Annotated in this window: 56 protein-coding genes and 1 tRNA gene (1 of these 57 running past the window's edge); 37 read left to right on the top strand and 20 right to left on the bottom strand. The window is 61.5% G+C overall.

From position 1 onward, the window contains the following. The 4 genes from ICI42_RS00275 to ICI42_RS00260 form a co-directional block, all read left to right on the top strand. A protein-coding gene (locus ICI42_RS00275) for a polyamine ABC transporter substrate-binding protein (RefSeq protein WP_188162550.1) crosses the window boundary here: on the top strand, positions 1-584 show its 3' portion. Its footprint begins 514 nt before the window's first position; the window shows 584 of its 1,098 coding nt (coding positions 515-1,098); its start codon lies beyond the left edge, outside the window; the stop codon is at positions 582-584. A 73-nt stretch (positions 585-657) separates the two neighbouring features. Beyond that, a complete protein-coding gene (locus ICI42_RS00270) occupies positions 658-1,797 on the top strand; it encodes an ABC transporter ATP-binding protein (RefSeq protein ID WP_188162549.1) in 1,140 nt (379 codons plus the stop codon). 10 nt (positions 1,798-1,807) lie between these two features. Then, positions 1,808-2,719 carry an ABC transporter permease subunit gene (locus tag ICI42_RS00265; RefSeq protein ID WP_188162548.1) on the top strand — a complete coding sequence of 304 codons (912 nt, stop codon included), beginning with the start codon at positions 1,808-1,810 and terminating at the stop codon, positions 2,717-2,719. Further along, a complete protein-coding gene (locus ICI42_RS00260; RefSeq protein ID WP_188162547.1) occupies positions 2,716-3,534 on the top strand; it encodes an ABC transporter permease subunit in 819 nt (272 codons plus the stop codon). The genes ICI42_RS00265 and ICI42_RS00260 overlap by 4 nt, the downstream gene beginning before the upstream one ends. 77 nt (positions 3,535-3,611) lie before the next feature. Here ICI42_RS00260 and ICI42_RS00255 read toward each other — a convergent pair whose 3' ends face one another. The 6 genes from ICI42_RS00255 to ICI42_RS00230 form a co-directional block, all read right to left on the bottom strand. Continuing rightward, positions 3,612-4,517: a hypothetical protein gene (locus ICI42_RS00255; protein ID WP_188162546.1), complete on the bottom strand. Its 906-nt coding sequence runs from the start codon at positions 4,515-4,517 to the stop codon at positions 3,612-3,614. A gap of 140 nt (positions 4,518-4,657) precedes the next feature. Further along, positions 4,658-5,155, bottom strand: a complete 498-nt coding sequence (locus ICI42_RS00250) for a YciE/YciF ferroxidase family protein (protein ID WP_188162545.1) — start codon at positions 5,153-5,155, stop codon at positions 4,658-4,660. Between the two features lie 165 nt (positions 5,156-5,320). After that, on the bottom strand, positions 5,321-6,493 hold the full coding sequence (locus ICI42_RS00245; protein WP_188162544.1) for a GAF domain-containing sensor histidine kinase: 1,173 nt from the start codon (positions 6,491-6,493) through the stop codon (positions 5,321-5,323). Between the two features lie 161 nt (positions 6,494-6,654). Then, on the bottom strand, positions 6,655-6,819 hold the full coding sequence (locus ICI42_RS00240; protein ID WP_188162543.1) for a hypothetical protein: 165 nt from the start codon (positions 6,817-6,819) through the stop codon (positions 6,655-6,657). A 220-nt stretch (positions 6,820-7,039) separates the two neighbouring features. Further along, positions 7,040-7,116, bottom strand: a tRNA-His gene (locus ICI42_RS00235). A 267-nt stretch (positions 7,117-7,383) separates the two neighbouring features. Then, positions 7,384-7,842: a phasin gene (locus ICI42_RS00230; protein WP_188162542.1), complete on the bottom strand. Its 459-nt coding sequence runs from the start codon at positions 7,840-7,842 to the stop codon at positions 7,384-7,386. Between the two features lie 234 nt (positions 7,843-8,076). Here ICI42_RS00230 and ICI42_RS00225 point away from each other — a divergent pair, with 234 nt between their 5' ends. The 3 genes from ICI42_RS00225 to ICI42_RS00215 all read left to right on the top strand — a co-directional run bounded on the left by ICI42_RS00225 (position 8,077) and on the right by ICI42_RS00215 (position 14,383). Next, positions 8,077-11,316, top strand: coding sequence for a histidine kinase dimerization/phospho-acceptor domain-containing protein (locus ICI42_RS00225; RefSeq protein WP_188162541.1), 3,240 nt, complete (start codon positions 8,077-8,079; stop codon positions 11,314-11,316). A 253-nt stretch (positions 11,317-11,569) separates the two neighbouring features. Continuing rightward, positions 11,570-12,607: a Fe(3+) ABC transporter substrate-binding protein gene (locus tag ICI42_RS00220; RefSeq protein ID WP_188162540.1), complete on the top strand. Its 1,038-nt coding sequence runs from the start codon at positions 11,570-11,572 to the stop codon at positions 12,605-12,607. A gap of 90 nt (positions 12,608-12,697) precedes the next feature. Then, positions 12,698-14,383, top strand: a complete 1,686-nt coding sequence (locus ICI42_RS00215; protein ID WP_188162539.1) for an ABC transporter permease — start codon at positions 12,698-12,700, stop codon at positions 14,381-14,383. 327 nt (positions 14,384-14,710) lie between these two features. Here ICI42_RS00215 and ICI42_RS00210 read toward each other — a convergent pair whose 3' ends face one another. Beyond that, positions 14,711-16,666 (bottom strand): acetoacetate--CoA ligase, encoded by a 1,956-nt coding sequence (locus ICI42_RS00210; RefSeq protein ID WP_188162538.1) that lies wholly within the window; start codon positions 16,664-16,666, stop codon positions 14,711-14,713. A 159-nt stretch (positions 16,667-16,825) separates the two neighbouring features. Between ICI42_RS00210 and ICI42_RS00205 the strand changes: the two genes are divergently transcribed. After that, positions 16,826-18,730 (top strand): AsmA family protein, encoded by a 1,905-nt coding sequence (locus tag ICI42_RS00205; RefSeq protein WP_188162537.1) that lies wholly within the window; start codon positions 16,826-16,828, stop codon positions 18,728-18,730. Positions 18,731-18,953: 223 nt separating this feature from the next. On the opposite strand, the gene xseA is transcribed toward ICI42_RS00205, so the two are convergent. Together xseA and ICI42_RS00195 are read right to left on the bottom strand one after the other, a co-directional pair. Then, positions 18,954-20,522 (bottom strand): exodeoxyribonuclease VII large subunit, encoded by a 1,569-nt coding sequence (gene xseA, locus ICI42_RS00200; RefSeq protein WP_188163658.1) that lies wholly within the window; start codon positions 20,520-20,522, stop codon positions 18,954-18,956. Positions 20,523-20,586: 64 nt separating this feature from the next. Next, on the bottom strand, positions 20,587-21,546 hold the full coding sequence (locus ICI42_RS00195; protein ID WP_210316912.1) for a LysR substrate-binding domain-containing protein: 960 nt from the start codon (positions 21,544-21,546) through the stop codon (positions 20,587-20,589). A gap of 176 nt (positions 21,547-21,722) precedes the next feature. Here ICI42_RS00195 and ICI42_RS00190 point away from each other — a divergent pair, with 176 nt between their 5' ends. Then, on the top strand, positions 21,723-22,013 hold the full coding sequence (locus ICI42_RS00190; protein ID WP_188162535.1) for a DUF1127 domain-containing protein: 291 nt from the start codon (positions 21,723-21,725) through the stop codon (positions 22,011-22,013). 141 nt (positions 22,014-22,154) lie between these two features. On the opposite strand, the gene ICI42_RS00185 is transcribed toward ICI42_RS00190, so the two are convergent. After that, positions 22,155-23,030, bottom strand: coding sequence for a DUF937 domain-containing protein (locus ICI42_RS00185; RefSeq protein ID WP_188162534.1), 876 nt, complete (start codon positions 23,028-23,030; stop codon positions 22,155-22,157). Positions 23,031-23,108: 78 nt separating this feature from the next. Next, positions 23,109-24,482, bottom strand: a complete 1,374-nt coding sequence (locus tag ICI42_RS00180; protein WP_188162533.1) for a glutamate--cysteine ligase — start codon at positions 24,480-24,482, stop codon at positions 23,109-23,111. A 533-nt stretch (positions 24,483-25,015) separates the two neighbouring features. On the opposite strand from ICI42_RS00180, the gene ICI42_RS23515 reads away from it, so the two are divergent. From ICI42_RS23515 to ICI42_RS00150, 7 genes are read left to right on the top strand one after another with little or no spacing between them, the layout of a single operon-like run. Further along, on the top strand, positions 25,016-25,279 hold the full coding sequence (locus tag ICI42_RS23515; protein ID WP_230980113.1) for a hypothetical protein: 264 nt from the start codon (positions 25,016-25,018) through the stop codon (positions 25,277-25,279). Next, complete coding sequence (locus tag ICI42_RS00175; protein WP_188162532.1) at positions 25,276-25,569, top strand: hypothetical protein; 294 nt, start codon at positions 25,276-25,278, stop codon at positions 25,567-25,569. The genes ICI42_RS23515 and ICI42_RS00175 overlap by 4 nt, the downstream gene beginning before the upstream one ends. Continuing rightward, entirely contained in the window at positions 25,562-25,705 is a 144-nt protein-coding gene (locus ICI42_RS00170) for a hypothetical protein (protein ID WP_188162531.1), read from the top strand. Before ICI42_RS00175 ends, ICI42_RS00170 begins: the two co-directional genes overlap by 8 nt. 35 nt (positions 25,706-25,740) lie before the next feature. Next, the gene (locus ICI42_RS00165; RefSeq protein WP_188162530.1) at positions 25,741-25,983 is read left to right on the top strand and encodes a hypothetical protein; all 243 of its coding nucleotides are present in this window, start codon (positions 25,741-25,743) and stop codon (positions 25,981-25,983) included. Next, entirely contained in the window at positions 25,980-26,291 is a 312-nt protein-coding gene (locus tag ICI42_RS00160; protein WP_188162529.1) for a hypothetical protein, read from the top strand. The genes ICI42_RS00165 and ICI42_RS00160 overlap by 4 nt, the downstream gene beginning before the upstream one ends. Then, positions 26,288-26,572: a DUF1488 family protein gene (locus ICI42_RS00155; protein WP_188162528.1), complete on the top strand. Its 285-nt coding sequence runs from the start codon at positions 26,288-26,290 to the stop codon at positions 26,570-26,572. The genes ICI42_RS00160 and ICI42_RS00155 overlap by 4 nt, the downstream gene beginning before the upstream one ends. Beyond that, the gene (locus tag ICI42_RS00150) at positions 26,573-26,968 is read left to right on the top strand and encodes a hypothetical protein (protein ID WP_188162527.1); all 396 of its coding nucleotides are present in this window, start codon (positions 26,573-26,575) and stop codon (positions 26,966-26,968) included. It abuts the gene before it with no gap. A 128-nt stretch (positions 26,969-27,096) separates the two neighbouring features. Here the strand turns inward: ICI42_RS00150 and ICI42_RS00145 are convergent, their stop codons facing one another. Beyond that, on the bottom strand, positions 27,097-27,831 hold the full coding sequence (locus ICI42_RS00145) for a 16S rRNA (uracil(1498)-N(3))-methyltransferase (protein ID WP_188163657.1): 735 nt from the start codon (positions 27,829-27,831) through the stop codon (positions 27,097-27,099). Positions 27,832-27,862: 31 nt separating this feature from the next. Beyond that, on the bottom strand, positions 27,863-28,507 hold the full coding sequence (locus ICI42_RS00140; protein WP_188162526.1) for a hypothetical protein: 645 nt from the start codon (positions 28,505-28,507) through the stop codon (positions 27,863-27,865). Positions 28,508-28,599: 92 nt separating this feature from the next. Between ICI42_RS00140 and ICI42_RS00135 the strand changes: the two genes are divergently transcribed. After that, entirely contained in the window at positions 28,600-29,313 is a 714-nt protein-coding gene (locus tag ICI42_RS00135; protein WP_188162525.1) for a type 1 glutamine amidotransferase, read from the top strand. A gap of 236 nt (positions 29,314-29,549) precedes the next feature. After that, on the top strand, positions 29,550-29,690 hold the full coding sequence (locus ICI42_RS00130) for a hypothetical protein (RefSeq protein ID WP_188162524.1): 141 nt from the start codon (positions 29,550-29,552) through the stop codon (positions 29,688-29,690). A 3-nt stretch (positions 29,691-29,693) separates the two neighbouring features. On the opposite strand, the gene ICI42_RS00125 is transcribed toward ICI42_RS00130, so the two are convergent. Then, a complete protein-coding gene (locus ICI42_RS00125; protein WP_188163656.1) occupies positions 29,694-30,440 on the bottom strand; it encodes a metallophosphoesterase family protein in 747 nt (248 codons plus the stop codon). Then, positions 30,437-31,243 (bottom strand): FCD domain-containing protein, encoded by an 807-nt coding sequence (locus ICI42_RS00120; RefSeq protein ID WP_188162523.1) that lies wholly within the window; start codon positions 31,241-31,243, stop codon positions 30,437-30,439. The genes ICI42_RS00125 and ICI42_RS00120 overlap by 4 nt, the downstream gene beginning before the upstream one ends. A gap of 164 nt (positions 31,244-31,407) precedes the next feature. Between ICI42_RS00120 and ICI42_RS00115 the strand changes: the two genes are divergently transcribed. Genes ICI42_RS00115 through glcF form a run of 3 tightly spaced genes read left to right on the top strand, consistent with a single transcriptional unit; the run spans position 31,408 to position 35,419 of the window. After that, positions 31,408-32,904, top strand: a complete 1,497-nt coding sequence (locus ICI42_RS00115; RefSeq protein ID WP_188162522.1) for an FAD-linked oxidase C-terminal domain-containing protein — start codon at positions 31,408-31,410, stop codon at positions 32,902-32,904. Then, positions 32,904-34,121 (top strand): FAD-binding protein, encoded by a 1,218-nt coding sequence (locus ICI42_RS00110; RefSeq protein WP_188162521.1) that lies wholly within the window; start codon positions 32,904-32,906, stop codon positions 34,119-34,121. Before ICI42_RS00115 ends, ICI42_RS00110 begins: the two co-directional genes overlap by 1 nt. Continuing rightward, positions 34,121-35,419, top strand: a complete 1,299-nt coding sequence (glcF, locus tag ICI42_RS00105; protein ID WP_188162520.1) for a glycolate oxidase subunit GlcF — start codon at positions 34,121-34,123, stop codon at positions 35,417-35,419. Before ICI42_RS00110 ends, glcF begins: the two co-directional genes overlap by 1 nt. A 281-nt stretch (positions 35,420-35,700) precedes the next feature. Here glcF and ICI42_RS00100 read toward each other — a convergent pair whose 3' ends face one another. Beyond that, entirely contained in the window at positions 35,701-36,411 is a 711-nt protein-coding gene (locus ICI42_RS00100; RefSeq protein ID WP_188162519.1) for a L,D-transpeptidase, read from the bottom strand. A gap of 172 nt (positions 36,412-36,583) precedes the next feature. Between ICI42_RS00100 and ICI42_RS00095 the strand changes: the two genes are divergently transcribed. Then, complete coding sequence (locus ICI42_RS00095) at positions 36,584-37,225, top strand: DNA-3-methyladenine glycosylase I (RefSeq protein WP_188162518.1); 642 nt, start codon at positions 36,584-36,586, stop codon at positions 37,223-37,225. A gap of 211 nt (positions 37,226-37,436) precedes the next feature. Here ICI42_RS00095 and ICI42_RS00090 read toward each other — a convergent pair whose 3' ends face one another. Continuing rightward, positions 37,437-37,685, bottom strand: coding sequence for a hypothetical protein (locus tag ICI42_RS00090; RefSeq protein WP_188162517.1), 249 nt, complete (start codon positions 37,683-37,685; stop codon positions 37,437-37,439). A gap of 319 nt (positions 37,686-38,004) precedes the next feature. On the opposite strand from ICI42_RS00090, the gene ICI42_RS00085 reads away from it, so the two are divergent. The 3 genes from ICI42_RS00085 to hisG all read left to right on the top strand — a co-directional run bounded on the left by ICI42_RS00085 (position 38,005) and on the right by hisG (position 41,819). Further along, on the top strand, positions 38,005-39,795 hold the full coding sequence (locus ICI42_RS00085; protein ID WP_188162516.1) for a histidine--tRNA ligase: 1,791 nt from the start codon (positions 38,005-38,007) through the stop codon (positions 39,793-39,795). Between the two features lie 204 nt (positions 39,796-39,999). Then, positions 40,000-41,118, top strand: coding sequence for an ATP phosphoribosyltransferase regulatory subunit (locus ICI42_RS00080; RefSeq protein ID WP_188162515.1), 1,119 nt, complete (start codon positions 40,000-40,002; stop codon positions 41,116-41,118). Further along, entirely contained in the window at positions 41,118-41,819 is a 702-nt protein-coding gene (hisG, locus tag ICI42_RS00075) for an ATP phosphoribosyltransferase (RefSeq protein WP_188162514.1), read from the top strand. The genes ICI42_RS00080 and hisG overlap by 1 nt, the downstream gene beginning before the upstream one ends. Here hisG and ICI42_RS00070 read toward each other — a convergent pair. Next, the gene (locus ICI42_RS00070; RefSeq protein WP_188162513.1) at positions 41,788-42,693 is read right to left on the bottom strand and encodes a hydrogen peroxide-inducible genes activator; all 906 of its coding nucleotides are present in this window, start codon (positions 42,691-42,693) and stop codon (positions 41,788-41,790) included. The genes hisG and ICI42_RS00070 overlap by 32 nt on opposite strands. 411 nt (positions 42,694-43,104) lie before the next feature. Here ICI42_RS00070 and katG point away from each other — a divergent pair, with 411 nt between their 5' ends. From katG to ICI42_RS00020, 10 genes are all read left to right on the top strand, one after another. Then, the gene (gene katG, locus ICI42_RS00065) at positions 43,105-45,387 is read left to right on the top strand and encodes a catalase/peroxidase HPI (protein ID WP_188162512.1); all 2,283 of its coding nucleotides are present in this window, start codon (positions 43,105-43,107) and stop codon (positions 45,385-45,387) included. A gap of 117 nt (positions 45,388-45,504) precedes the next feature. Then, positions 45,505-45,789: a type II toxin-antitoxin system Phd/YefM family antitoxin gene (locus ICI42_RS00060; RefSeq protein ID WP_188162511.1), complete on the top strand. Its 285-nt coding sequence runs from the start codon at positions 45,505-45,507 to the stop codon at positions 45,787-45,789. 8 nt (positions 45,790-45,797) lie between these two features. Further along, positions 45,798-46,211 carry a type II toxin-antitoxin system VapC family toxin gene (locus tag ICI42_RS00055; RefSeq protein WP_188162510.1) on the top strand — a complete coding sequence of 138 codons (414 nt, stop codon included), beginning with the start codon at positions 45,798-45,800 and terminating at the stop codon, positions 46,209-46,211. 30 nt (positions 46,212-46,241) lie between these two features. Beyond that, complete coding sequence (locus ICI42_RS00050) at positions 46,242-46,889, top strand: YoaK family protein (protein WP_188162509.1); 648 nt, start codon at positions 46,242-46,244, stop codon at positions 46,887-46,889. 72 nt (positions 46,890-46,961) lie between these two features. Beyond that, positions 46,962-48,248 carry an RsmB/NOP family class I SAM-dependent RNA methyltransferase gene (locus tag ICI42_RS00045; RefSeq protein ID WP_188162508.1) on the top strand — a complete coding sequence of 429 codons (1,287 nt, stop codon included), beginning with the start codon at positions 46,962-46,964 and terminating at the stop codon, positions 48,246-48,248. Positions 48,249-48,321: 73 nt separating this feature from the next. Then, on the top strand, positions 48,322-48,777 hold the full coding sequence (locus ICI42_RS00040) for a TspO/MBR family protein (RefSeq protein ID WP_188162507.1): 456 nt from the start codon (positions 48,322-48,324) through the stop codon (positions 48,775-48,777). 100 nt (positions 48,778-48,877) lie between these two features. After that, the gene (locus tag ICI42_RS00035; RefSeq protein WP_188162506.1) at positions 48,878-49,336 is read left to right on the top strand and encodes a PaaI family thioesterase; all 459 of its coding nucleotides are present in this window, start codon (positions 48,878-48,880) and stop codon (positions 49,334-49,336) included. Positions 49,337-49,340: 4 nt separating this feature from the next. Then, positions 49,341-49,973 (top strand): 5'-methylthioadenosine/S-adenosylhomocysteine nucleosidase, encoded by a 633-nt coding sequence (locus tag ICI42_RS00030; RefSeq protein ID WP_188162505.1) that lies wholly within the window; start codon positions 49,341-49,343, stop codon positions 49,971-49,973. Between the two features lie 118 nt (positions 49,974-50,091). After that, positions 50,092-51,654, top strand: coding sequence for a glutamine-hydrolyzing GMP synthase (gene guaA / locus ICI42_RS00025; protein ID WP_188162504.1), 1,563 nt, complete (start codon positions 50,092-50,094; stop codon positions 51,652-51,654). Positions 51,655-51,948: 294 nt separating this feature from the next. After that, positions 51,949-53,205: a tyrosine-type recombinase/integrase gene (locus tag ICI42_RS00020; RefSeq protein WP_188162503.1), complete on the top strand. Its 1,257-nt coding sequence runs from the start codon at positions 51,949-51,951 to the stop codon at positions 53,203-53,205. Here ICI42_RS00020 and ICI42_RS00015 read toward each other — a convergent pair. Then, positions 53,171-53,455 carry a helix-turn-helix transcriptional regulator gene (locus ICI42_RS00015; RefSeq protein ID WP_188162502.1) on the bottom strand — a complete coding sequence of 95 codons (285 nt, stop codon included), beginning with the start codon at positions 53,453-53,455 and terminating at the stop codon, positions 53,171-53,173. The genes ICI42_RS00020 and ICI42_RS00015 overlap by 35 nt on opposite strands. 154 nt (positions 53,456-53,609) lie before the next feature. On the opposite strand from ICI42_RS00015, the gene ICI42_RS00010 reads away from it, so the two are divergent. Both ICI42_RS00010 and ICI42_RS00005 read left to right on the top strand, forming a co-directional pair. Beyond that, entirely contained in the window at positions 53,610-54,152 is a 543-nt protein-coding gene (locus ICI42_RS00010) for an RHS repeat-associated core domain-containing protein (RefSeq protein ID WP_188162501.1), read from the top strand. Between the two features lie 127 nt (positions 54,153-54,279). After that, positions 54,280-55,038, top strand: a complete 759-nt coding sequence (locus ICI42_RS00005) for a transglutaminase family protein (RefSeq protein WP_188163655.1) — start codon at positions 54,280-54,282, stop codon at positions 55,036-55,038. A 16-nt stretch (positions 55,039-55,054) separates the two neighbouring features. Here the strand turns inward: ICI42_RS00005 and ICI42_RS23430 are convergent. Further along, the coding region (locus ICI42_RS23430; protein WP_210316911.1) for a hypothetical protein at positions 55,055-55,364 on the bottom strand (310 nt) is incomplete at its 5' end.

Below are 55,364 nucleotides of genomic sequence, written 5' to 3'. Positions count from 1 at the left end.
GCATTTATGTCTTGGATTCGCCCACCGACATGCTGCCCACCGTACTGAACTATCTCGGTTTGGACGCGGGAAGCACCTCGCTCGACGATATCTCCAAAGCCGAAGAAGCGATGATGGCGATCCGTCCGTCGATCCGCAAATTTCATTCGTCAGAGTACATCAATGCGCTCGCCAATGGCGACATCTGCGTTGCGGTCGGTTGGTCCGGCGACGTCTTCCAGGCCCGGGACCGCGCGATCGAAGCCAAGCAAGGGGTGAACCTCGATTACGTCATTCCGAAGGAAGGCGCGGAAATGTGGTTCGACCAGATGGCTATTCCTGCCGATGCCAAACATGTCGACACCGCACATGAATTCATCAATTACATGATGCGGCCCGAAGTCATCGCCAAGGCCAGCGACGTCATTTTCTACGCCAATGGCAACAAGGCTTCGCAGCAATTCATCAGCAAGGAAATCCTGGACGATCCGGCGATCTATCCGGATGAGGCTGTTCTAGCCAAGCTCTTCACTGTCTCGCCTTACGATCCCAAGTCACAGCGGCTGATCACGCGCAGCTGGACCAAGATCGTTACGGGCCAGTGATCGAAACGACCCCGGCAGGCCACTGTCGGGGCTTTTCCTAGAGATATGACGTCGGGAATTGGGGAGCCTGCTCATGAACTCGCTTGGAAGCATTCGCAGGTCCTTTGCGCCCTGGACTGATCCGTCGGCGAAACCCTATATCGAGTTTCGCAACGTCACGAAGCGGTTCGGCGACTTTACGGCCGTCAACGACCTGTCTCTGAGCATATACGAGCGTGAGTTCTTCGCCCTGCTCGGGGCGTCTGGCTGTGGCAAGTCAACGCTTCTGCGCATGCTGGCGGGTTTCGAGGAGCCTACCTCCGGCAGCATCCTTCTCGATGGACAGGATTTGCGCGGCATTCCGCCCTACCGCCGGCCGGTCAACATGATGTTCCAGTCCTACGCGCTGTTTCCGCATATGACGGTGGAGCAGAACATCGCTTTTGGCCTGAAGCAGGATGGCATGGCGAAGGTCGAAATCGAGCAGCGCGTCGCTGAGATGCTCAAGCTCGTCAAGCTGAGCCAGTTCGCCAAGCGCAAGCCGCACCAGCTTTCCGGCGGGCAACGCCAGCGCGTCGCCCTTGCGCGTGCTGTTGCAAAACGCCCCAAAGTGTTGCTGCTCGATGAGCCGCTGGGCGCGCTCGACAAGAAGTTGCGTGAGGAAACCCAGTTCGAACTGATGGACCTGCAGCAGAAGCTCGGCCTCACCTTCGTCGTCGTCACCCATGACCAGGAAGAGGCCATGACCATGGCCGACCGCATCGCGATTCTCGACAAGGGCGAGGTGATGCAGGTGGCGACGCCGGCCGAGGTTTATGAGGCGCCGGGTTCGCGCTTCGTCGCCGGCTTCGTCGGTACCGTCAACATCTTCGAAGGCAAGGTATCGGCGCGCGAGGGTGTGGCTGCGACGATCATGACCGACGGTGGTGTCATCCGCAGCGAGAACGCATCCGACGCGACGGTGGGCAGCGATGTCGCCTTTGCGATCCGGCCCGAAAAGATCAAGGTCTCTTCAAAGGAGCCCGCGCCCGGTATCGACAATGCCATGCAGGGCGAGGTCTATGACATCGCCTATCTCGGCGACATGACGGTTTATCACGTCAAGCTGCCGAGCGGCCAGGTGGTGCGGGCAAGCGCGCTGAATGCGGCTCGCGTCACGGAAGATCCGCTGACCTGGGACGACACCGCATGGATATCGTTCCGGCCCGATGCCGGCGTTATCCTGACGCGCTAGGGGGACGGAGATGCAACGCGCAATCGCCGCCCTCACCAGCAGGCTGGTCATCGTCGTTCCCTATCTTTGGCTGCTGGCCTTCTTCTTGGTGCCGTTCATCATCGTGTTCAAGATTTCGCTGTCGACCACGGCGATAGCGATGCCGCCTTATGAACCGGTGATGACCCTTTCCAATGGCATCGGCGCCTTTTTCGCGCAATTCCGCGACCTTCATTTCGATAACTACGCCTGGCTGGGCGGCGATCCGCTCTATATGCGGGCCTATCTATCCAGCGTCGTCATCGCGGCGATCTCGACCTTCCTGGCGCTGCTGATCGGGTTTCCGGTAGCCTACGGCATGGCGCGGGCGCCGGCCACGCTGCGGCCGACGCTGTTGATGCTGGTCATCCTACCGTTCTGGACGAGTTTTCTGATCCGCGTCTATGCCTGGATCGGAATTCTCAAGCCGGAGGGACTGCTCAACCAGTTCCTGCTGTTCACCGGCATCATCGATACGCCGCTGGTGATCCTCAACACCCACACCGCCATCTTCATCGGCATCGTCTATTCCTATCTACCGTTCATGATCCTGCCGCTCTATGCGTCGCTGGAGAAGATGGACTACTCGCTGATCGAAGCTGCGAACGACCTCGGCTGCCCGCCGATCAGCGCATTTTGGAAGATAACGTTTCCCTTGGCGCTCCCCGGCGTCATCGCCGGTTGCCTGCTCGTGTTCATCCCAGCGGTGGGCGAATTCGTGATTCCCGATCTTCTCGGCGGTTCCCAGACGCTGATGATCGGCAAGACCTTGTGGAACGAGTTTTTTGCCAATCGCGACTGGCCGGTCGCATCGGCGGTAGCCATCATCCTGCTGCTTCTGCTGGTGGTGCCAATCATGTTCTTCCAGCAGGCACAGGCGCGCGCGCAGGAGCAGGGCAAATGAACGCGACCTGGAGCCGCTTCAACATCGTCTCGATCACGCTGGGCTTTGCTTTTCTCTATCTGCCGATCGTGCTTCTGGTCATCTTTTCGTTCAACGAGTCCAAGCTCGTCACTGTTTGGGGCGGCTTTTCGACCAAATGGTACAGCGCTTTGTTCCGCAACCAAGGCCTGATGGACGCGGCCTGGGTCACCTTCCGCGTCGGCCTGCTCTCGGCTACCATCGCAACCATTTTGGGTACGCTGGCCGCGCTTGCGCTGACGCGCTACACGCGATTTCGGGGCAGGGTGTTGTTTTCCGGCATGGTGTTCGCGCCGCTGGTGATGCCCGAGGTGATCACCGGCCTGTCGCTGCTGTTGTTGTTCGTGGCCATCGGCTTCGATCGTGGCTTCATGACGGTCACACTCGCTCATGTGACATTCGCCATGTGCTACGTCGCAGTCGTTGTGCAGTCGCGGCTCGTGTCGTTCGACCGTTCACTCGAAGAAGCGGCGATGGACCTTGGCGCCACGCCCGTGAAAACCTTCTTCGCTGTGACACTGCCGGTCATCCTGCCTGCCGTCATCTCCGGATGGATGCTCGCCTTTACGTTGTCGCTGGACGATCTTGTCATAGCGTCGTTTACCTCGGGGCCGGGGGCGACGACCCTGCCGATGAAGATATACAGTCAGGTTCGGCTGGGGGTGACGCCGGAGATCAACGCGGCCTGCACCATCCTCATTGGTATCGTCACGCTCGGGGTCATCACGGTCTCGGTCGTCAACAAACGCCGCGAAGTGCAGCGTCAACGTGACGAGCACGCCGCTCAACGCGGCTGAATTCGGCAGCTTCAAACCAAAAAAAGGCCCGCGGCACGCAAATGCCGCGGGTCTTTGGTGCTTATCTGCCTGTCGGCTTAACGTTGCGACAGATAGACAGTTTCTTCATCGTCGCGCTGCTTGCCGCCAAGGGCCGCTGCGGCACTCGCGATGAAGGCACCGATGATCATTGACAAGGCTGCGACCAGGGCGAAGGTGGCAGCTGCGGCCCGTGCGGTATCGGCAGCTTCCATAGCCTGGGTCTTGGCAGCCTCGGCCTGAGCAATGACTGCATCGATACGAGCGGTGGCGTCCGCTTCGGATAGGCCTGTGCGGGCAGCGACGAGCTGAGCCAGATAGGTCTTGTCTTCGGGCGTCATCTCCCCCGCTGCCGCACTTGAGGCTAGAATGCGCGAAGCCTGCGCGGCAGCTGCCGCGTCGCCTTCCGCACCGGGTGCTGCAAGACGGGCGGGGTCGTTTGGACGGAACAGCGAATCGACAAAGTAGGATGTCGCGCCGCTGGTGCTTTCCGTGTCCGTGCCGGCAGTGGCTCCCATCACCGCGCCGGACGCAACCGTCGAAGCCGTTTGGATGCCTGTGCCGATAACGGATGTTAAAGCCGAACCCAGAACCATCACGGTCACCAGCGTGGCAACTGCCCAGGACATGAAGCCATGCGCTGTGTCACGGAAGAAGGTTTCGTCCGTGTGGATGCCGACCCATTTGGTGCGAAGCCGACCGGTGAGATAGCCGCCTGCTCCAGACGCCAGCCACTGTACGATAATCAGCCAGATCGCCGTGGACACCGCGAAGGTGGTGACGCTTGCGCCCTCATTCGACCATGGCGAAACCATTGTCAGCCCAAGCCCGGAACCCAGCAGCATCAGGATAAAGGTGATTGTCGAAGCCGCGAAAGCGCCCGCGATGATCGGGCCCCAGCTGACAGCCGATTTCGACGATTCGACTTGTGTGCCAACTTCGGCAGTTGTGTACTCGTTTTGCATGGCCATCTCCTAGCGCATGAACAAGAAGAGAAGGATGATAATCGGAATTGGAATTCCAAGCATCCAGAGCAAAATACCGCGACCCATGATCGTCTCCTGAATTGAAATAAGAAAAAGCCCCGCCAGGGCGGGGCTATAGACTAGGCAGCCTTGGCGATTTCATTCGCGGATGCGTCGGCAAGCGCGGTCAAGGCTTCATCGGTCTTGGATTCTTCAGCAAGCGTTTGGCCCAGAAGCTTCGCCGCGTCGCTCATGCCGAGCACTTCAGCCCAACGCTTCAGCGTGCCGTAACGGGTCATTTCGTAGTGTTCGACCGCCTGGGCAGAGGAAATCAAGCCGGCATCGATTGCAGGCGATCCCTTGAAGGTGTCGATGATGTCTTCGCCTTCGGAAATAATGCCTTCGATGGCATCGCAGGTTTTGCCCTGGGCGCGCTTGCCCATCAGTTCGAAGATCTGCTGCAGGCGCTCGACGTGAACTTCAGTCTCGTCCTTGTGCTTTTCGAATGCCGACTTCAGCTCGGAAGAACTGGCGGCACGCGCCATTTTAGGCAGCGTCTTGAGGATCTTTCGCTCGGCGTAATAGATGTCTTTCAAAGTGTCGTGAAAAAGATCTTCGAGGTTTTTTTCTTTGGCCATAGTGGTCTTCCTTGGTGCGTGTCGGCAGAGACGTTGTTCACAGAGTTGTGAATGCACCAAGGTAGCGCGCCAGAAACATAAAGGTTCCCGCTCACGGCGCTGGAAAAAACTTAGATTGCCACGGAACTTTATTGTACTCGGCTATAGACGTCGGAACGAACGGCGTTACATCGGCATGCGGAAGGTGAATCGGGTCGCATTGCTGTCCGATGTCACATCGATTCTGCCGCCATGTCCGCGCGCAATTTCCGAAGCGATGTAGAGACCAAGCCCCAGCCCCGCGCTATGGGTTCCGGTGGCGCCGCGCACAAATGGATTGAACAGTCCGCTCAACGCTTCCTCGGCAATGGGAGGTCCTGCATTTTCCACCCAGAGCTCGAAAGTCTCGGCTCGAACCTCAGCACCTGTTCTGATCGGCGCTTCATGCGACCCATGGGTGATGGCATTTCCCAAGAGATTGCCGAAAAGCTGCGCCACGCGCGACTGATCGGAAACGACGCTCTCCGCGAGCCGGAAATCCGTCTCGATCGTCCTGCCGGGATGGATGGAGCGGATTTCCGCCACGACCTGCTCGAGGACCGGTATCAAAGGAGCAGCATCGTCGATCTGGAGGTTCAGGCCGTCGCCAAGCCGGGCGCGGGCGAAGTCGATGACATTGTCGATCAGGCTCCGCATCCGCAGCAGGCTGCCCTGCATAAGCGTGACGATCTTCTGGCCCTGATCGTCCAGATTCCCGCGAAACAACAGTTTCGTGCCAGCTTCTAACGAGGCTACGGGATTACGCAGATCGTGGCCGAGAACTGCGATGAACTGCTCGCGTATCTCAGCCGTTTCACGCTCGTCCTGCAGGGCGGTTCTGGTTTTCGACAGTTCTTCATCGGCTTCCAACTGGGATGCGATCAGTTGCGCAAACAACTGAAACATGCCGATCGTTTCGGGGTTCTTCAGCTTGGCCGGAAGGGGGTCCAATGCACAAAGCGTACCGAAAAACTGGCCGTCCTTCAGCACGATCGGCATGGAGATGTAGCTTTGGAAGCCATACATCGCTGGTGTCTGGTGCCCGCAATAGAGCCCATCCTCCGCCACATTGTCGATCACGACCGGCTCTTGGCTTTGACGGATCTCATGGCAGATGGTGGTTTCCACCTTGAGTTCATCGCCAGGGCTGAGCCCGAAATCGAGGCTGTCGAGCACATCGCAGGTGATCCAGCGATCCTCGGTCACGCGTGCAACCGCCGCGAAACGCATACCTGTCGTCCGGCAGACGACATCGAGGATCGTCGGCACAGCGGCAATTCTGCCGATGGCATCGATATCAGCCTGAAAATCGTTGTTCATCTAAGTCTTCCCCGCAAGCGGCGCCATCGTAGCGGGCAGCGAAACAGTGTCATTCAAACTGCTACCTGCATGACAAGGATGCAAGTCGCAACCCTTTGCCTCGCGCACAAGACGGACATGCACGGCCGAGACCCCGCCATTCTTCTATGCCGGTTTCCAGTTCAGCCACAGTTCCACCACCCAGCGGGTCGCGAAGGCGCCATGGCAATAAGCTGGGCGACACATACGACACGCTTTTCGTCGGTATCGCCTTCCGCATCCCGCTTGGACAACAGCGACAACCCGACTTCGGTGATCTCACCGATCACGCTGCGAGCCATATCCATCGTCGCCGTCCTCATCAGGACCGCGCTGAAAATCATGCCACCCAAAGCTGAAAATCGCGGTTGTGAGGTTGGCGCGGCGCTTGCTCGGGTAAGCCTTCCACCAATTGCTCGGGGAATGACGACATCAAGACCCGCGTGGAAAGGAAGGCGCGCCTTTGACCAAGCTCAAGAGATTGCCGGTTATGGTTGGAAAGGGCGGCGACGAATGCGCGCTTCCGAATGGTACGGTTGGGTGGGCTCGAACCACCGACCTCCGGATCCACAATCCGGCGCTCTAACCAACTGAGCTACAACCGCACATCTTGCTTTCGCGAAGCGTCCATACGGCCTCTTGAATGACATTTCAAGGCTTTTGCGACGCATCGTCCGGTATTTCACAGCCCCGCGAAACTGCGTGCCAGGAAACTCGAACTGTCGAGGAACGGTCCCCACAACAGAAAAAGACCGGCGGGAGGAGGTGCCGGTCTTTTCCTTGTGTCTGGCCAGCGGGAGGAGGTGCTGGCCTTTTAGCCCGGAGGGCAGAGGGAGGAGGAACCGCCCGCCGGGTATTCCGAAGGTGCCGGTTTAGGCAACCTTGAGTTCGGTGAAGGCCTTCTCAAAAGCGACCTTGGCCGGCTTGGTGACGTCCTCGGCCGCCTTGGTGGCGACAGCCTGGAAATCCTTTGCCTGCTCGACCGAAAGCTCGATGCGCTTGCGGAGGAACGAGGTCTGAAGCTCGAGGACTTCCGAAAGCGACTTGGCGCCGAGCAGCGACTCAAGATGGGCGAAACCCAGCTCGGTGTTGGTGCGCAGGGCGGCAATGGCCTTGTAGGACATGTCGTTCGAAGCCGTCTTTACGGTCTCGAAAGTCGTCTCGATCGTCTTCTGGGCTTCCTCGGCGCCAGTCTTGATCTTGGCATAAGCCTCTTTCGACTGCTCGACGCCCTTTTCGGTGAAAGTGCGGAGCTGGTCGGTAGCCTTGGAGACGTCGAAGGTGGGGAATTCAACGTTTTCTACGAATTCGGCGGTCTTGGTCTTGGACATTTTCCATCCTTTGCCTTGATAGACCTTCACGAAGGCCTTTTATGTCGATGAGAGACATATAGCACTGCTTATGGTGCGTTGCAATATTTATGTTGCACTGCACCAAAAAATTTCACCGTTAACCACATCGCGTAGAAACCCCCGGTCTAACCCTGTGCTTGATGGACGTGGCGGCCGACTGCTTTTATTAACGAAGCGTTAATCGTAGACTACCCGCGCCAAGCAGGGAAAAGAATGCCGTCAGCAGCCTACTCATTTCTGGACGTCGCGATCCTCGACCAGGTCAGGCAGCGTTTTGCCGTCGGCGACGCCCTGGCGATTCTCTCTGCCGATCTGGATCATGTAATCTGGGCCAATGGCCCGGGGGCGTCGATCTTCGGGTATGATGCGGTCGAGGATATGATTGGCGCATCTTCGCGTCTCGGCGTGACGGCACGGCGGCAGATTGCTGCGACCAGCGGCTTCCCCAATATTGGACACGACCGGTCGATCTTGGTTCGGTTGGCGACCGGCATGCAAAGTCGTGCCATAGCCTTTCTTGCCAGCGCGGTGACCTTGCCGGATGGGGAGCCCGGAATCCTGCTGGCCGTTCCGGCAGAGCAGACGGGAGCGGGCGGTGAGGCCGATATCGCCCAGCATGCTGTCGGTGGGTTCAGTGAGCCCGGCCATTTCCTGGCGTTTCTCGATGCCCAGGGACAAGTCGAAGCGGCCTCGGAGGGATTCTCCAGCCTTTCGCTCGAACCTTTTCGGCTCTCGCAACTGGTGGCTGAGTTCGGACAGCAAGGACAGCGCCTGCTCAAGCGCGTGTTGCCGGTGCCCGGCGGCCGCTTGCCTGTCGGTGTGGCGCGCCTGACGGACGATCCCGTTCGTTATCTTCTTGTAGTGGTCGACGAGCGGGACGATGCCACGCAGGAAAGCTTTGCCTCGGCCGAGGAACCCGAGACGGCTTCTGTCGAAACGTCGCCGGCCATCGAACAGCCGCAACCGCCTGTCGCAGCAGTGGTTTCACCAGTGCCGGACCTTGCGCCAATGCCCTCGACGGAAACGCCGGGAACTCTCGCCGATGGCCTTCATGGCGATGCTCCCGCAGTGCGGTTCGTCTGGCGGACGGATGCCGATGGCCTGTTTTCCGCCATATCGCCGGAATTTGCCGGGGTTGTAGGAGAACGCGCTGCCGATGTGATCGGTAGGCGGTTCCATGATGTTTCGGTGACCTTCGCGCTCGATCCGGACGAGGAGATTACAGCCCTTCTGGAGCGGCGCGATACGTGGTCGGGCAAGATGGTGCTGTGGCCGGTGGCCGGGACGGACCGCAAGGTGCCGGTCGATCTGGCGGCTTTGCCTGTTTATAGCCGCGACCGTGTTTTCGAAGGCTTTCGAGGCTTCGGCGTTCTGCGCCCGTCGGAATCGGTTGTCGATCCCGAGCGCATTGGGCTGGCGCTCGTGCCGAATGCACGTCCGGACGAAGCGGTAGTCGAGGTTCCCGTTGCGCCGACCGCTGAGCCTGAGGTGCCGGCGATCGCCGACGAACAAGAACCGGCCGCTGCCGAAAATGTCATCCATCTCGTCGCGCATCGGCCAGTCGACGCCTCTGTGGAAAATGGCAGGACACTGTCTCCCGTCGAGCGCACCGCGTTTCGCGAGATCGGCGACCGGTTGCGGAAAACGACAGGATCCGAGCCGCCGGTCCTCGCACCAGAGCCGGAAACCTCAGCGTTTGCCGAGCCCGCCGACATGACGCCGCAGCAGGTCGAGGCGACCACGAAGGAAGCCGCCGAAACGCTGAGGAAGACTCCTGTCGAAGCCACGCAGCCCCCTGTGGAAGAGACGCAGCAAATGGCGTCTTCTGATGAAACCCTCGATGTGCTGCCGGCCGAAACGCTGCCGACGGTGACTGCGCTGGAAGAAACCTCCGTGGCACAGGACGTTTCCGCATCGCCACAGAGCGAAGAAGCGGTGCCCGAACCGGTCGCGGAATCGTTCGAAACCGCCTCGGAAGACCACGCACTGACTGACACCGCTCTTCTGGAACGGATGCCGCTTCCTGTGTTGATCCACTCGGGCGACCGGCTGCATTATGCCAACCCGGAATTCCTGGCCCTTATCGGCCACGCGTCGCTCGATGATATCGAAATGGCCGGCGGGCTTGGCAGCCTGTTCGTCGACCATCTTTCCGATGTCGGCGATGCCGACCGAAATCTGAAAATGCGGGCGAAAGGCGGCGCGGAATTCGCTGTCGAAGCGCTGCTGCGTTCCGTGCCTTGGCGCGGCCGCAAGGCGCTGATGCTGGTGGTCAAGCCTGCCGACAGCGAAGTTGACAAGGACGTTACAGGTACGGCTTCGATGGTTTCGGCCTTGCAAACGCGCGTGGCCGAGATGCGTGCGATCATCGATACCGCCACCGATGGCGTGGTGCTGATCGACCTGGAGGGCAATATCCGCTCCATCAGTCGTCCGGCGGAAGCGCTGTTCGGTCAGGACAGCGATGAGGTTGCCGGCAAGCCGTTTACCGCGCTGTTCGCTATCGAAAGTCAGCGCGCCGTCCAGGATTATCTCAATGGGCTGGCGGATAATGGCGTGGCAAGCGTGCTCAATGACGGGCGCAATGTCATTGGCCGCGAGGCGGAGGGCGGTTTCATCCCGATGTTCATGAGCATCGGCAAGTTGCCGCATGACAGCGGCTACTGCGCGGTGGTGCGCGACATCACCCCCTGGAAACGCGCGGAGGAGGAATTGACTCAGGCCCGGTCGATTGCCGAACGCGCCTCTTCGCAGAAAACAGATTTCCTCGCGCGGATCAGTCACGAGATACGTACGCCGCTCAACGCCATCATAGGCTTTTCCGAATTGATGATGGACGAGAAATTCGGCCCCGTGGCCAATGACCGTTATCGCGACTATCTCCGCGACATCAATCGATCGGGCAATCATGTGCTCGATCTCGTCAACGACCTGCTGGATATCTCGAAGATCGAAGCCGGTCAGCAGGAGATGGATTACGAAGCCGTCTCCATCAACGACGTGCTGTCCGAGACTGTGGCGCTGATGCAGCCGCAGGCCAATCGCGAGCGCGTCATCATCCGGTCCAGCTTCGCGTCACGTCTGCCGGAGGTGGTTGCCGATATGCGCAGCCTGCGCCAGATCGCGCTCAACGTGTTGTCGAATGCTATTCGCTATACCCAGGCAGGCGGGCAGGTCATCGTGTCAACCTCATACGAACAGAGCGGCGATATTGCCTTGAGGGTACGTGATACCGGTGTTGGCATGACACAGGCGGAGATCGAGCAGGCGATGAAGCCGTTCAAGCAGATCAATTCGCTCAAGCGCCCGCGCGGCGACGGGACAGGCCTCGGTCTGCCGTTGACCAAAGCCATGGTGGAGGCCAATCGCGCCCGTTTCACCATCACTTCGACGCCGGGCGAGGGAACGCTGGTCGAGGTCATTTTCCCGTCCACCAGGGTTCTGGCGGAATAAACTGAGGATAGGCATAGTCTGGCAAAACGTCGTAACGGTCACATTTTCGTGATCGGAGCCCGCATTTGTATGAGATTGTTTGGCAAAGCGTTGAAAACAGTGCGCAACGCTCCACTTTAGAACTATTCTAAATAGTTGATTTTGTTGATCTTTATAGTTGATTAGTTCACTCCGCTTGAGCATATAGGCGCTGTTTTGAGGGCCTGGCGGTCTTAGGCTGCCGGCGAAGCCATTTGGGCAGGGAGACGTCACTATGATTTCCAAAAAGACTTCGGGCCTTGGCGCTTTTGCGCTTGCCGCATTGTTTGCCACCTCGGCTCTGGCCGATGGCACCGTCAACATCTACACCTATCGCCAGCCCGACCTGATCAAGCCTGTGCTCGACGCGTTCACCGCGGAGACGGGCATCCAGACCGAAGTCCTGTTTCTCGACAAGGGCCTCGAGGAGCGCATCTTGGCCGAGGGCGAAAACTCGCCCGCCGACGTCATCATGACGGTCGACATTTCGCGTTTGACCTCGGCTAAGGAAAAGGGCGTCACCCAGCCTCTGGTCGATGAAAAGCTGAACGCCGAGCTGCCGGCCGAGTATCGCGATCCGGAAGGCAATTGGTTCGGCGTCACCAAGCGCGCTCGCGTCGTCTATGCCTCGAAAGACCGCGTGCAAGATACCACGATCACTTATGCCGATCTGGCCGACCCCAAGTGGAAGGGCAAGATTTGCATGCGTTCGGGGCAGCACGACTACAATCTGGCACTCTTCTCCGCAGCAATTTCGCACTGGGGTGCGGAAAAGACCGAAGAGTGGATGAAAGGCCTCAAGGCCAATCTTGCCAAGAAGCCTGACGGCGGCGACCGTCCGCAGGCTGGCGCCATTGCGGCGGGCGAGTGCGACATCGCCATCGGCAACACCTACTATGTCGGTTTGATGCGCAACAATGAGAAGGATCCGAAGGAGAAGGAGTGGGGCAACGCGATCAACGTGCTCTTCCCGACCTTCGAGAACGGCCTCACCCACGTCAATATCTCGGGTGCAGCGATCGCCAAGCATGCGCCGAACCGCGACAATGCCGTCAAGCTGATCGAGTTCCTGGCCAGCCATAAGGCACAGCAGGTCTATGCCGAGGCAAACTACGAATATCCGGTCGAGCCCGGCCTGGAGCCTTCGGAGACGGTCAAAGCGTTCGGTGAACTCAAGGCAGACACGTTGCCCCTGGCTGACATTGCCAAATATCGCAAGCAGGCCTCCGAGATGGTCGACCGCGTCGGCCTGGATGACGGCCCGGCTTCCTGATCGGTCGCCGATAAAAGTCTTCGAACCCGGGCCGATCCAATCGGCCCGGTTTTGTCGTTTGGAGGGTCTGGTTTGGGGCAGGTCGCAAGCGTGAACAGTATCGGGAGCCGCAAGGCTGTCGATCCCGTGCGCCCGCCGCGCCACCCCTTGCTGCGCAGCGCAGCTCTGCTGGTCAGCGCAATCGTGCTGTTGCCGATCATCGCCCTCGCATTCGTCGCGCTCTCGGGCTCAGGCGAAGACTGGCCGCATCTCGTCCAAAACGTGCTTCCAGGTTCGATCCGCTCAACACTCCTGCTGATGTCGCTCGTGGCTGTGATGACTGCTGTCGTCGGTGTGGCGTCGGCCTGGGCCGTGGTCGCCTACGATTTCCCGTTTCGCAAGACACTGTCCTGGATGCTGGTGCTACCGTTTGCCGTGCCGCCCTATCTCGCCGCCTATGCCTATGGCGAGTTCCTGCATTTCCACGGGCCTTTGCAAGGCATGGTGCGCGCCCTGTTCGGGTTCCAGACAATACGCGACTACTGGTTTCCCGATATCCGCACCACGCAGGGCACGGCGTTCGTGCTGGCTGCCGTGCTCTACCCTTATGTTTATATGACCACCCGCGTGGTGTTTCTCATGCAGGGACGCAACATTGCCGATGTTGCCCGCACCTTGGGGGCATCGCCGCGCCGCGTTTTCTGGCGGGTGCTGCTGCCTGTCGCACGTCCCGCCATCGTTGCAGGCCTTGCCCTCGTGCTGATGGAGACCATCAACGACGTCGGCGCGGCCGAATATTTCGGCGTCCGCACCCTAACCGTGGCCGTCTACACGACCTGGCTGAATCGCAACAGCCTGGAGGGCGGAGCGCAGATTGCTCTGATCATGCTGCTGCTGGTATTTGTGCTGCTTGTCGCCGAGCAATGGGTGCGCCGCCGCCAGCGCTATCACGCCGGCCGTTCGACGCAGATGAAAGTGCATCCGCCGCGTGTTCGGATTGTGGGCTTCAAGCGTTGGGCGATGTCCTTGACATTGCTCTTGCCCGTCCTCTGCGGCTTCGGAGTGCCGCTGCTAATCTTCGGGCAGTATGCGTCGCGGCGTATGGACCAGTTCTTTGCGCCTGCGCTCGGCAAGGCGCTGTTCAACAGCCTTACGACCGCCACGCTGACCGCGCTGCTGACCGTGACGGTGGCGCTGTTGCTGCTCAATGTGGTGCGGCTATGCCGGGGGCGTGGGATGATCGCCGTGGTTCGGCTGGCGTCGATCGGTTATGCGCTGCCGGGTGGCATATTGGGGCTCGGCCTTCTCTTCTCGCTCGCCCGATTCGACAACACGATCGACGCGTTCTTCCGCGCCAATTTCGGCTTCTCGACGGGCCTGCTTCTGACCGGTTCCGCCGCTGCCGTCGTGCTGGCCTGCACGATTCGTTTCGTAGCCCTCGCGGAAGGCTCAATTCGTTCGGGGATGGAAAAACTGCCGGCCGGGCTCGACGATGCCGCCCGCAGCCTGGGCCGCACACCCGTGCGGAGCGCGCTGTCGGTGCTGCTGCCGCTGTTGCGGCCGGCCATTCTGACGGCTGCGGTGCTGGTCTTCGTCGATACGGTGAAGGAGCTGTCGGCGACGATCCTGTTGCGGCCTTTCGGCTTCAACACACTTGCCACCCACGTCTATGAGAATGCCTCGCGCGGTGTGCCCCAGGATGGAGCAGCCGCCGCGTTGACCATCATTTTGACGGCGATGGTTCCGGTTCTGCTGTTGTCAGGTGCGTTGATGCGTGATGCGGACGCACATCTTTAGGGACGCGAGGCGACCTGGTGCAAACGTAGCAAAACCGCCCGTTTAATGCGGAACAGAATTGATGATCGCGGCCACGAGAACTGCGTTGGCGCAAAGGATCATCAGAGATGTGACGATGGCGGCTCTTTGAATTTCGCTCATTGTTTGCTCTCCGTTTGTTACGGAAGGTAACGCGCCGTTATGGAAATGGCAATTCACAATTCTGTCCGTGTGCAAAAAAGGCGGAAACGCAGCTTGGTTCCCGCGAACCGTGAAAAGAAAAAGGCGCCCGGAGACGCCTTGAGAGGGATGTAAAACTGTGGATTGTTAAAAAATCGCCGCTCGCGTTTAGCTCTGCAGCGCAGGGATGCCGGCGTATAGGTCCAGCGCTTCTGGGTTGGCCAGCGCTTCCTTGTTCTTGACGGCCCTGCCATGCACCACGTCGCGTACGGCGAGCTCGGTGATCTTGCCGGATTTCGTCCGTGGAATGTCTTGCACTGCGACTATGCGCGCGGGAACGTGGCGCGGGCTCGCCCCGGTCCTGATCTTGTTGCGGATGCGCTTTTCGAGATCATCGTTCAACACGATCCCTTCGGCCAGCCGCACGAACAGCACGACGCGCACGTCGTCGTCCCAGGTCTGGCCGATGCAGAGGGCCTCGAGGATTTCGGGCATCTGTTCAACCTGGTTGTAGATTTCGGCCGTGCCTATGCGCACGCCGCCCGGATTGAGCGTCGTATCGGAACGGCCGTGGATGATCATGCCGCCATGCTCGGTCCATTCGGCGAAGTCGCCATGGCACCAGACATTGTCGAAGCGCTCGAAATAGGCGGCGTGGTATTTTGCCCCGTCCGGGTCGTTCCAGAAGCCGATGGGCATCGCCGGGAACGCTTTTGTGCAGACCAGTTCGCCCTTTTCCCGGCGTACCGGCTTGCCGTTGTCGTCCCAGACATCCACCGCAAGCCCCAGACCCGGACCCTGGATCTCGCCGCTCCAGACCGGTTTTGTCGGAACGCCTAAAACAAAGCACGAGACGATGTCAGTGCCGCCCGAAATCGAGGCGAGGTGGACGTCTTTCTTGATGCCGTCATAGACGAACTCGAAGCCTTCCGGCGACAGCGGCGAACCGGTGGAGGACACGGTGCGCACGTTCGACAAATCATGCGTCTCGATCGGCCTCAGTCCGGCCTTGCGCACGGAATCGATGAACTTCGCCGATGTGCCGAAATAGGTCATCTTCTCGCGCTCGGCGAGATCGAAGATCACATTGCCATCGGGATGGAAGGGCGAGCCGTCATACAGAAGAAGCGTCGCGCCAGAAGCGAGACCCGACACCAGCCAGTTCCACATCATCCAGCCGCAGGTGGTGAAGTAGAAGAGCCGGTCGCCATCCTTCAGCCCGGCATGCAGCCTGTGCTCTTTGACATGCTGCAGCAGCGTCCCACCCGCGGAATGCACGATGCATTTCGGAATGCCGGTCGTGCCCGATGAAAACAGGATGTAGAGCGGGTGGGAAAACGGCAGCTGCATGTAGGAAATGTCAGCGGCGGCGAAGGGCGCGAGCGCCTGGTCGAGCGTCTCAGTATTGGCCATGTCGGCCGCGGCCTGCACGGCATTGCCGAGATAATCGACCACCAGCACCTTGCGCAGGGTCGGCATCTTGGCCGCAACGGCTGCGATCTTGGCAGAAACATCGATGCGTTTGCCGGCATACCAATAGCCGTCCGGCGCCAGGAACACGACCGGTTCGATCTGGCCGAAACGGTCGAGCACGCCTTGCTCTCCGAAATCCGGCGAGCAGGACGACCAGATGGCGCCGAGCGACGCCGTTGCCAGCATAGCCGCCACGGTTTCGGGCATGTTGGGCATCATGGCAGCAACCCGGTCCCCCTGCTTGACGCCAAGCGACACGAACAACTGTTGAATGCGCGACACCTGCGCGCGCAAATCGTCCCAGGTCCAGCGACGCGTGATCTTATCCTCGCTCTGGAAGACGATCGCTTCTTCGTCGCCACTCTTGCGCAGGAGGTTTTCTGCGAAGTTGAGCTTGGCGTCAGGGAAGAAAACCGCGCCGGGCATCCGGTCGCCATGGGCCAGCACGCGGTCGCCCTTTTCGCCGTGGATTTCGCAGAAATCCCAGACGAGATTCCAGAACCCTTCGCGGTCTTCAATCGACCATGCATGCAGCGCGTCGAAATCGGCAAGAGAGAGGCCCGTACGCGCTGCTGCCTGCCGGGAAAACTCCGTTACGGCGGCCTCCCTGATCTGCGATACAGACGGACTCCAGAGCAAGTTTTCGACCATTATGCGTTCTCCTCCACACACCCCTGCGCTTATGCATATTGCACTGCGGCAAATCAAGAAGCAGCGTTGCGCTGTGTGCAATCGCCTTGACGAGGCCATAAAGACTTGAAATGCCGGGCCTGTCCGCTAAACCCGTCTGAAAGGGCTGCATACGGGGCTATGAAGGCATCACCACTGGTCAGGCGTTTGATCTGGGCCGTCGCTGCATTGCTTGCTATCGGCGCAGTGGGCGTCGCTGTTTTGCCCTATGTCGCTGCATCCCAGATCGTGCGGGATCGTATTGCCTTCAACATGAGCCTTTCCAGCGGCTATCGCGTCATCATCGATGCGCCGCCTGTGATCGAGATATGGCCGTTGCGCGCCATTATCACCGACGTTTCTCTCTCCCGCTGGGACGATTCTCCCGATACGCCGGTTCTCGAAGCCGAGCGTGTCGAGATCGATCTGTCCGCCTTTGCCGCCCTTCGCGGCAATATCGTGTTTTCGGGCGCTCGGCTGATCCGGCCGGTGGTGTATTTCGAAGGCGAGGGGAATGCGGTCAGGCCGCCGCCCTTGCCCGGCGGCGGGTCCATCGCGCGCGCCATCGACGTCACGCGACGCCTGGTCGAGGCCAATCCACAGCAGCCGGACCTGTCTTCCTTGCCGAACACGCCGTTCGGCACCGTCGAGTTCATTGATGGACGTGTCGTCGCGGGCGATGAAGAAGTCGTCAAGGGCCTCAACGCTCGCATCGATTGGCCGACGCTCGACAAACCAGCGAATTTCAATGCCTCGGGCACATGGCGCGGCGAAGCATCGAGCATCGGCATTGCGTCTGCTCAGCCGTTGTTGCTGCTTGCAGGCGGCGCCGGCCCGCTGTCGTGGTCGTTCAAGGCCCAGCCGGCAGAGGCGTCGTTCGAAGGTCGTGCAAGCGTGCTTGGCGATCCTTATTTCGACGGCCAGTTACGCTTTGCCACGCCCGCGCTGCGCCGGCTGCTCGAATGGTCGGGATCGCAGGTCATGCCACATCGCGCCATCGGCGCGTTGTCGGTCAATGCGAAAGCGTCGGGCAACCTTCAGCGCATGAAGATGGAAAATACCCAGATCGTCCTGGATGGCAATCCGGGGCTGGGTGCGCTGGAAATCGTGCTCGGGCCGAGCACGCCGGCTCTCTCTGGAACGTTGGCCTTCGAGACGCTGAACCTGCAGACGTTCCTCTACGCGCTGTCGCCGCTGACGCTGTCGCCCGCCGACACTGCTCAGCAGCTTCCGGTACGGGTGGATGTGGACCTCAGGCTGTCTTCTGCAACTGCGACCGCGGGGTCGCTCACCCTCGCCAATGTGGCAGCGACCGCGCAGGTGAGGAACGAACTCGCGGTCTTTGACATTTCCGACGCCAGCGCCTTTGGCGGCAGCGTTCAGGCCGGGCTGCGCTTCGACCGCGGAGATGGCGGAACCCAGGTCGAATTGCGGCTGATGGCAAATGACATCGATGGCGGCGCCTTCGGCCAGGCCGTGGGCATGAGCAAGGTCGCGCCTGTGTCGCGCGGCAACATTTCCCTGACGATGAAAGGCGAGGCGCATGACTGGCAGTCGCTGATGCAGAATGCCGACGGCTCGATCTCCGCCAATTTCGGCCAGGGCACGCTCTCGGGCTTCGATCTGGGCGGATTCCAAAACCGGCTCAAGGAAGGCGGATTCTTCGCGCTTGCCGACGTGTCGCAGAACAATCTGCCGATCGACGGCATGGAGGTGAGAGCAGCCCTCAATGACGGTGTTGCACGGCTCGAAAAGGCTGAAGCCCGCTCCGGGGGCAACCGCCTCTGGCTCAGCGGCATCGTGCCCTATATCGGTCGCGGCCTGGCGCTGACCGGCGGCATTGAGCCGATACAACCGCCCGCGCCGCCACCTGCCGCCCCACCGGCTGCACAGGCAGAAGGCCAGGCACCGACGGCGAATGTGCAGACGCAACCCACTACCCCAGCTGCGCCGCCGCCACGCGTCGCGAGCTTTTTCGTCGGCGGCTCCTGGGACAGCCCCTTCATCTCGCCTTTGACCAGCCGCAGCGAAAGCGGCGCGGAGTAGTCTAGAGCGTTTCCTGCTTAGATTGAATCGTTCTGCCAAAGGACCACCGGCGCTTTAGACACTTGTTGATTTGCTACGCAAATCAACGGGGAGGTTTCCCGCGGGCAGGCGCCCGCTGGGTCAGCCGGCTTGCCCGATGAACTACAACGGGACTGCGCCGCCTTCCTGGCGGATCGCTCGCCATCGGCGAAACGGAACTGCTTCAATCTAAACAGGAAGCGCTCTAGAACAAGCTGCCCTGGTTGCCCGGCTCGCGGGGTTTTGCCGACGGCTTGGAAACCGTGACTCTCGGCTTTGCACCGCCGGTCGTTGCAATGGCCTGAGCTTCGCCATCGGCAAACTCCAGCGACAACGCTGCACCCGCAGCCACATCGCCAGCGCTCTTGATCACTGCGCCATTCGCATCCTTGACGAGCGCGAAGCCGCGAGCCAGAACGGCCTTGTGAGAGAGGGTGGCAAGCAGCCGGTCCGATTGCGTCAGCCTTGCACGCAGCCGCTCGAGCCGTTGGGATATGGCCATCAGGCCGCGCCGCTCCAACGAACCGAGCTGCGTACGCTGGGCCGCGTGGCGCCGAGCTAGCGGCTCCGGCACAAGGCGGCTTTGCACACGGTCGAAATGCACGCGTCGTTCGCGCACCAATGCTCGCAAGGCAGACTGCGCCCGCGCCATGTCGCGGTCGAGATGGCGTCGCGTGTCACCGACGCGGCGCGACAGTGTGGCGGGCGAAAGCCGGACCGCGCCAAGCCGTGCGCGCTTGCGCTCCGTGCTGACGATCAGCGCGCGGGCGAGCCGGCTGGTGGCTTCGTCGAACTGGCGGCGTGGCAGCGCCAGCAGCTGGTCGGGCGAGGGCAGCGCGCGCGCGGCGGCGCGCACCGCCTGCCGGCGTCGGTCGAGCAGGCGCGAGGTGCAGTTGCGCAGGCGCGCGCCGAGATTGGCCAGCGTTGCCTCAAGGTCGGCTTTGACGGGGACGGCAAGCTCGGCGGCACCCGTTGGGGTCGGAGCACGGCGGTCGGCGGCGAGGTCGATCAGTGTCCAATCGGTCTCGTGGCCGACGGCGGAGATCACCGGAATGTCGGATGCGGCAACCGCGCGGATGAGCGCTTCGTCGTTGAAACCCCAAAGGTCTTCGAGGCTGCCGCCGCCGCGCGCGACGATCAAAAGATCGGGACGCGGCACCGGACCGTCGAACGGCAAGGCGTTGAAGCCTGCGACCGCGGCGGCGACCTCTGCGCCCGACGTCTCGCCCTGCACCCGAACCGGCCAGACGATGACATGCAGCGGAAAGCGGTCCTTGATGCGGTGGACGATGTCGCGGATGACGGCGCCCGTAGGCGAGGTCACCACGCCGATGACCTTCGGCATGAAGGGCGGAAGCTGCTTGCGGTCGTCGTCGAACAGGCCTTCGGCAGCGAGCTTGCGCTTTCGCTCTTCCAAAAGCGCCATCAGCGCGCCGGCACCGGCCGGCTCGAGATTGTCGATGACGATCTGGTATTTCGACGAGCCGGGATAGGTGGTCAGCTTGCCTGTGGCGATGACCTCCATGCCTTCTTCGGGGCGGAATTTCAGCCGGCCCATCGTGCCTTTCCAGACTACGGCTTCGAGTCGCGAGCGGTCGTCCTTCAGCGCGAAATAGGCGTGGCCCGAAGAGTGTGGACCGCGATAGCCGGAGATTTCGCCGCGCACGCGCACATGGCCGAACTGGTCCTCGACGGCCCGCTTCAGGGCGCCGGAAATCTCGCTGACCGTGTATTCGCCGACATTTGGGCGTGATTCGAGTTCTAGATCGCTCATCCGCGGATTGGGCGCGTCCGGTGTGGCGTCGTCAAGGCGTGAGGCTGCAACGGCTGGGGAAAGCTCACCAGCCCGCCAGGACATGGCCCGGCTTCAGCCGGCGGCCCTTGACCGAGGTCACGGCGGCGAAATCGAAGCTGCCGCCATCTTCGATGACCGGAACCGAGATGTTGTCGAGGCTTTCCGAAATATGCCGCGCCAGCGCCTCGACGATCTCCGGGCGGCTGGTATGACCGCGCAGGATACCGATGCCGCAGTCCGGAAGGCTGCCGAAACCGTCGGCCTCGCCCAGTACGCGCATGCCAGGGCGCAGCGCACATTCCGGCAGCACCGAAACCGCAAGTCCGGACAGGACGGCTGCCGTGATCACCGTGGCCGACCAACTGGTGAACAGCACACGGTGGCGGCGGGCCGAGCGTTCCAAGGCTTCGACAGCCGTCAGCCGCCAGCGACAATTGGGGCGCCCGAAGGCCATCGGCAAAATCTCTTCCTCATGCACCATATGGCTTGCCGACGAGACCCAAAGCAGCGGCTCCTGACGCACGATCTCCACAGGACGAACTTCGTCGCATTCCGTCACCACCGCGATGTCGAGATTGCCGCGCCGGGTGAGTTCGAGCAGGTTGATGGTGGGTTCGCAGATCACCGATAGCTCGACGCGAGGATTGGAGCGCGAAAACCGCGCCATGATTTCGGGCAGGAAGCGGTCTGCGTAATCGTCAGGCATGCCGATGCGCACTGTGCCTTCGAGTGCCTTGTCGTCGAACAGCGCCAGCGTCTCGCGATTGAGCTGCAACAGCTTGCGCGCATGGGTCAGAAGCCGCTCGCCTTCCTCGCTGAGCTTGTTGGTGCGGCCGTCCTTTTCGAACAAAGGCTTGCCGATCCGCTCCTCGAGCCGTCGCATCTGCATGGAAACGGCCGACTGCGTTCGGTGCACCTCGTCGGCGGCGCGGGTGAAGCTGCCCGTATCGGCGATGGTGATGAAGGTCTGCAACTGGTCAAGATCGAGAGGAGACGCTGCCATATCGATACCCATAACGAATGTTGATGATAAAGATTAAAAACATTCGTTGGATTAATCAATGCGCCGATGGCAATAAGCTGATGTCCACATGAACTGTATGTGAAACCGGACTGGAAAAGCTGCTGGAGCGGCGGCTTTCCAGATGGGCACCGCTTTGCCCGGACAAGGAGATGACCATGACCACGCTCGAACACGCTACCGCCACGATGCACTCCGCCACGCGTCCGGCCTTTTTGGTGCGTGGGGTCAATGCCATCGCCCAGACATATCGACTCTGGAAAAATCGCCGCGCCTTTTTGAAGCTCGGCGAGATGAGCGACATCGAGCTTGCCGATATCGGCTTGAGCCGTGGCGATCTGCATTTTGCCAGTGATCTGCCGTTCAGCGCCGATCCGACATCGCGGCTCGATGCCATCCGCTATTCCAACGCCAGCCATGTCGAGCAGATGGCGCGCCGCGTCGCCTGATCCGACTGCGGCACGGGCGGTTTGAATGCTGCCACGCCGCCGAAGAGTTTTGCAGGCTCCCCCCACACTCCCTCCGGCTCCCCGCCGGTCAGCCTGCAAATTGCCCGGTCCGCGAGGACCGGGCTTTTTCTTGGAAAACGCTCAGCGATTCCTGTCCATTCCCTTCAGGAACTGGTCGAAGATCGACTCGACGCCCTTCTGATACTCGTCGCGCTGCTTGCTTCCGGTGTCGAACATCTGGCCAAACAGGTCGTCATAAGGGTTTTTGGCGCGTCCGCTGGGATTGGCCTTTGGCTGCGGCGCCGGTTCAGGCTCGGGTGCGCTGCGGCGCTGGCCGCCGCCCATCATGTCTTCGAAAATCTTGCCGAAAGGATTGTCGCCATAGGGACTGGAGGCCGGCTCCGGAGTACGCTGTTGCTGTTGTCCGCCACCGAACATGTCCTGCAGCACCTTGCCGAAAGGGTTGTCGAACGGGCTTGCCGTTTGCGGTGCCTGACGCTGCTGGGGTTGGGCGCCGCCGATGCCCCCTTGGCGCATCATCTGTTCGAAAATTTGGCCAAAGGGGTTGTTTGCCATTCCGGAATCCGGCTGTAGCTGGTTGGTCGACTGTTTGAACATGCCGCCCATGATCATCGAGGCGATGACCGGCAGCATCTGCTGCAGGATGGTCTGGCCGATGCCCGTGGCCTGAGCCGCCTGGCCGGCGATTGCCCGCGACAAATCCTTTGAGCCGAACAAATGGCCCAGAATGCCGTTGCCTTCGTTGACCCCTTGCGGCGAGTAGGCGCGGCTGACATCCTCGAAATATTGGGCGTGCTGACCGGTGGCGAGCGCGTTCATGAAGGAACTGACGCCATAGGGGTCAGTGGCATTCCGCTTGAGCCCTTGGCTGAAGGCTGGCAGCAGCGCCTCGACTGCGGCCTGCGTCTGCTGCTGGCTGAGATTGAATTGGCGCGCCAGCGCCTCCATGCCGTTGCCGTTCTGTGCATTGGCAAGCATATCGTAAAGCGGAAGCATGGTGTGTTCCTCCCAGAACCGATTATGGCCGCAGCCTAACCGATCGCCGCCAAGAGGAACACCGGAATCGGCGAGGTCTTAGTAGGCGTATTCGAGAAAGACCGGCTCGATCGAGTTCCCCCAGCGGGTGTGGTAGGCGTTCAGCATTTCCTCGGCGCTGGTGCTGCCGCGCGCGACGACCTCGTCCAGTGTGCTGAGGAAGGTGGTTTCGTCATAGCCATCGCGGTTTTTGCGGCCGCGGTTCTTCAGACCCATGCGGGAGATGTCGAGCACCTCGCGGCCGACATCGCGCAGCGTCCTGTTGCGGAACACTGTGGCGATGCCCTGTTCCGGCACGGCGTTGCGCATGGCCAAAACCTCGTCGAAGCTCCAGTTCGCCGTCAAATGCTCGGCGGCGTCCAAAGCCGCCGAATCGTAGAGCAGTCCGACCCAGAAAGCGGGCAGGGCGCAGATGCGCCGCCAGGGACCGCCATCGGCGCCGCGCATTTCCAGGAAGCGCTTCAACCGCACATCGGGAAACAGCGTCGATAAATGGTTTGCCCAGTCCCCCATGGTCGGCATGCCGTCGGTGATTTCCTGGCGCGCTGCACCGCCCATGAACTGGCGGAAGGTCATATGCGTCATGTCGTGATAGCGGCCGTCGCGAATGATGAAATACATCGGCACGTCGAGCGCCCATTCGACATAGTCGGCAAAACCGAAATCAGGCGAGAAGCAGAAGTCGAGCAGGCCTGAGCGCTGGTTGTCGGTGTCGCGCCAGATGTCGCCGCGCCAGCTTTGCAAGCCGTTCGGCTTGCCGTCGGTGAAGGGTGAATTGGCGAAGAGCGCGGTCGAAAGCGGCTGCAGCTTGAGCGACACCTGCATCTTGCGGCGCATATCGGCTTCGCTCTCGAAGTCGAGGTTAACCTGGATCGTGCAGGTCCGGTACATCATGTTCAGGCCCTGGGTGCCGACCTTGGGCATGTAGTTGGTCATGATCTCATAGCGCGACTTGGGCATGCGCGGGGTTTCGGAAAGCTGCCATTTCGGGCTGCCGCCGAGACCGAGGAAGCGGATGCCGAGCGGCTCTGCGATCTCGCGCACCTGCGCCAAATGGGCATTGCCTTCACGGCAGGTCTGGTGAATGGTTTCCACCGGCGCGCCCGACAGTTCGAACTGGCCGCCTGGTTCCAGCGAAATGGCGCCTTGGCCTGTCGGCTCGACCAGGCCGATGATGCGGCCGGCGTCGATGATCGGATCCCAGCCGAGCGTCTTCTGCATGCCTTCGAGCAGCGCGCGGATGCCGTGGTCGCCGCCATAGGGAACGGGCGCGTTGCCGTCGACGTAGAAGGGAAACTTCTCGTGCTCGGTGCCGATGCGCCATTGCTCCGGCGGCTTGTTGCCTTCGGCCAAATAGGCCACCAGCTCAGCGACATCCTCGACAGGATGGAAATCGGTCGTATCGCGCGCCATGACAGTCCCTTCTCGCGGCAACGAGCCGCCGGCGCTTGATGGACGATCAGGGGCACGGCGATCAAGCGAAAAATCCTGACGCTTCATCGAAAGGAATTGATGAAGGTGCAGGCGAGGTTCGCGCGAGACGACCAAGGTCGGCGAGGATGGTCACTCCATCGTCGAGAGTGTAGTTGAGTGCGATAAAAATCGAAATACTTGTCGATAAACGGCAAGAAAAATCGATGCCTATTTTTGAGTTTATAAAATAAATATTATTTCCAGTACGTTTCGCCTTAATTGAAGCGAGTTTAAGTTGTATAATCCCGCCATATCGATCTGGTGATGCGACGTCGGTGAAACCCGAAACGGTATTATTGCCTGAATTTTTAAGACTACAAAACTATCGCGCCATGTGGCGTATTTGGCGCTCAGTCCGAATTTCAAAGTGAATTGCGGCCTCGATCACATGGTGGTGGCGGCACCTGAAGCATTTGTTTGGATTGTGCGATGCATGAGACGCGTTCCGTGTCCTCATGCCGAGGGCCGATATCATGACCAGTCGTACCACTCAGACAGTCGTTCGATTTTCCAAAGCGTTTGCGCTGCCGGGTTTCGATAGCCCACTCCCGGCCGGCGACTACCGCGTCGACAGGGACGAGGACCAGATTGAGGCAGGGTCTCGCCTTGCCTGGTTGCATACCAAAACATTCATTCATCTGCCGGCTGTGTCGGCGCCAGGTTCGACGCAGCAGATGGTGCCGATAGAGCCAGCCTATCTCGAAGCGGCTTTGCAAAAGGACAAGACCCAACCATGAACAGTTCGATTTCCACCCGCCGTCGCGCCCGCCAAGAGGACCGCCGACATCACTTTGCGCTCGGCCAGGCCGTTCATATGAAGGGCAGCTTTCAGATGCTGTCCAGTGACAGCGATGTTTATCACGTCACGGCGGTGCTTCCGGCCAAGGATGGCATCCCGCAGTATCGTATCCGCAATGACGATGAACGTCACGAGCGGGTCACCACCGAAGACCATCTTCGTCCGGTGCAGGAAACGGACCAGTCGCAACAATCCAGCCTCCTCGAAAGGACCTTCCGTCATGGCTAAGGGACAGAAACGCACCACCAAGGAAATCCGAAAACCCAAGCAGGAAAAGAAGCCCGAGGTGAAATCGGGGAGCACCTTCGAAAACCAGATGCGGGCGGCGGATACGAACTCCACGAAGGAGAAGGGCAAACGCTGATGGGGCGGCTTTGGGCAACAAAGGACGTCGGCTCGATGAAGGTCACGATTGAGTTCTACCGGACACGCGCGGAGGACGACGCACATGCGATCGTCGGACGCGAGGTGACGGAGGCTCACGATCTCGACGACGCGATCAGGATCACTCGGTTGCTGACGCTGACGCTCGACATGCCTCAAAAGCCCGACGCCGTGGCCATCAGCGATGCCTTCGGCAAACGCATCTACCTGGCAGTTCTCGAAGCCGGGGCTGGCCCTGAAGGAGCACCGCCACCATGAACCATATCAGCTCAGTTCAAGTCGGGCGCGAATCGGTCGCCATCGACACATGGGAAAACGAAGGCGGAGCCACTGTTCGCGAGGGCGCTCATCATCAGTTCGGCCGACGCGTCGAAATGGACGGATCGTGGACGATCTATCATGTCTTCAGCGGCGTTCCCGCCTATTTCGGCGGACGTGCCTCGATGGGGTTGAGCCTGTCGGATGCAACGCTTGGAATGATCTCACTCAACCGCCGGAACGAGCGCGTGCGCAGCCAGCGCACGAAGCTGTTTTCTGCTGTCATGGAAGGCGCGAAACGGTCATGACCCTTGGTTTTCCCAATCGAAGCCGCAGCTTTGACGCGGCGCGCGACGCCGTTCGCTTCATTGCGCATGACGGCATGTTCGAAGTGCCGTTCTACGTCGAGGCAGGCGCGCTTCGCGCACCGGCGCAAAACGACAAGGGCACCGGCGGCGACGAGGCCGCCTGCCTGGCGGTTTTCGATTCCGCGCGCACCAAGATCCAGGAAGCCGCCAGCAAGGCCTATTCGGGGACGCAACGAGGCAAGTCATATGTGCTGACCCGCCTCGACCTGCGGATCCGGTAGATGACGCATCAGGACCTACCGAGCCCAAAACCACATCAACCTCTCCGTTTGCCGACCTCGCAATCCGCCTTATCCTCCAGCCCCCGGCATATCAACTCAGACGATATGTCGGTGATTTCGCGGATCCTCGGCAAGGTATGCCGGCGTCAGCATGTCCTGGCTGGAAGCGCGGATGAAAAGCGGATTGCCGCACTGCGGATCTGGGAGTTTCAATATGGCGAAAACAGCGAGGCCGATCTCACCAAGGCATTTACCTCCGGCGGTTCCTTCAAGCTGACCATCCCTTTCGAGAAACTGAACCAGATTTTCGGCGACGCTTCGCGACGCGGCGAAGACGACCTGATCGTGTCTTCCGCTCTTCTTGCTATTACGACAAACAGCGGGGTCGCTTCATGAGAGCCGTCGGCAGAATTTCCATGGAATCCTTCGGGCGCATCATGCTCGTGCTGGCATTCGGCCTAGCGGCCGGCCTTCTCTATCTCGTCTTCACCAGCATTACGTTTTGAGGCGGACGGCTCCGTTCTTTACCAGTCGCCGATGGTCGCTTGGATTATGGCCAGCGCGGCTACGGCGGCGGTGTCGGCGCGCAGGATACGGGGTCCCAGCGGAATCGCAGTGACGAAGGGCAGGGCATGCAGCATCCTGCGTTCGTCCTCCGAAAATCCGCCTTCGGGGCCGACCAGAAGCGCGAGCTTTCGCTCATCGATCGCTTGCAATGTGGCAACGGGATTGTTGGTCTCGGCACCCTCGTCGCAGAAAATCAGCCGGCGCGTCCGATCCCAGCCCGATAGCAAGGCGTCGAGTTTTATGGGCTCGGCAACATCGGGCAAGGCAAGGATGCCGCATTGCTCGGCTGCCTCCACCACATTGGCGCGCAGCCGCTCGGTCCCAGCCTTCGCCACCTGTGTGTGCTGGGTGATCACCGGCTGCAACGAGCCCGCGCCCATTTCCACGGCCTTCTGCACGAGATAATCGAGCCGTCCCTGCTTGATGGGGGCAAAGCAGTAGACCAGATCGGACGCCTCGGGCTGCGGGCGTTCGAGCCCGACGGCCTCGATCCGCACGGCTTTCTTGGTCCGCGAAGCGATTCTCGCCCGCCATTCGCCGTCGCGCCCGTTGAAAACCAGCAGTTCGGCGCCGTCCGGCAGCCTCAAGACGTGCAGCAGATAATGGCTCTGCTGCGGAGAGGCTTCGAAGCCGCTGCCCTCCGAAAGCGGATCGGGTACGAAGAGCCGTTGGAGTCGGTAATTTGCGCGCATTTCCGACTGATGCGGCAGGGTTTTCGGCGGGTCAAGAGGCGGAGGCATGCCAGACCGGCTCGTAGCCGCGCCGCAGAACGGCCAGCGTCGTTGGCGGCGTGAGCAGCGTCAGTGCCTTTGTCTTGAGGACGGAGGGCGGCTGCGGCACTTCATAGCCTTCGAACGACCACCCCAGGAGCATCCCCGCGCGCAGCGCATAACTGTTTGCGCCATCCGCGATCATCGTGCCGTCCGGCAGGCCCTGCAAATCCTGGATGGCGATTGGTGCTGGACTGCCGCCGGAGGCACGGCGTTCCGCATGCAGACGGGTGTCGATCTCCGTAGCCGTGGCCTTCTTGCGATCCGCCGCTTCGGCATAGAGCCGGCGAAAACCCTGTGCCTGTTCGTAGCGACAAAAGAAGCAAGGTCGGTGCCCGGCGGTCAGGGCGGTCACTTCGTCGAGGAAGAACAGATTGGTCCAGCCCGCACCGGTGCCGGGTCCGTTGCGGCCCATCACGTCGCGTTTGCGCCCCTTGTAGTTGCAGGCACAAATGATCCAGGCCTTCGTGCTCCAGCGCCGCTTGAGCAGCGTCTGGCTGTCGGGATCGTGGATGATGCCGCGATTGCCGGTAAACAGTCCGCGCGCCGGGTGGGCGAGGATTGTCCCGAACGGATCGACGCGGTTCTGGAACGGCATGGCTGCTATCCGTGTTCGATGCTGGTTCGTCCTCAGTCATCATGATACGGCATTGCCCGGTTGCAAAGACAAGGCAGATGCAAGGCGGGACTATGAAGGTTCTTGTTGTCGAAAATTACGCCGAAACCGGTCTCGGCCAGATCCGCGAGGTGCTGGATGAGGCCGGCGCCGAGATCGACCGCCGCAGCCCCTATCTCGGCGAAGCCCTGCCAATGGACGCCTCGGGCCACGATGCGCTGATTGTTCTGGGCGGCGGGCAGAACGCGCTGGACGATGGAGCCTATCCTTATTTTCCCGCATTGCTCGACCTGATCCGCGATTTCGAGGCCAGGGACCGTTCGGTGCTGGGCATCTGCCTGGGAAGCCAGCTCATGGCGCGAGCCTTTGGCGGCATCAACCAGGTCGGTGGGGCGACCGAGTTTGGCTGGCAGACCGTGACCTTGACCGCGGACGGACAGGCCGATCCTGTGGCCGGCTCGGCACCGTCTGCGTTTTCCATCTTCCAATGGCACGACGATACGTTCGGCCTGCCGGAGCGCGCGGTGCGGCTTGCCGAAAGCGCCAAAGCCGTCAACCAGGCCTTTCGGGTTGGGCGCGCCGCTTATGCCACGCAGTTTCATTTCGAAGCCGACACGAAGTTGGTCGAACAGTGGACGACACTCCTGGCCAGCCAGATAGAGGCGAACAATCCCGATTGGCCGGAGCGCCGACCGCAGGAGCAGGCTGTACACGGAGCAGAGGCGGACGCTGCGGGAAAAAGCTTGGCAAGGGCCTGGGTCGGAACCATTCGCCCGGATCGCTCGTGACATTTTTGGCACTGTGGATGACTTCCGCCCGTGCCGCTTTTTTAGCGCTGGATTGTTACAGAGCGGGCTTCTAGAAGCGGCCCCGTCGGTTGGGTGCCAAGGCGCTCCCGACAAAAAGACAAGCCGGATTTCGGAACTTTCTTCGTCGTCGCGGCGTTTTTGCCGCGACTGCCCGTCGATGGCCGAAACATATTCGTAACAGTTATCGTGCAACAGTCGGAACGCTAGAAAAAGAGATGAAACCCGTGAAAGCTGCGCTCCTGACCATCGCCATGATCTCCGCCATCATCGTCGGCGGCTTCGGCATCTATGCAGCCGATGCAGCTGCCGATCACATCGCAATCGACGGCTACGGCGTTACAGCCGCTGCCCGATAAGGCTTAGGCCTCCCACACCGAAAACGTCTGCTTCACATCGCCCTCGGCGACGAACGCCGTCAGGCGTCCGGTGAAGCATGCGCCGGTGTCGACGTTGACGCGATTGCGCAGGATCTCAGGATCCGTTTGCGGCGTATGGCCGTGAACGACGACCTTCTCGAACAGGTCGTCATTGTTTAGAAATGTTCCCCGTATCCAGATCAGATCGTCACGAGACTGCTTGTCGAGCGCGACTCCTGGCCGGATTCCGGCATGGCAGAAGAAAAAATCACCGAACGAGCAGGAATAATCCAAATTGCGCAGGAAGCGCAGATGCGCCTGAGGCAGCACATCCATGAGCTGGTTCCGGGTGCGAACCGCAGCCTCTGGCGACTCGAAAAACGCATCCACCCCGTAGGATCGGACTGTCTGTACCCCGCCATTGCGGACGAAGATACCATCCACCTGTGCGGTAGCCAGAAAGTGCAGCATGGCCTGGTCGTGGTTGCCGGTGAGGAACACAAAGCGTTCGTCGCGCTGTTTTAGGGTGATGAGAAAATCAAGCACGCCGCGTGAATCCGGACCCCGATCGACATAGTCGCCGAGATGGATCACCCGCCAGTCGTCGGGCTTGTCTCGCGCAATTTCGTCGGCGATGCGTTTATGCATGCCCTCCAGCAGGTCAAGCCTGCCATGCGGGTCGCCGATGGCATAGAGCCGCATGCCTTCGGGTGTACGTGCGGAAGCGAAATCCACGCCTTTGGCTTTCATCGGTCTGCACTTTCCGCTGGTGGCATGAGCTTGGGTTCTCCGTGCTGCCGAAGTTTGAGACGCGCGATACGCTGCCATTCCCCGCTGCGCTCCGCTTCTGTCATGGACTTCTCGATATAAGCGATGTGGTCCATCGCCGCCTTGCGCGCGGCGGCAGGATCGCGCCGTATCACGGCCCGATGAATAGCTTGATGCTGATCGAGCAACGCGTCACGTCCTCCCGAATGATCGAAGATCAGCAAGCGGTTCTCCGCCACGCCTTCCGAGAGCAGCCGATAGCAGGCGCGCAGCGTGTGCATGAGAACGATGTTGTGGGCGCATTCGCCCACCGCATGGTGGAACTCGACATCGATCTTGGCTTCGTCCTCGAAGTCGGGATTCCGGTGCGCCGCCTCCATCCGCTCCATGATGCGGTCGAGCAGGACTATATCGTCCGAGGTGACGCGGCGGGCGGCGTATTCGGCCGCCAGACCCTCGATCTCGCGGCGATATTCCAGATAGTCGGCCACCGCCTTGCTGTGGCTGATGATGAGATCCATCACGGGGCGGGAAAAGATCTGGCCGGTGACGTCGGCGACATGGGTGCCGTCGCCATGCCGGCTGATCAGCAGGCCTCGCGCTTCGAGCTCTTTCAGCGCATTGCGCAGGATCGGCCTCGAAACGTCGAATTTCAACGCCAGTTCCCGTTCGCCCGGCAACCTGTCGCCCGAGCGCAGCACGCCTTCGAGGATCAGGCTCTCTATTTGGGCGATTACCTCGTCGGCCGTCCGCGAATGGTCTATCTTGAAGAAAATATCGCTCACGGCTTTTCCAGTTGCTTTGACCCAGGATAGGTCGTCTGCGACAAATTGGTCAAATTATTTATCCAGCATGAAAGACGATCGGCACAGCTCGCACAGCATGCTGCACAGGATTTGCAGCCCCGCCAAAAGACTGGTAAAGGATTTTTACCACTGTGGAGGACGCCATGTCAGGTCTCGTCATGCCCAAGCCGGATGCGGCCACGCTCGCACGCCGCGCCGAGATCGTTGCCGATATGCGTATCATCGTGCCGGGCGAGGGTGTCGTCGATGCCGTCAATGGCATGCGCGCCTTCGAGAGCGACGGGCTGACTGCCTATCGCCAACTGCCTTTGGTCGTGGTGCTGCCCGAGACCGTGGCGCAGGTTTCGCGCATCCTGAAATATTGCAACGACCGCAACATCCGTGTCGTGCCGCGCGGCTCCGGCACCTCGCTGTCCGGTGGCGCGCTGCCCCTCGAAGACGCCGTGCTCGTCGTGATGAGCCGCTTCAACCGCGTGCTCGAGATCGACTATCCCAACCGCGTCGTGGTCGCCCAGCCCGGCGTGACCAATCTCGGCATTACCCATGCGGTCGAGCAGGAAGGATTTTACTACGCGCCCGACCCGTCCTCGCAGATCGCCTGTTCCATCGGTGGCAATGTCGCCGAAAACTCCGGCGGTGTGCACTGCCTGAAATATGGCCTGACCGCCAACAACGTTCTCGGCATCGAGATGGTGCTGATGAATGGCGAGGTGGTCCGGCTCGGCGGCAAGCATCTCGATGCCGAAGGCTATGATCTTCTCGGCATCATGACCGGCTCGGAGGGGCTGCTGGGCGTCGTCACCGAAGTGACCGTGCGCATCCTGAAGAAACCGGAGACGGCACGCGCTCTCCTGATCGGCTTTCCGACCAGCGAAGAGGGCGGCCAATGCGTCGCGGATATCATCGCGGCCGGCATCATTCCCGGCGGCATGGAGATGATGGACCGTCCCGCCATTCATGCGGCGGAAGCCTTCGTGCATGCCGGTTATCCCCTGGATGTCGAGGCGCTGCTGATCGTCGAACTGGACGGTCCCGGCGTCGAGGTCGATCATCTGATCTCGGCAGTCGAGGCGATTGCGCTGCGCAACGGCTCCACCACCTGCCGCATCTCGCAGAATGAACAGGAGCGCATGACCTTCTGGGCCGGGCGTAAGGCGGCGTTTCCCGCCGTCGGCCGTATCTCGCCGGATTATTACTGCATGGACGGCACTATCCCGCGCAAGGAACTGCCGCGCGTTCTGGCTGGAATGCGCAGCCTGTCGGAACAGTACGGCCTCGGCGTCGCCAATGTCTTCCACGCCGGAGACGGCAATCTGCATCCGCTCATCCTCTATGACGCCAATGTGCCGGGCGAACTCGACAAGGCCGAGGCCTTCGGCTCCGACATCCTGCGGCTCTGCGTCGAGGTCGGCGGCGTGCTGACGGGCGAGCATGGTGTTGGTGTTGAAAAGCGTGACCTGATGCCCGAGATGTTTTCGCAAACCGATCTCGACCAGCAGATGCGCGTCAAATGCGCCTTCGATCCCAACCACCTGCTCAACCCCGGAAAGGTGTTCCCGCAACTGCGCCGCTGCGCCGAACTCGGCCGCATGCACGTGCATGCCGGGCAACTGGCCTTCCCCGATATTCCGAGGTTTTGATGACCACCTTCACCCCAGCCATACCGGAAGACGTGCTGTCGGTCGTTCAATGGGCCGCCGGCGAGGAGATGCCGCTCGAAATCTGCGGCCATGGCTCCAAGCGTGGCATCGGCCGTCCGGTACAGGCCGAGCATACGCTTGATTTGTCTCAGCTATCCGGCGTCACGCTGTACGAGCCAGCCGAACTGGTGCTGTCGGCGCGCGCCGGAACCCCGCTTGCCGAGATCGAGACGCTTCTTAAACTCAGCAACCAGGAACTCGCCTTCGAGCCGCTCGACTACGGCCCGCTTTTGGGCGGCGAGCGCGGCCGGGGAACCATCGGTGGGGTGCTGGCTGCCAATCTGGCCGGCCCGCGCCGGCTGAAGGCGGGTGCGGCGCGCGACCATATTCTCGGCATCTCGGCGGTGTCGGGTCGCGGCGAAGCCTTCAAGGCCGGCGGCCGCGTGGTCAAGAACGTCACCGGCTACGATCTTTCCAAGGGTGTTGCCGGTTCCTGGGGTACGCTTGCGGCCTTCACCGACGTGACCTTCAAGGTGCTGCCCGCTGCCGAGACCGAGACCACGCTGGTGGTGCGCGGCCTGCTCGACGACCTCGCGGCAGCCGCCATGGCGGTTGCGATGGGGTCGAGCGCCGAGGTGTCGAGTGCCGCCCATTTGCCGGAAGGCATCGCGAAAACGGTTGCCGACGGCATCCTCGGCAGTGAGCCGGCAACGCTGCTTCGGGTCGAAGGGTTTGGTCCTTCGGTTGCCTATCGCCTCGGCCATCTCAAGCAGTTGCTCGCCGCCGCAGGCGAGATGCAGGAACTCGAACACGAGACCTCCAAGGCGCTGTGGCGCGACGTGCGCGACTGCATCCCCTTTGCCGACGGCAGCGACTTGCCGGTCTGGCGCCTGTCGCTTGCGCCCGCATCCGCCCATGCCTTCGTGCTGGCGCTGCGCATGCGCGCTGCCGTCTCCGCCTTCTACGACTGGCAGGGCGGCCTCGTCTGGCTGCGCATGGAGGCGGGCGAGCCCGAGGCTGAAACCGTCCGCACGCTGATAAAACAGTTCGGCGGCGGCCATGCCACGCTGGTGCGGGCGAGCATGCCCGTGCGCGCCTCCACCGACATATTCGAACCGCAGCCGCCGGCGCTTGCAGCACTCTCGGCGCGGCTGAAGGCCGAGTTCGATCCGAAGAACATCCTCAACCCCGGCAGGATTGTGGCGGGAGCGCACTGATGCAAACCAATTTCTCGCCCGCCCAGCTTGCCGATCCGCATGTCGCCGAATCGGAGAAGATTCTGCGCAAATGCGTGCATTGCGGCTTCTGCACTGCAACTTGCCCGACCTATGTGACGCTGGGCAATGAGCTCGACAGCCCGCGCGGCCGCATCTACCTGATCAAGGACATGCTGGAAAACGGCCGGCCGGCCGACGAGGAGATCGTCACCCATATCGACCGTTGCCTGTCCTGTCTGTCCTGCATGAGCACCTGCCCATCCGGCGTCAACTACATGCATCTGGTCGATCACGCCCGCGCCCATATCGAAAAGACCTACAAGCGCCCGGCGATGAACCGCCTGACGCGCACCGTGCTGGCGGCGGTTCTGCCCTATCCGGCGCGGTTCCGCGCAGCGCTCGGCGCGGCAAAGCTCGGCAAGCCGTTTATCGGCCTGTTCGAGCGCGTGCCGGCGTTCAAGCCTTTCGCGGCCATGCTGCGGCTTGCACCCGATACGGTCGCGGCACCCTCCCAGGCGTCGAAGCCCGGCACCCATGCGGCGATCGCGACCAGGCGGGGCAGGGTGGCGATCCTCACCGGCTGCGCCCAACCGGTGCTCGACCCCGGCATCAACGAGGCGACGATTTCCTTGCTCACGCGGCTCGGCATCGAGGTGGTGGTGCCGCAAGGCGAGGCCTGCTGCGGCGCGCTGGTGCACCATATGGGCCGTGAGGACGCGGCGCTCGCCTCCGCGCGCACCAATGTCGATGCCTGGACCCGCCAGATCGAGGCTGGCGGACTTGATGCCATCGTCATCACCGCCTCGGGCTGCGGCACGACGATCAAGGATTATGGCTTCATGCTGCGGCTCGACCCGGCCTATGCCGAGAAGGCCAGGCGCGTGTCGGAACTCGCCAAGGACGTCACAGAATATCTCGCCACGCTCGATCTTCCCGAGCCCAATCAGAAGCCGGGCCTGACGGTCGCCTATCACTCAGCCTGTTCGATGCAGCACGGCCAGAAGATTACGCGCCAGCCCAAGGAACTGCTGGCTCGCGCCGGCTTCGTGGTGAAGGAGCCGCGCGAGGGGCATCTGTGCTGCGGCTCAGCCGGCACCTACAACATCATGCAGCCTGAGATTTCGGCCACTTTGCGCGACCGCAAGGTCAGGAATATCGAGGCCACCGGTGCCGCCCTCGTCGCCACCGGCAACATCGGCTGCATTACCCAGATCGCCAGCGCGGCGAAGCTGCCCGTCGTGCACACGGTCAAGCTGCTGGACTGGGCCTATGGCGGGGAGCGGCCGGCGGGGGTGTGAAGAAGGGCAGTCTGATCGGTTCCAGCTTTATTCACGCCCCTCATCCGACCCTTCGGGCCACCCTTTCCCCGGCGGGGAGAGGGTGGCCGAGCGAAGCGGAGGCCGGGTGAGGGGGCATCTCATGCTGATTTCGTTCCAGGTAGCGCTCTGATGGCAGACACATAATCCCAGAATCGAAAGGGCGGCCGGCATATCGCCAGACCGCCCTTCCGCCATGCGGACCGTTTGCGTGTTGTGTGCGTCGGCCCGTCCCCGTTATCTCTTGATCTTCAAATGTGCCCTCAGCGCACGACCACCCTCGCGCCCACCGGCACGCGTTCGTAGAGTTCGACCACGTCCTCGTTGCGCATGCGGATACAGCCTGACGACACCGCGCCGCCGATCGTCCAGGGCTGGTTGGTGCCGTGGATGCGATACAGCGTCGAGCCGAGATACAGCGCGCGGGCGCCGAGCGGATTGTCCGGTCCCCCCGGCACATGGGCGGGCAGCACGCGGCCTCTGGCGCGTTCGCGCGAAATCATCTCGGATGGCGGGCGCCAGTCCGGCCATTCCGCCTTGCGTGTTACAGTGTGGGTGCCAGCCCATTCGAAGCCCGGCTTGCCGGTTCCAACGCCGTAGCGGCGGGCCAAGCCGTCGCCCTCCACCAGATACAGGAAATTCTCTCTCGTATCGATGATGATGGTGCCGGCCGGCTCGCCGCCATCATAGGCGACCGGCTGCGGCAGATAGATCGGGTTCATCTCGCTCCGCGCCTGGCCCGGTTCCGGCGCACGAACGACGGCTGTTTTCGCGGGGCGGGCGACTAGCGTTACTCCCGCGCTGTGGCGGCTGACATGCTGGCCAGGCTTGCGGCTGAGTTGCAGCAGGCGGGAGGCGGAAAGGTGTGGGCTAACTTGCACCGGAGGCGGCTCGGCATAGCGGTCACGCGCAAAAGCAGGGAAGGCGAGTCCCGCGAGAGCGGCGGTGGCCACTAGAACAAGCGTTTTCGTCATGGTTTTACCCGTCCTGACCTGGGCACCGATTAGCCCCAGCTTCGCCCACCAAAGCGTGAATCGGAATGCGCGCGAGGCGCGATTGTCAGTAAAGCGTTCGGCGTGGTTACCGCGCGGTTGATGAATCTGGTAAAGCGCGGGTTAAAGAGGGTTCGAACGGCTGGGTGGAATGATGGCAGAGCTGGAAAAGACGGGATTGATGGAAGGCGAAGACGGCGTCGTGCGCTGTTCCTGGCCGGGCGCGCTGCCCGACTACCTGCATTACCACGACAACGAATGGGGCAGGCCGGTAACCGACGACCGCCGCCTGTTCGAAAAAATCTGCCTGGAAGGGTTCCAGTCGGGCCTGTCCTGGCTGACCATTCTGCGCAAGCGGGAGAATTTCCGAGAGGCTTTTTGCGGTTTCGACTTCGACGAGGTGGCTCGGTTCGGCGACGCCGATGTCGAGCGTCTGGTCGGCAATGCCGGCATCATCCGCCACCGCGGCAAGATCGTCTCGACCATCAACAACGCCCGCCGCGCGCAGGACCTGGTCAAGGAAGCCGGCTCGCTTGCGGCGTTCTTCTGGAGCTTCGAGCCGACAGCCGAGGAGCGCCCTGCGACCATGGACTATGCGACATTGCGGGCCAATCCGACGACGCCGGTGTCGATACGGATTTCGAAGGAGTTGAAGAAGCGCGGCTGGAGCTTCGTCGGGCCGACGACGGTCTATGCCTTCATGCAGGCCATGGGACTGGTCAATGACCACATCGAAGGCTGCGCCTGCCGCGCGGGTATCGAAAAGCTGCGGGCGAATCTCAAGCGGCCGGGATAGGCGTAGTCTGCCCTGTAAAAACTCAGCACCCCCTCACCGGTTTGCTTTGCAAACCACCTCTCCCCCTGTCAGGGGGAGAGGAACCGCTGCTTTGCAGGTCGCAAACTTTGCAGAACCTGGGTTCCTCGCCCCATGAATGGGGGAGAGGTGCCGAGCGCAGCGAGGCGGTGAGGGGGGGTTAAAGCCGCAGTGGAATTCGAAGGACAGCCCCTTAAATCCCGCCCGGGCTCAGATAGGCCATGCCCAGCATCAGGATCACCAGTGCGACGAAGGCGGGGTAGACGACGAGCATGCCGAACAGCAGCAGGTTGCGCGCCGGGCTGTTCTCTTCGGTCGCCTTCTGCGCCTCGATGACGCTGCCGGCCGAGAACCCGCGTATCGGAGCGGTGGCTTTCGTAGGCATCATGATGATCTTGGCCGGCGGCATCGAAGCCGCCAGCTTGGTCTGGCTGGCGTGCATGGTCTATCCCTCATGTTTCTACGCAACCTTATGACGCCGGCCTGTATCGGTTCGATGTCATATGGGGTGCGTTTTTGTTTCGAATCGGGTGTAAACGAAGATGTTGAGTTCCTGAGGACGTTCTCGCGGCAAATTCTTGTCTTCGGTTCCCTCAATTGCGGCGGTTTTGCCCCAAGTGTTGACAGCCGTTAACGCTTCGCCTGCCGATGCCCCATCGGTTTCGCCCTGGCCGCAAACCCTTGTCGCCAAAACCCATATCGGTTAGGACACGGCGCGCCCTTTTTCGGGGCGGTTCAGGGCAATTGCGGAAGTTTCGACCATGGCCGACAAGACGGAAAAGATGAAAGCGAGGCTGCCGCGCGGTTTTGTCGATCGCATGCCCGGCGATATCCGGGCCGCCGAGACGATGATGTCGAAAATCCGCGAGGTCTACGAGCTCTATGGCTTCGAGCCGGCCGACCAGCCGCTGATCGAATACACCGATGCGCTGGGCAAGTTCCTGCCCGACCAGGACCGGCCCAACGAAGGCGTCTTTTCCTTCCAGGACGATGACGAGCAGTGGCTGTCGCTGCGCTACGACCTGACCGCGCCGATGGCGCGTTTCGTCGCCGAGAATTTCGAGCGCCTGCCCAAACCCTTCCGCAGCTATCGTTCAGGCTGGGTGTTCCGCAACGAAAAGCCCGGTCCCGGCCGCTTCCGCCAGTTCATGCAGTTCGACGCCGACACGGTGGGCACGCCGGGCGTCGCCGCCGACGCCGAAATGTGCATGATGATGGCCGACGTGATGGAAGCGCTCGGCATCAAGCGCGGGGAGTATGTCATCCGTGTCAACAATCGAAAGCTCATTGATGGCATCATGGACAGCGTCGGCGTGCCGGCCGCAAAGCGCCTTGATGTTCTCCGTGCGATTGACAAGCGTGACCGCCTTGGGGCGGAGGGTGTGAGGCAACTGCTTTCTAAAGGCAGAGTCGACGACAGCGGCGATTTCACGAAGGGCGCTGAACTACCAACTGAGCAAGTTGAGGCAATTATAAGTTTCGTAGAAGCGGGCGATTTGGAGCAGCGGAGGGAGAGAATCCGCGATCTGATAACGGCTAGCACGTTGGCTGCAAGTGATCTCTCAAGCCTGTTTGCGCGCAAGTGGAATCTCGATATCGAGGAAACACGCAAGCGTATTGGATTGGACGACGCTCAAATCGACTCGTTGTTCGGCTTCATATTTGGCTTTCCTTTTGGGTATCACCAGCCAGGCACGTCGCACAGAGAGACTTGGGAAGATGATCTGGTCATACGCACACGTTTCGGTTCAGACGACTACCGGCTTCGGATCGACAACGCGTTAACCGTGCAGAGATATCGGAGTCAGTTCGGCGATAATCCGCTTGTTTCACAGGCACTTGACGAGCTTGAGCAGATTGCAAGTCTCTCAGAAGCTTCGAAGTATGGTTCGGGCCGCATCCTTATCGACCCCTCCGTCGTCCGTGGCCTCGAATATTACACCGGTCCGGTCTATGAGGCCGAGTTGCTGGCCGAAATCCCCAATGACGAAGGCCAGATCGTGCGCTTCGGTTCGGTGGGTGGCGGCGGGCGTTACGACGGGTTGGTTTCGCGTTTTCGCGGCGAACCTGTACCGGCAACCGGCTTTTCCATAGGTGTCTCGCGGCTGATGACAGCCCTCAAAAACCTCGGCAAGCTCGACACCTCCGATGTCGTCGGCCCGGTCGTCGTGCTGGTCATGGACCGCGACACCGAAAGCCTCGGCGGCTACCAGAAGATGGTGTCGCAACTGCGCCAGGCCGGCATCCGCGCCGAAATGTATCTCGGCGGTTCGGGCATGAAGCCGCAGATGAAATATGCCGACCGTCGCGGCGCGCCGGTCGTCGTCATCCAGGGCGGCGATGAGCGCAACGCGGTGGATGAGAGCGGCAATCCTCGCCCGATGGTCCAGATCAAGGACATGGTGGCCGGCGCCGAAATCGCCGCCGGCATCGCCGACAATGCCGAATACAAGGAAGCGCGGCCCGGACAGGTGACGGTGCCGCAGGCGGACCTCGTCGCCACCGTGCGCGGAATACTGGACGCTCAGGCGGCGGAGAAGTCGGGTGGGTGAAGGTGCGTCGATCTCACCTTCTCCCCTTGTGGGAGAAGGTGGCCGAGCGAAGCGAGGTCGGATGAGGGGTGTTGCGTGGATCGCTGCATCGCAAAGCTATATTGAAATTGCGGGGGTTTTACTCCGTCCAGCACCCCTCATCCGTCTCGGCGCTGCGCGCCGATCCACCTTCTCCCGCAGGGGGAGAAGGGAAGGCAGAGCCCAATGACCCCGCGCTATCCCGTCATTGCAGCGGATGTCATAAAGCTCTTCGCAGCGCGCGGAGCCGATCAGGTCGACGTGCCTGTGCTGCAGCCGGCCGATCCGTTTCTCGACATGGCGGGCGAGGATCTGCGCCGCCGCATCTTCCTGACCGAAAGCGAGACCGGCGAGGCGCTGTGCCTGCGGCCCGAATTCACCATCCCCGTCTGTCTCGATCACATCGCCTCGCAATCGGGCACGCCGCGCCGCTATTCCTATCTCGGCGAGGTGTTCCGGCAGCATCGCGAAGGCGGCAACGAGTTCTTCCAGGCCGGCATCGAAGACTTGGGCGACACGAACATCGCACTCGCCGATGCGCGCTCGGTTGCCGATGCGCATGCGCTGCTTTCGCTCTGCTTGCCCGCAACCGAGCTGACGGTCACCCTCGGCGACCAGACGATTTTCGAGGCAGTGCTTGCAGCGCTAGGGCTGCCGCGCGGCTGGCGCATGAGGCTCGCCCGCGCCTTCGGTTCGGCACCGATGCTGGAAGCGGCCCTGGCCGACCTGTCCAATCCCTCGCGCAACAGCTCGCTTGAGGAGCCCGCCGCATCGCTGCTCATGGCCGGCGACACCGAGGCGCTGGCAGCCCATATCGCCGAGGGCATGGAAGCTACCGGCCTGTCTCCATCGGCCGGGCGCACCCCCGCCGATATCGCACGCCGGCTGGTCGAAAAGGCGGAACTGCGCTCCGTCAGGCTGTCGTCGGAGGCGTTCGCGGCTCTGAAAACGTTCCTCGACATCGACGTGCCGCTGACCGATGCGCCGCGCGCGTTGCAGGCTTTCGCCGCCGATGCCAAGCTCTCGCTGGGTGCGGCCCTTGCCAGTTTCGCGGCGCGGGTCGAGGCTATTGCCGCCAACGGCTTGCCGGTGGACGCTATTCGCTACGACGCGGCGTTCGGCCGGCCGCTCGATTATTACACCGGTCTCGTCTTCGAAATCTCGGCCGTGGGCCTCGATCGGCCTCTGGCGGGCGGCGGGCGATACGACCGGCTTCTGACGCTGCTGGGCGCGAAAAAAACCATTCCCGGCGTCGGCTTCTCGGTCTGGATCGACCGCATCGAAGCGCTGCGGGAGGCTCGCTGATGGCTGTCACGCTCGCCATGCCGTCCAAGGGACGGCTGAAGGAATTGTCGCTTGAGGTCATGGCCAGGGCCGGGCTGGAGGTGACCCTGCCCGAGGATGACAGGCGCTATCGTGCGCGGATCATGGGACGCGACGATATCGAAATCGCCTTCCTGTCGGCGTCGGAGATTGCCGGAGAAATCGGCCGCGGCGCGGTCGACCTCGGCATCACAGGCGAGGATCTGCTGCGCGAGAATGTCGCCGATTGGGAACGCAAGGCAACGATTTCGGCCCGTCTCGGCTTCGGCTTTGCCGATGTTGTGGTGGCTGTGCCGGATATCTGGCTCGACGTCGACACCATGGCCGACCTCGACGATGTCGCCGCGGATTTCCGCCAGCGCCATGGCCGGCGGCTGCGCATCGCCACCAAATATTGGCGGCTGACGCAGCAGTTCTTTTCGCAGATGCACGGCATCCAGGTCTATCGCATCGTCGAGAGCCTGGGCGCGACCGAGGGCGCGCCGGCGGCCGGATCGGCGGATGTCATCGTCGACATCACCACGACGGGCTCGACCTTGCGCGCCAACCATCTGAAAATCCTGAGCGATGGTGTGATCCTGAAATCGCAGGCCTGCCTGGTCGCTTCGCTGCGCCAGCGCAGCCTCCCGGATCAAGCCACAGTGGAGGCTATCACCGCTGCAATTGGCCGTGCAGTCCCCTGACGATGCCGGCAAGCTCCACGCATTCGTTGTGGCGCGGGCTGCTGCGCCGCCACGCCAGGCATAGCTGACGCGCCGGCATCGGCTCGGCGAAGGGCACCACGCGGATGTCCCTGGATTCTTCCGCCGGCCGTGCCGCCATTTCAGGAATCAGCGTAACGCCCAGGCCATGCGCCACCATCTGCAGCAGTGTGGTCAGGCTGGTCGCGCCGTAATTGGCCATCGCCACCGGCTTGACGGCGCCGCAGACCGCGAGCGCCTGTTCGCGCAGGCAGTGGCCTTCCTCCAGAAGCATCAGCCGTTCCATCGCCGGGCTGTCCGGCGGCACCGGCGGATCGACCAGTTCCGGATCGTTGGCCGGTACGGCGAGGAAAAATCGATCAGTGAACAGAGCCTCCGTCACAAGGCCGGGAAAGTCGAGCGGGGTTGCCGCGACGAAGGCGTCGATGCGGCCGCCGGCGGCCTCTTCGGCCAGCGTCGCCGTGATCGCCTCGCGCAATTCGACCCGAAGTGTCGGAAAGCGGTCGCGAAGGGCAGGCAGCACCTGCGGCAAGAGATAGGGTGCAACCGTGGGAATGATGCCGAGCCGGAACCGGCCTTCCATGGCAAGGCGGCCACGCCGCGCCATGCTTTCGATGTCGCGCAGCTGCGCCAGCACGCTCTCGATTCGCGGCTGCAAAACGGTTGCGTCCTCGGTCATGCGCACGGTCTTGCGGCCACGCTCGAACAGGGCGCAGCCGAGCTTTTCCTCCATCTCCGCGATCTGCGCCGACAGGGCGGGCTGGCTTACGCCGGCAAGCTCCGCCGCGCGCCCGAAATGCAGGGTTTGTGCGAGCGCTTCGAAATATTGCATCTGGCGGACAGTCAAGCGGATCATAAGAAAAACCTATCAGAACAAATAGGAAAGACAATTTGGCTTTATCGAAATCCCCGTTTAGTCTGGAATCGTTCCAAGGAATGAGCGCTAGCGCTTGAACGAAATTCGGCAAAACCCAAGCAGGGAGGCTTCGGCCATGACGAAACCGACGAAACAAGCCGCAGCCATGTGCGTTTCGACGGTTGCTCTCTCCTTGGTCGCGCCTGCTGAAATGGCGCAGCATCTCGAAGACGAATTTGGCGGTCGCCTGTAGCAGGCGATGCCGGATATCCAACTGCATGTGCCCAGCCGAAAATCGGTCAGGTGCGTCAGGGCGATACATCGAAAGACCCCACTCGGCAGACGAGCGGATTCTAGACAACCGGCCGCGCAGGCCTTGAGGGGACGCGCGGACATGATTTGGAGTGAGACATGTCAGTACAGGACGACAATCAGGGCAACGCGCCGGAGGCCAAGTGCCCGTTTCCGCATGGCGAGAAGGGAGCGGTGCGGACCAATCGCGACTGGTGGCCCAATCGGCTGAACGTCGAGATTCTGCACCAGCACTCTTCTCTGTCCAATCCGCTCGGCACCGCCTTTGACTACGCCGAAGAGTTCAAGAAGCTCGATTATGAGGCGCTGAAGAGCGACCTGCGCCAGCTCATGACCGATTCGCAGGATTGGTGGCCGGCGGATTTCGGCCATTACGGCCCGCTGTTCATCCGCATGGCCTGGCACAGCGCCGGCACCTACCGTTTGTCCGACGGCCGTGGCGGCGGCGGTCGCGGCCAGCAGCGCTTCGCACCGCTCAACAGCTGGCCGGACAATGTCAGCCTCGACAAGGCCCGGCGCCTGCTGTGGCCGATCAAGCAGAAATACGGCAAGAAGATTTCCTGGGCCGACCTGCTGATCCTCACCGGCAATGTCGCGCTGGAGACGATGGGCTTCCGCACTTTCGGCTTCGCAGCTGGCCGCGAGGACACTTGGGAACCCGATCAGGACATCAACTGGGGGCGTGAGAACACCTGGCTCGGCGGCGATTTGCGCTATGCCCATGGCTCGGACGGCGTCGAGAAGCCGGCCGACGAAGGCGTTCTGGTCTCCGACGACAATGCCGATGGCGACGTGCACACGCGCAATCTCGAACAGCCGCTCGCCGCTGTGCAGATGGGCCTGATCTACGTCAACCCGGAAGGTCCCGACGGCAATCCCGATCCGCTGCTCGCGGCCAAGGACATCCGCGACACCTTCGGCCGGATGGCGATGAACGACGAGGAAACCGTCGCGCTGATCGCCGGCGGCCACACCTTCGGCAAGACCCACGGTGCCGCCCCGTCCGACAATGTCGGTCCCGAGCCCGAAGCCGAGGATCTGGCAGCGCAAGGCCTCGGCTGGCACAACAGCTTCGGCTCCGGCAAGGGCGGCGACACCATCACCAGCGGCCTTGAGGTCACCTGGACGCAGACGCCCGCGCAGTGGAGCAACTTCTTCTTCGAAAACCTGTTCAAATTCGAGTGGGAACTCGAAAAGTCTCCGGCAGGCGCACATCAGTGGGTGGCGAAGGGCGCCGACGCGGTCATTCCCGACGCGCACGATCCTGCCAAGAAGCACCGGCCGACCATGCTGACCACCGACTTGGCCCTTCGCTTCGATCCTGTCTACGAGAAGATTTCGCGTCGTTTCCTGCAGAACCCGCAGGCCTTCGCGGAAGCCTTTGCCCGTGCCTGGTTCAAGCTGACGCACCGCGATCTCGGCCCGCGTTCGCGCTATCTCGGCCCGGAAGTGCCACGCGAGGTGCTGATCTGGCAGGATCCGGTTCCGGAAGTCGACCACCCGCTGGTCGATGACGCCGATGTCGCAGCACTCAAGGCGAAGGTGCTGGAGTCCGGCCTTAGCGTCTCCGAACTGGTCGGTACGGCCTGGGCCTCGGCCTCGACATTCCGCGGCGGCGACAAGCGTGGCGGCGCCAATGGCGCGCGTATCCGTCTTGCGCCGCAGAAGGATTGGAAGGTCAACAGGCCCGAGCAACTGGCCAAGGTGCTCAAGGTTCTGGAAGGCATCCAGTTCGAATTCGGTCGGGATGCGTCGGGCGGCAAGAAGATCTCGCTTGCCGATCTCATCGTTCTTGCCGGCAACGCCGGTGTCGAGCAGGCGGCCAAGGCTGCCGGCCACGATGTGACCGTGCCGTTTACGCCGGGCCGCACCGATGCGACGCAGGCTCAGACGGATGTCGATTCGTTCGCCGTGCTCGAACCGGCCGTGGATGGCTTCCGCAATTATGCAACGGGCAGACACGCCTTGCCGGCCGAGCACGCCCTGATCGACAGGGCACAGCTTCTGACCCTGACGGCGCCGGAACTGACCGTTCTGGTTGGCGGTCTTCGCGCGATCAACATCAACGCCGATGGCTCCAACCACGGCGTCTTCACCGACAGGCCTGGCGCGTTGACCAACGACTTCTTCGTCAACCTGCTGGACATGGGCACGCAATGGAAGGCGGTCTCGGACGCCAAGGACTTCTATGAGGGCAGCGACCGCAAGACCGGCAAGCTGAAGTGGCTCGGCAGCCGCGCCGATCTCGTCTTCGGCTCGAACGCGCAACTGCGTGCGCTGGCCGAGGTTTATGCCGAGGACGATGCAGGGCAGAAGTTCGTCGACGACTTCGTGGCCGCCTGGACCAAGGTGATGAACGCGGACCGCTTCGATCTGGTCTGAGGTCTGGTTGCCTGATGGAAATGAGAAGGGCCGGGGCGACATGCTCCGGCCCTTCTGTTTGCGCGGGATTGAACGTCGCTCTCGGCTAGCCTACTATCTAGCCAGATGGAGGCTGCGATGGCCAGAGCCTGGACCCTGCAAGACGCCAAGAACAGGTTTTCCGCCGTGGTGGAAGCCGCGCAGCGCGGCGAGCCGCAGCATGTCACCAAGCGCGGCGTCGATGCCGTGGTCGTCTTGTCGGCGGAAGAATATGAGCGGCTGACCAGCCTGGATATGCGACCCAGGCGCAGCCTCGTCGAGCATGTGCTGGACGCGCCCGTGCTGCCCGCAGGGTTCGAGGATGTCTTCGACGATAGGGGCGTCTATCCATCAGTTCCGCGCGACCTCGACCTTTTCGGCTGAAGCCGCCCATGTTTCTGATCGACACGATGGTGCTGTCGGAAGGGTTCAAGCCGGCCCGCGATGCGAATGCGATTGCCTGGCTGGAGGCTAGTGCGGATAAGCCGCTGTTTCTCAGCGTCGTGACGGTGGGCGAGATAGCGCGCGGCATCCGCAAGATCGAAGACTGCGAGCCGCAGCGCGCCGGGCAATACAGGAACTGGCTCGACGGTGTTGTTGCCGACTACGATGCCAACATCCTGCCGCTGACCGTGCCGATCATGAAGCGCTGGGGCATCCTGACCTTCGAGATTGGCAACACCGCCCCCGATCTGCTCATTGCCGCCACCGCGCTCGAGCACGATTTGACGCTCGTCACCCGCAACATCAGGGATTACCAGAATATCGGCGTCAAACTGCTGAATCCCTATGACGACCGATCCTGAAATTGCTGCCTTGAGAACGGGACGCCTGCAATGATCCGCCATACACCGCGTGAAAGGGTCATCGCCGTCGGGCTCGCGGGGCTGGCGGGCTATGTCGACGCGATCGGCTTTTTGCAACTGGGCGGCTATTTCGTCTCCTTCATGACCGGCAATTCCACCCGCATGAGCGTCGAACTCGCCGAGAATCTGGGTCTTGGCCTGATGCCTGCGGCACTGATCGCGCTCTTCGTCATGGGTGTCATTACGGGTTCCCTTGCGGGGCATTTTTCCGGTCAAAGACGTCCAACGGTCGTCAGCGCCCTCGTCTTTCTCCTGTTGCTCGGCGCCGCAGCAAGCCAGCATGTCGGCGTGGTTTCGCTTGCCATCGTCGCCATGGCGCTGGCTATGGGCGCTGAGAATGCCGTATTCGAACGCGATGGCGAGGTGACCATCGGACTCACCTATATGACCGGAACGCTGGTCAAGCTCGGCCAGCGCATCACGGCCGCGCTTCTGGGCGGCGACCGGTGGGCATGGGTGTGGTATTTCATGCTGTGGGTCGGGCTGGTGACGGGCGCAATTCTGGGTGCTGCGACCTATGGCTGGATCGGCCTGTCGAGCCTGTGGGCCGCGGCGGCGGCCGCTGGTTTCCTGACCGCGATCATCGGCTTTGGCATGCGAGGCAGGGCGGGTCTCTGATCCCGGCTTGTCATTCGGGATGCATACCGCTATCGAACCGGCATTCGGGCAACCGACAGGAAAGATAACCATATGCGCCTCGGCGGACGGCTTGCAGCCGCAATCGAAATTCTCGACGACATCGACAGACGGCATCGCCCCGCGGCCGACGTGCTGAAGGACTGGGGGCTTTCCCATCGCTTCGCCGGGGCCGGCGACCGCGCCGCCATCGGCAACATCGTCTATGACGCTTTGCGCAGGAAGCGCTCCGCCGGCTGGCTGCTCGACAGCGACGCCGGGCGCGCACTGGCCTTCGGCGCGCTGCTGCTGGAATGGGACCAGTCTGCCGAAGCGCTCAATGCGACGCTGGAAGGCGACCGTTTCGGTCCGTCGCCGCTTGATGCGGGCGAACTCGCTGTTTTGGCGCAGCGCGATCTGCGAACGGCGCCAGATGCGGTGCGCGCCGACTGCCCGGACTGGTGCGCGGCCTTGCTCGAACGCTCGTATGGCGAGGATTGGGTGGCCGAAGGTGCTGGGCTTGCCACGCGGCCGCCGCTCGACATCCGGGTCAACACGCTGCGCGCCGACCGCGACAAGGTCTTGGCCGAGCTGGCCGGCACCGGGGCCGAGCGCACCAGGCTGGCGCATCAGGGCCTTCGTATTCCGCCCATCGACGGCAGCGGACGCCACCCCAACGTCCAGGCAGAGCCGGCTTTCCAGAAAGGCTGGTTCGAAATCCAGGACGAGGGCTCGCAGGTTGCAGCCGAACTGGCAGGCGCGAAGCCGGGCATGCAGGTGCTGGACTATTGCGCGGGAGCTGGCGGCAAGACGCTGGCGCTGTCCGCCCTGATGGACAATCAGGGCCAGATTTTTGCGCATGATTCTGAAAAGCAGCGCCTTGCCCCGATCTTCGATCGCCTGCGCCGCTCGGAAAACCGCAACGTCCAGGTGGCGGCGAAGCCGTCCGAACTGGCGCCGCTGGAAGGCCGCATGGACATCGTACTGGTCGATGCGCCCTGTACGGGAAGCGGCACCTGGCGACGTCGTCCGGATGCGAAATGGCGGCTGGCGCAGAAACAGCTCGACGTCCGCAAGGGCGAACAAAGGGCTATTCTGGACGCGGCAAGCGCCTATGTGAAGCCGGGAGGCCTTCTCGTCTATGTCACCTGTTCGGTCTTCGACGAGGAAAATGGCGATCAGATCTCTGCCTTCGCGGAGCGTTCGCCATCATTCAAGCCCGTCGATCATGCCGCGCGGTGGGACGAGCTGTTTCCGGGCCATGCCGATGCTGCGCGCGTCACGTCGCTTGGTCTGTCGCTGTCGCCTGCCAAAAGCGGAACGGACGGCTTCTTCTTTTCGGCCATGCGCCGCGCCGGCTGAGGCCTTGACGAAAGCCTGATCGCTTCCAGTTATGGCTTGCGGTACAGCCGCATCCTCTCCGGACAGGCGCTTCATGCAGAAGAATTATCTTTCATTGGCAGTCTTTATAGCTGTCGTGCTCGGCATCGGCCTTCTCATCGGGTTCGTCACTTTGCCCGGCGAATGGTATGCGAGCCTGCAAAAGCCGGCCTTCAACCCGCCGAACTGGGTGTTCGGGCCGGCTTGGACGATCCTCTACATACTCATCGGCATTGCGGGATGGCGCATTTGGGAGATTGACCGCTATGGCGGCGCCATGAAGCTGTGGCTGCTGCAGATGGCGCTCAATTTCTGCTGGTCGCCGGCTTTCTTCGGCGCCCAACGGATCGGTCTCGCGCTGGTCATTATCTTCTTGCTCCTTCTGACCATCCTTGCTTTCATCGGTGTTGCTGCGCGTCGCGACAAAATGGCAGCCCTCCTGTTCGTGCCCTATGCGGGCTGGGTGGCATTCGCCACCGCGCTCAACGCTTCGATCTGGATGCTGAACTGAGCGGCCTACACGCGTGGTCGCAATATTTTGCAATGCAACATTTTTAAATTTGCCTCGTCCGTGCCGCTTTGTCATAAGCGGAGCGGGGAATGGAGGCAGCATGTCGGCAAAGATCGTATCAGCGCTTAATTTCGAAGAGCGGGTTAGGGCATCCTTCGCGCGGCAGGCAGCCATGCGGACCATCGGCGCCGAGCTGACGCTGGTGACGCCCGGCATCGTCGAGATCGAAATGCCCTATGCCTCGAGCCTGACGCAGCAGCACGGTTTTCTCCACGCCGGCGTCATTTCAACCGCGATGGACTCGGCCTGCGGCTATGCCGCCTTCTCGCTTATGCCTGAAAATTCCGGCGTACTCACCATCGAATTCAAGGTCAATTTGCTCGCGCCGGGCAAGGGCGAGCGCTTCCTGTTCCGCGGATCGGTCACCAAGCCGGGTCGCACCATCGTGGTCGCCGATGGCCAGGCCTATGCCTTTGCCGCCGATGGCGAAGCCAAGCTGATTGCCACCATGACCGGCACGATGATGACTGTGGTCGGCCGAGACGGCATCGAGGGTTGAACCAATGCCGGTCCAGACCATTGCCCGCCGGCGCTTGCTGTTCGTCATGGCGGCGGAGGCGGAATACGGTCCGCATCTCAAATCCCTGATCACGCCGCTGATGACCGGCGTCGGTCCTGTCGAGGCAGGTATACGGGTAGCCGCGGCCCTTGCCGGCTTTTCGGCCGCCATGACCTTGCCCGACCTTGTCGTCTGCCTGGGTTCCGCAGGCAGCCGCGTGTTGGAACAGGCCGAGGTATATCAGGTGGCGACGGTCAGCTATCGCGACATGGATGCCTCGCCGCTGGGCTTTGAAAAGGGGGCTACACCCTTTCTGGATGTTCCTGTCACCATAGAGCTTCCACTGCGCATTCCGGGCGTCAGGCAGGCCACGCTGTCGACCGGCGGCAATATCGTTTCCGGCTCGGCCTATGACGCAATCGCCGAGGACATGGTCGATATGGAGACCTATGCGGTGCTGCGAGCCTGTCAACTGTTCGGCGTGCCGATGATCGGCCTGCGCGGCATTTCCGATGGAGCGGCGGAACTGCGCCATGTCGGCGATTGGACCGAATATCTGCATGTCGTCGACCAGAATCTGGCGGAAGCCGTAAGATGTCTCAAACGCGCGCTCGCCGATGGCACGCTCGGGCTTTAGCCTCGCGGCGACGGTTCGAAAGCACCGGCAGGCAATGCCTGTGAAGAGAGCCTCGGAGATACGCGTTGAAAGCGCGGAACCCATTGCGCGTCGCCGTTTCTTTCTTTAAATGCCCGCCATGACGAATACAGATCACCCCGACAGCGTCCTTATCATCGATTTCGGCAGCCAGGTGACGCAGCTCATCGGGCGTCGCGTCCGCGAGGCCGGCGTCTATTGCGAGATCGTACCCTTCCAGTCCGCGGAAGACGGTTTCGAACGGCTCAAGCCCAAGGCGATCATCTTTTCCGGCGGTCCCGCGTCGGTCACCGAGGAAGGCAGCCCGCGCGCGCCGCAGGTGGCGTTCGAGTCCGGCCTGCCGATCCTCGCCATATGCTACGGCCAGCAGACGCTCGCCGCCCAGCTCGGCGGCACGGTGGAGGGCGGTCACGCCCGCGAGTTCGGCCGCGCCGACGTTGAGATTCTCAAGGCGAGCCCGCTCTTCGACGGTGTCTGGGAAGTCGGCAAGAAATATCCGGTCTGGATGAGCCATGGCGACCGCGTCACCGTCGCGCCCGATGGTTTCGAGATCATCGGCGTGTCCGAGAACGCGCCCTTCGCCATCGCCGCCGACGAGAAGCGCCGCTACTACACCACCATGTTTCACCCCGAAGTGGTGCATACGCCGGACGGCGCAAAGCTGTTGTCGAATTTCGTGCACAAGATCGCCGGCATCAAGGGCGACTGGTCGATGTCGGCTTATCGTGCTCGCGCCGTGGAAGCCATTCGCGAGCAGGTCGGCGACAAGCGCGTCATTTGCGCGCTGTCCGGCGGCGTCGATTCTTCTGTTGCCGCTTTGCTGATCCACGAGGCGGTCGGCGAGCAGCTGACCTGCATCCTTGTCGACCACGGTCTGATGCGCAAGAACGAGGCGGCCGATGTCGTCGCCATGTTCCGAGAGCACTACAATCTGCATCTCATCCATGTCGATGCCGTCGACCGCTTCGTCGATGCGCTGGAAGGCGAGGTCGATCCCGAGAAGAAGCGCAAGACCATTGGCCGTTTGTTCATCGAAGTGTTCGAGGAAGAGGCCAAGAAGCTCGGCGGCGCCGAATTCCTGGCCCAGGGCACGCTCTATCCCGACGTCATCGAAAGCGTGTCCTTCACGGGCGGGCCTTCGGTCACGATCAAGAGCCACCACAATGTCGGTGGCTTGCCCGACCGCATGAACATGAAGCTGGTCGAGCCGCTGCGCGAACTGTTCAAGGACGAGGTGCGCGTGCTTGGCCGCGAACTCGGCCTGCCCGAGAGCTTCATCGGTCGCCACCCGTTCCCCGGACCGGGCCTTGCCATCCGCTGTCCCGGCGGCATCACCCGCGACAAGCTGGAGATCCTGCGCGAAGCCGACGCGATCTATCTCGACGAAATCCGCAAGGCCGGCCTCTACGACAAGATCTGGCAGGCTTTTGCCGTGCTGCTTCCGGTCCAGACCGTCGGCGTCATGGGCGACGGGCGCACCTACGAATTCGTCTGCGCACTGCGCGCCGTCACCTCCGTCGACGGCATGACGGCCGATTTCTACCACTACGACATGAACTTCCTCGGCCGTGCCGCTACCCGCATCATCAACGAAGTCCGCGGCATCAATCGCGTCGTCTACGACGTGACGAGCAAACCGCCCGGGACCATCGAGTGGGAATGATTCAGGCCCATCCGAACGCCGCCGAATTTACGCTGAAATACGATCTAACCAACTGAAAACAAAAATAAATTTCTCCTATGCCTATCGACATCTATCGGTGGGCATAGATCGCGCTCGTCGGCCTTGCTGACGGGCCTCGCCCCCATTGATCAACCGGAAAAACGAAAGTACCGTCAGGTCAAACGAGGCCAATGACGGTACTTTTTTCGAATTAATGCGCTGAAATATAAGCGTTTTTGACGCCATCGGCCTCCAAAAACTGCGTGACGGTACTTTTCCGCAAGGAGGCCCGAAATGTTGACCGATGCAGCACTTAAGTGTCTGAAACCAAAAGCCAAAATGTACAAGGTGACTGATCGTGACGGCATGTATGTGCGCGTCGCGCCGTCGGGTGCCATCTCGTTCAGGCTCGACTATCGGCTGAACGGCAGACGGGAGACCGTCTATCTCGGTAGGTATGCCCGTGACGGGATATCGCTCGCCAGGGCTCGAGAGCTATGCATCGACGCCCGTCGGGCGATCGCCGAGGGGCGGTCCCCCGCCATCGAGAAGCAGCGGGAGAAGCGCCGGATCAAGGAAGCAAAGAGCTTCGGCGAATTCGGCGAGAAGTGGCTGACCAACGCCATCATGGCCGACAGCACGCGCGCGATGCGCCGTTCCATCTTCGAACGCGAACTCATGCCCGTCTGGCGGAATCGTCTCCTGACAGAGATTACACCTGACGACCTTCGCGCTCACTGCGGCAAGATCGTCGAACGGGGTGCTCCTGCCACCGCCATTCATGTGAGGGATATCCTGAAGCAGATCTACGGCTATGCCATTCTGCACGGCGAGAAGGTCTCCAACCCGGCCGATGACGTCGGTCCGGCCTCGATCGCCACCTTTACCCCAAAGGACCGCGCGCTTTCGCCCGCCGAGATCCGCATCATGTTCAAGCAGCTCGAGCACGTCGCGACGTTACCGACGATCCGCCTCGGCATGAGGCTTTACCTTCTCACCATGGTTCGGAAGAGCGAGTTGCAGGATGCAGTGTGGGACGAGATCGATTTCGACAACGCCGTCTGGACGATCCCGAAGGAACGGATGAAGCGGTCGAAGCCGCACAACGTCTACCTGTGCCGACAGACCTTGGACATCATGATCGCGCTCAAGACCTGTGCCAGTAACTCCCGATACTTGCTTCCGTCTCGGTACGACGCGAACGCGCCCATGTCCCGCGCGACCTTCAACCGCATCACCTACGCCGTGGTCGACCAGGCCAAAAAGGAGGGGCTGCCGCTGGAGCCTTTCACGGTCCATGATCTGCGGCGAACGGGTTCCACGCTGCTAAATGAGCTGGGCTTTAATAGCGACTGGATCGAAAAGTGCCTGGCACATGAGGACGGGCGTTCATCGCGCGGCGTTTACAACAAGGCCGAGTATGAGGTGCAGCGCCGGCATATGATGCAGCAGTGGGCGGATACCGTGGACGCCTGGATCGACGGTCGGAAGCACGCCCCAACGCTTCTGCCGACAGCTATGCCTGTGATGGCGCTTGATCCCGCCCTTTGACCGGTCGGGTTTTGCGCTTGGTGACGTCAGGATGCTGTGCTCGACGGATCGGGGCAGCCCGCCGTGCCATCAGCCAAGCCTCGACCTCGGCGAGGTCCCAAACAATACACCGTGGCGAGAGCGCGAACCGACGAGGAAACTCGCCCCGTTGTTCCATTTCATAGATCGTGCTGTCAGCCATCGGCACCATCTCGCGCAGTTGGTGGCGCCGAATCGTTCTCATGATTTGGGGAGCTTCGGTCTTTGGCATTCTCAATCTCCTTCACTGCTGAGGGGATTGAGAACAATAGCTGTTGATACTGGAAGCCCCTTCGAAATGCCGTGCGGTATCTTCGTGCTGTAGCGCACACATGGGCGGGGTTCCGTTGGCAGCAAGGTGCAGCATACGGGCCGAGTATGCGCTCGTGAATGAGCCAGCGTCCAGCCCACGGCAAAGCGCCCCAGCCAAAGCCGGCTCACTCCTCGCCGCAGCCCGGCATCTCGCCACCAAAACCCTCAGCCTGCTGCTGGTCATCACCCTGCTCGCAACCAGCCTCGCCACGACCTCGGCGCAGGCCCGCTTCATCTCCCCCGACGACTGGGATCCAACCCTCCCGGGCGTCGGCACAAACCGATACGCATATGCCCAGAACGATCCAGTCAATAAGTCAGATCCAAATGGGCACATGATTGGGGATCTTTTTTCTGATCAAGCCGATCGCGACAAAACCCATTCCGACAACGCAGAACATGTAGAAGCGGAAGCAAAGAAGGCGCGAGAAGAAGGGGATCCATACAACCTTGCCAGCCAGTGGGAGGAGCGAGCAAAGGAAAGTGGAAGTCGTATCGGCAAGTCCACATTCGAACTCATGGTGATGGACGGACTCAAAGTCCTTGAGAGCGTCGGCTGGACTATTCATCTTCGTTTTGCCTTGGGCCTGCCTAGGCTCCATCTCCTGTTCTGCTGACGCTCTTCCGCGGTCTGGTGCTGTTGAGTTGGTCGCTGCTGTGCTTGTTGAGCCGGATTTTGCCCGGGCCAAGCTTGCTGTTGACAGGTTTGTTGATCCAGCTGTCGATGAGCGTGCCACTGTCGAGATGATCGACGGAATGGCGACGACTGTCGGGAAGATGCTCTCGACTTTGCCGAAGGACGCCGCAGGTTCCAGCATGGAGAAGATGAAGGCGCTTCGGGCTTTTCTCTATGAGGCGGGCTGGTGGAACAACAATCAGCCGTTCCAGTATGACCTGGACGATCCCTACGGACAAAAGCCGGGCGCACAGCTGCTTGCAAACTATCTCGCGACCAAGAAGGGCAACTGCGTTTCGATGCCTATCCTGTTCCTCATTCTGGCGGAGCGGCTCGGCATCGATGTAACGCTGTCGACAGCCCCGCTTCATGTCTTCGTAAAATTCACCGACGACGAGGCCAGAATCTGGAATCTCGAGACGACCAGCGGCGCCGGCTTCACCCGGGATGAATGGTACAGGACGAAGCTCCCCATGTCTGAGACGGCGATCTCGAATGGGGTCTATATGAAGAAGCTTTCCCGCAAGGAGGCGCTTTCAATCATTGCGTCGAGCGTCCTGGATCATCTCCTTGCGACGGGTCGTTACGAAGAGGCGATCAAGGTCTCCGACATACTGCTCGAAGCCTATCCCGCCAACGCATACACGCTGGTGAAGAAGGGGACGGCCTATTATCGCCTTCTCCAGCGTGACATTGTCGAGAAGTATCCAAAAGAGAGCGACATACCCTCGGACAAGCGTGGCTATGCCGAGGATCTGTATGCGTCCAATCGTGCTGCGTTTGTTCGGGCCGAGGCGCTGGGCTGGACGCCTCCGAGCCTGAAGTGAGGCGGAGCACTTCGGTTCATCTGGCCGACATCACAGCTGAGGTCATCCCTTTTGCGCGTGGCTTGATGGGCGGCTGGCCGCGCGGCTTGATTGGTGGTTGACGCTTCGGGCTGATGGCTGGGCGGTCGGGTTGCTGCATCGTTGATGTCCATGAGCAGGCCTTGTTGCTGCTCTTTCTTGTGTTTCCTTGGTTGTTCAGCAACGTTTTGGGTTTTTGGCGTTTGTTGAAGTTGTGGATAAGCTTTTTATTTGGTTGCGGTGGCATTGTTGTGTTGCGGCAGCGGAGTAGCGTGGGTTCCAAAGGGGCATTGGGGGCTTCCATGGAA

The sequence above is a fragment of the Oryzicola mucosus genome (assembly GCF_014534685.1).
Lineage (GTDB): Bacteria > Pseudomonadota > Alphaproteobacteria > Rhizobiales > Rhizobiaceae > Oryzicola > Oryzicola mucosus.
Note: the sequence above shows the minus strand (reverse complement) of the source record. Positions and strands in the feature narration are given on the sequence as shown.

Coding starts and splice junctions, on each gene's coding strand:
- ICI42_RS00165 (WP_188162530.1), top strand. CDS start 25,741: ATGAAGGTCACGATTGAGTTCTACCGGACACGCGCGGAGGACGACGCA.
- hisG (WP_188162514.1), top strand. CDS start 41,118: ATGGCTGTCACGCTCGCCATGCCGTCCAAGGGACGGCTGAAGGAATTG.
- ICI42_RS00150 (WP_188162527.1), top strand. CDS start 26,573: ATGACGCATCAGGACCTACCGAGCCCAAAACCACATCAACCTCTCCGT.
- ICI42_RS00230 (WP_188162542.1), bottom strand. CDS start 7,842: ATGTCCAAGACCAAGACCGCCGAATTCGTAGAAAACGTTGAATTCCCC.
- ICI42_RS00005 (WP_188163655.1), top strand. CDS start 54,280: ATGATCGACGGAATGGCGACGACTGTCGGGAAGATGCTCTCGACTTTG.
- ICI42_RS00115 (WP_188162522.1), top strand. CDS start 31,408: ATGTCAGGTCTCGTCATGCCCAAGCCGGATGCGGCCACGCTCGCACGC.
- ICI42_RS00035 (WP_188162506.1), top strand. CDS start 48,878: ATGTCGGCAAAGATCGTATCAGCGCTTAATTTCGAAGAGCGGGTTAGG.
- ICI42_RS00155 (WP_188162528.1), top strand. CDS start 26,288: ATGACCCTTGGTTTTCCCAATCGAAGCCGCAGCTTTGACGCGGCGCGC.
- ICI42_RS00190 (WP_188162535.1), top strand. CDS start 21,723: ATGACCACGCTCGAACACGCTACCGCCACGATGCACTCCGCCACGCGT.
- ICI42_RS00015 (WP_188162502.1), bottom strand. CDS start 53,455: ATGCCAAAGACCGAAGCTCCCCAAATCATGAGAACGATTCGGCGCCAC.
- ICI42_RS00220 (WP_188162540.1), top strand. CDS start 11,570: ATGATTTCCAAAAAGACTTCGGGCCTTGGCGCTTTTGCGCTTGCCGCA.
- ICI42_RS00085 (WP_188162516.1), top strand. CDS start 38,005: ATGGCCGACAAGACGGAAAAGATGAAAGCGAGGCTGCCGCGCGGTTTT.
- ICI42_RS23515 (WP_230980113.1), top strand. CDS start 25,016: ATGACCAGTCGTACCACTCAGACAGTCGTTCGATTTTCCAAAGCGTTT.
- ICI42_RS00040 (WP_188162507.1), top strand. CDS start 48,322: ATGCAGAAGAATTATCTTTCATTGGCAGTCTTTATAGCTGTCGTGCTC.
- ICI42_RS00095 (WP_188162518.1), top strand. CDS start 36,584: ATGGCAGAGCTGGAAAAGACGGGATTGATGGAAGGCGAAGACGGCGTC.
- ICI42_RS00265 (WP_188162548.1), top strand. CDS start 1,808: ATGCAACGCGCAATCGCCGCCCTCACCAGCAGGCTGGTCATCGTCGTT.
- ICI42_RS00225 (WP_188162541.1), top strand. CDS start 8,077: ATGCCGTCAGCAGCCTACTCATTTCTGGACGTCGCGATCCTCGACCAG.
- ICI42_RS00100 (WP_188162519.1), bottom strand. CDS start 36,411: ATGACGAAAACGCTTGTTCTAGTGGCCACCGCCGCTCTCGCGGGACTC.
- ICI42_RS00140 (WP_188162526.1), bottom strand. CDS start 28,507: ATGCCGTTCCAGAACCGCGTCGATCCGTTCGGGACAATCCTCGCCCAC.
- ICI42_RS00170 (WP_188162531.1), top strand. CDS start 25,562: ATGGCTAAGGGACAGAAACGCACCACCAAGGAAATCCGAAAACCCAAG.
- ICI42_RS00020 (WP_188162503.1), top strand. CDS start 51,949: ATGTTGACCGATGCAGCACTTAAGTGTCTGAAACCAAAAGCCAAAATG.
- glcF (WP_188162520.1), top strand. CDS start 34,121: ATGCAAACCAATTTCTCGCCCGCCCAGCTTGCCGATCCGCATGTCGCC.
- ICI42_RS00205 (WP_188162537.1), top strand. CDS start 16,826: ATGAAGGCATCACCACTGGTCAGGCGTTTGATCTGGGCCGTCGCTGCA.
- guaA (WP_188162504.1), top strand. CDS start 50,092: ATGACGAATACAGATCACCCCGACAGCGTCCTTATCATCGATTTCGGC.
- ICI42_RS00110 (WP_188162521.1), top strand. CDS start 32,904: ATGACCACCTTCACCCCAGCCATACCGGAAGACGTGCTGTCGGTCGTT.
- ICI42_RS00130 (WP_188162524.1), top strand. CDS start 29,550: ATGAAACCCGTGAAAGCTGCGCTCCTGACCATCGCCATGATCTCCGCC.
- ICI42_RS00175 (WP_188162532.1), top strand. CDS start 25,276: ATGAACAGTTCGATTTCCACCCGCCGTCGCGCCCGCCAAGAGGACCGC.
- ICI42_RS00185 (WP_188162534.1), bottom strand. CDS start 23,030: ATGCTTCCGCTTTACGATATGCTTGCCAATGCACAGAACGGCAACGGC.
- ICI42_RS00180 (WP_188162533.1), bottom strand. CDS start 24,482: ATGGCGCGCGATACGACCGATTTCCATCCTGTCGAGGATGTCGCTGAG.
- ICI42_RS00160 (WP_188162529.1), top strand. CDS start 25,980: ATGAACCATATCAGCTCAGTTCAAGTCGGGCGCGAATCGGTCGCCATC.
- ICI42_RS00145 (WP_188163657.1), bottom strand. CDS start 27,831: ATGCGCGCAAATTACCGACTCCAACGGCTCTTCGTACCCGATCCGCTT.
- ICI42_RS00270 (WP_188162549.1), top strand. CDS start 658: ATGAACTCGCTTGGAAGCATTCGCAGGTCCTTTGCGCCCTGGACTGAT.
- ICI42_RS00060 (WP_188162511.1), top strand. CDS start 45,505: ATGGCCAGAGCCTGGACCCTGCAAGACGCCAAGAACAGGTTTTCCGCC.
- katG (WP_188162512.1), top strand. CDS start 43,105: ATGTCAGTACAGGACGACAATCAGGGCAACGCGCCGGAGGCCAAGTGC.
- ICI42_RS00240 (WP_188162543.1), bottom strand. CDS start 6,819: ATGGATATGGCTCGCAGCGTGATCGGTGAGATCACCGAAGTCGGGTTG.
- ICI42_RS00055 (WP_188162510.1), top strand. CDS start 45,798: ATGTTTCTGATCGACACGATGGTGCTGTCGGAAGGGTTCAAGCCGGCC.
- ICI42_RS00050 (WP_188162509.1), top strand. CDS start 46,242: ATGATCCGCCATACACCGCGTGAAAGGGTCATCGCCGTCGGGCTCGCG.
- ICI42_RS00125 (WP_188163656.1), bottom strand. CDS start 30,440: ATGAAAGCCAAAGGCGTGGATTTCGCTTCCGCACGTACACCCGAAGGC.
- ICI42_RS00090 (WP_188162517.1), bottom strand. CDS start 37,685: ATGCACGCCAGCCAGACCAAGCTGGCGGCTTCGATGCCGCCGGCCAAG.
- ICI42_RS00135 (WP_188162525.1), top strand. CDS start 28,600: ATGAAGGTTCTTGTTGTCGAAAATTACGCCGAAACCGGTCTCGGCCAG.
- ICI42_RS00255 (WP_188162546.1), bottom strand. CDS start 4,517: ATGCAAAACGAGTACACAACTGCCGAAGTTGGCACACAAGTCGAATCG.
- ICI42_RS00195 (WP_210316912.1), bottom strand. CDS start 21,546: ATGGCAGCGTCTCCTCTCGATCTTGACCAGTTGCAGACCTTCATCACC.
- ICI42_RS00045 (WP_188162508.1), top strand. CDS start 46,962: ATGCGCCTCGGCGGACGGCTTGCAGCCGCAATCGAAATTCTCGACGAC.
- ICI42_RS00210 (WP_188162538.1), bottom strand. CDS start 16,666: ATGGTCGAAAACTTGCTCTGGAGTCCGTCTGTATCGCAGATCAGGGAG.
- ICI42_RS00250 (WP_188162545.1), bottom strand. CDS start 5,155: ATGGCCAAAGAAAAAAACCTCGAAGATCTTTTTCACGACACTTTGAAA.
- ICI42_RS00080 (WP_188162515.1), top strand. CDS start 40,000: ATGACCCCGCGCTATCCCGTCATTGCAGCGGATGTCATAAAGCTCTTC.
- ICI42_RS00260 (WP_188162547.1), top strand. CDS start 2,716: ATGAACGCGACCTGGAGCCGCTTCAACATCGTCTCGATCACGCTGGGC.
- ICI42_RS00245 (WP_188162544.1), bottom strand. CDS start 6,493: ATGAACAACGATTTTCAGGCTGATATCGATGCCATCGGCAGAATTGCC.
- ICI42_RS00030 (WP_188162505.1), top strand. CDS start 49,341: ATGCCGGTCCAGACCATTGCCCGCCGGCGCTTGCTGTTCGTCATGGCG.
- xseA (WP_188163658.1), bottom strand. CDS start 20,522: ATGAGCGATCTAGAACTCGAATCACGCCCAAATGTCGGCGAATACACG.
- ICI42_RS00070 (WP_188162513.1), bottom strand. CDS start 42,693: ATGATCCGCTTGACTGTCCGCCAGATGCAATATTTCGAAGCGCTCGCA.